The sequence below is a fragment of the Kitasatospora sp. NPDC058032 genome (assembly GCF_042885845.1).
Classification (GTDB): Bacteria; Actinomycetota; Actinomycetes; order Streptomycetales; family Streptomycetaceae; genus Kitasatospora.
This window is the reverse complement of the sequence record NZ_JBHVRK010000030.1, coordinates 35,639-76,673: the sequence shown is the minus strand read 5'-3', so window position 1 is coordinate 76,673 and position 41,035 is coordinate 35,639. Positions and strand designations below refer to the sequence as shown.

The window sequence follows — 41,035 nt, the reverse complement described above, 5'->3', positions numbered from 1 at the left end:
GGGTTGGGGGGGCCCGGCCCGGGCGGGGGCCCTGGCCCCCCCGCGGGGGGGGGGGGGGGCCCGGCGCCGGGTCTCCGGGAGGAGGTGCGACGTCGGACCGAGGCGTCCCTGACGGCCGGGCCCGCGGCTGCGAACGCTCCGTCCCCCGGCAGCGGGTGACGGCCTCGCCACGGCAGGTCACCGACCGTTCCGTTGCCCCGGGGAACCGCTGCTGACCTGCGCGTCCGTTTTCGGCGGCGGCCCGCGGAGCCGCTACCGTGGCCGGGCGGCCGGGCCCGGCCGCCCGGCGCCGCGGGCGCCGTCGGCACCACAAGGGACGGACCGGAATGCAGTTCGACGACCAGGGCGACCTCGACACCTCGCAGGTGGACGACCGGCGCGGCATCCCCGGCGGGAAGATCGCCATCGGCGGTGGCGCGGTCGGTCTGGTCGCCGTGCTGATCGCGGTGCTCTTCGGCGTCGACCCGAGCATCCTCGGGCTCTCCGACGGCGGCGGATCGAGCGCCGGGTCCGGCCGGACCACCACCGCGGGGGAGGTGCAGCAGGCCTGCAAGACGGGTGCCGACGCCAATCGTCGCCAGGACTGCCGGATCGTCGCGGTCACCAACAGCCTCCAGGACTACTGGGGCGGCCAGCTGCCCAAGTCCGGCGTCGCCTACCGGCCCGCCGAGACGGTCCTGTTCACCGGCCGGGTCTCCACCGCCTGCGGCGCGGCGAGCTCGGCCGTCGGCCCGTTCTACTGCTCCGGCGACCGGCGCGCCTACTTCGACCTCGGCTTCTTCGACGAGCTGTCCACCCGCTTCGGCGCGCGCGGCGGCCCGTTCGCCGAGGCCTACGTCGTCGCCCACGAGTACGGCCACCACATCCAGAACCTGACCGGCACGATGCAGAAGGTCGGCCAGGACCGGCAGGGCCGGGACAGCGCCTCGGTCAAACTGGAGCTCCAGGCCGACTGTTACGCGGGCGTCTGGGCCCACCACGCCACCACCACCCCGCAGGCCTCCACCGGACGGCCGCTGATCAGCACCCTCACCGACCAGGACATCGCCCAGGGGCTGGACGCCGCAGCGGCCGTCGGCGACGACCGGATCCAGAAGCAGGCCACCGGCCGGATCGACCCCGACACCTGGACCCACGGCTCCTCCGACCAGCGCAAGACCTGGTTCACCACCGGCTACCGCACCGGCGACCCGGCCCGCTGCGACACCTTCGCCGCGCAGCGCTGACCCCTCCGCTCGCCCGCCGCGCCCGTCCCGCCCGCCCGCCCCGGCACCCTGTCATCCGTCAGGGACCGGGGCGGGCGGCTGCTTCCTACGCTGCTGAGCACCGGCCGGACAACGGGCCGGACCAGCACCTGAGGGAGAACCACCATGCGCAAGATCCTGCACGCCGCCGCCGCGCTCGCCCTCGCGGCCGTTGCCGCCACCACGGCGGGGGCCTCCGGCGCCCGGGCCGCTGACGGCTCCTGGGACGGCTGTCCGTACGGGGCGGTCTGCGTCTACGCCCAGGACGCCGACACCAGCAGGCCGCCGACCGACGTCTTCTGGAGCTACGGCGCCCACAACCTCCGCAACCAGATCGGCCGGCACTGGGTGCTCAACAACCAGTCCGGCGGGGCGCACGCCCACCTGTGCACCGGCTCCAACGGCGCCGGCTGCGGCGAGGACCTGGCCGCCCAGACGGGTGTCTACGCCGATCTGACGCCGATCAACTCCATCACGCTCGACCGCCCCTGACCCGCTGAGGGCCGCCCGTCCGCCGGCCGGCGCCGTCCGTGGCGGGGTCCTCCGGGGGGAGGATCCCGCCACGGACGGCCGCGTCCGTCCGTCGGCCGGGGGCGGTCAGAGCCGGTTCGCGGCGATGGTCAGGAGTACCACTTGTGCTCGACCTGGTTCTGCGTGCCCAGGGTGAACAGGTCGATCCGGTCGGCGGCCCAGGAGACGGCGCCCGCCACCGGGACTCCGACGGCACCGACGTCGCTCCACTGGTGCCATCCGGTGGAATCGTAGGAGCTCTGCCAGATGTGGCTGCCCGGGCCGGCGGCGAAGACGTCCAGCCGGCCGACTCCCCGGGAGGAGAGCGCCGGGTTGCCGCTGATCTGGGCGGGGAGCGTCTCCCAGGCGGCCCAGAGGCCGTTGCTGTACCAGGTGTGGCGGAGCCGGCCGTCGGTGGCACGGCCGACGACGTCGATGCGGCCGGGGCCCCAGGAGACCGCGGCCGGCGCGCTGGCGAGGCCGCCGCCGAGGCTCTCCCAGCCGGTCCAGGCGCCGTTGGCGTAGGACCGGTGGAGCAGTTGGCCGTTGTCGATGAAGAGGTCGAGCTTTCCGAGGCCCTGGGAGCTGATGGCGGGGTTGACCGCCGTCACACCGCCGCTGAGGTCCTCCCAGTTGTACCAGGTGCCGTTGTCGTACCAGCGGTGGACCAGGTGGGAGCCGGTGTAGTCGGAGCCGACGACGTCGATGCGGCCGGGGCCCCAGGAGACGGCCGACAGATTGCCGGTCAGCTTGCCCCCGAGGGACTCCCAGGCGTACCAGGTGCCGTTGTCGTACCAGCGGTGCCAGAGGGCGTTGTCGCCACCGACGACGAACAGGTCGAGTCGACCGGTGGCCCAGGACGAGACGGCCGGGGCGCTGATCGCCGCACCGCCCAGGTCCTGCCAGTCGGACCAGCCGGCGGCGAGGACGGGGTTGGTGGCGGGGTCGAGACCGGCGGTCTGTGCGGCCTGCGTGGTTCCGGCGGTCGGTGCGGCCGGCGTTGGGACGGTGGCCGGTGCCGAGGCGGCGGCCGGTGCGAGTGCGGCCGCGCCCAGCAGGGCGAGCAGGACGGCGAGCAGTGCGGACAGCGGACGGTGCGACATCTCCCAGGTCCCCCCTTGGACGATGGTCAAATCGACTGGGCGTCAGATCAGTTGACGCCGCACGGGCAAGCTATCAGGGGGCCGCCACCGCCGTCCGGGGATCGCGAAGGGCGTGCGCCGGCCGGGGCAGGCGAGCTCCCGCGCTCCGGCGGGCGGGTCAGCCCGCCTCCGGTGACGGGCAGGTGAGGTCGTCGGGCGGAAGCGTCCCGGCGAGCAGGTAGGACTCCACGGTGGAGCGCACGCACGGGTTCGGCCCTGGGTACTGGCCGTGGTCCCCGTTGCCGGTGACCGTCACCAGGCGCGAGCCGCGCAGCGCCCGGTGCGCGGACAGCGCGGCCTCGATGGGGGTCGCGGGGTCGTGCACCGAGTTGAGCATCAGGGTCGGCGGCAGACCCGCGCCGGTGACCCGCACCGGCGGTGCCGTCGGCGCCGGCCAGGAGGCGCAGACCGCGGAGAAGGCGAGCATGCGGGCCCCGACCAGCGGCCAGCGCGCGGTGCTCTCGGCGCCCCGCTCCGCCCACACGGACAGGTCGCGGGTCCACGGTGTGTCGTTGCAGGTGACGGCGAAGTACTCGGCGAGGAACTCCGGGTCGAGGTACTGGCCGAAGACCAGCCGGGCGGCGGTGCGGGCGGAGGGCTCGGCGTTCGGCCAGTCGTCGAGCGCGGTCAGCGCGGTGGCCAGGAGGGGGAAGTTGTTCGCGCGGTAGACGACCTGGATGGCGCCGTTGTCGAACTGGTTGGGCCCGATGGTGAGCGGGCCGTCGACGACCGGGTGCTCGCGCAGGGCCGCCCGGCGTGCCTCCCAGCGGGCCTTCACCTCGGTGGCGGTCGTGCCGTAGTGGTAGGTGGCGTCCCGGGCGGCCAGCCAGGGCAGGAAGTCCTCCTCGAACCGGCGCTGGAAGCTCATCGGCAGCCGCTGCTGGAACCGCTCCCAGGTGCCGTCGAAGCCGGTGTTGCTGTCCAGCACCATCCGCTCGACCCGCTGCGGGAAGAGCGTCGCGTAGTACGCGCCGATCCTGGTGGCGTAGGAGGGCCCGAAGAAGCTGACCCGGCGCTCGCCGAGCAGGGCGCGCAGCAGGTCGAGGTCCCGGGCGGTCTGCTCGGTCGTCAGATGGGGGAGCAGGCCCTCGCTGCGCCGCTCGCAGTCGGCGGCGAACCCGCGCGAGGCGGCGATCACCCGGGCCCGGTCGGCCGGCGTGTCGTCGCGGAAGTCCCCGGCGAAGAACGCCTGGAACTCCTCGGGCGTCTGGCAGACGGCCCGGGTGCTCCGGCCGACGCCGCGCTGGTCGAAGCCCACGACGTCGTAGGCGGCGCCCAGCGCGGGCGCCTTGGTGACGAAGTCCGCCGGGCGCAGCAGGCCCTTGCCGCCGGGGCCGCCGGCGGCCGTCAGCAGGGTGCCGATCCGCCGGCCGGGCTCGCTCGCGCGGTGCCGCGAGACCGCGACGGTGAGGTCGGGGCCACGCCCGGGATGATGCCAGTCCCGGGGCGTGGTCATGGTGGCGCACTCCAGCGCGGCCTCGTCCGCGCAGGGCTGCCAGTCGAGCCGCTGGTGGGCGTAGCGGGCGGGGACGGCGGCCGAGGCCGGTCCGGTGGGGACCGCGACGGAGCCGGCCGTGCCCGCCGTCTGGGCCAGCGCGACGAAGGCGAGTAGCGCCGCGGTGCGTCGGCCGAGGGCGGAGAGCCCGGGGCGGCGCATCCGGCCGGTCCGTGCGGTGGGTGTGGTGGGTGCGGCGGAGGTGGTCCATGTGCTCGGCGTGGTCATGGGTCGATCATGGCCGCCGGAACGGTCGTGGTCGATCCAGTAGGCGCCCGTCTTCCCCCGGGTGCCTGGACCACCCTTGACGGTAAGTCAGCTTCAGGTCGGCCCCCCTCCCGGGGGACGCTTCAGTAGCCGACGGTGAAGCGGAGGCGGTGGTGGGCGGGGTGCTCGGCCTCGTCGAGGAGGGCGACGGCGAAGTCCTCCATGGAGATGGCCGAGGTGCCGTCCGGGCCGACGAGGAGTTCGTCGCGGCCCAGCCGGTAGCGGCCGGTCCGCTCACCCGGTTCGAGCAGGGCGGCCGGGCTGAGGTAGGTCCAGTCGGCCTCGGCGTCCGCGCGGCAGAGGGCGAGCTGCTCGCCGCAGGCGTCGGCGATCGGGCGCAGGGCGGCGGGGAAGTCCGGGGCGTCCACCAGGGTGACGCCGTTGCCGCCGGGCAGGGTGAGGCTGCCGGCGCCGCCGACCACCAGCAGCCGCACGCCCGTTCCGGTCAGGCCGGCCAGCAGGCCCTTGGTCGCGGTGGCCAGTTCGTCCTCGTGGCCGGGGGCCGGTCGGGTGGCCGCGACCAGCAGGTCCTGGCCGGCGGCGAGGCGGCGGACGTCGGCGGGGTCGCGGGCGTCACCGGTGGCGGTCGCGACCGTCGGCGGGAGCCGGTGCGGGCGGGAGGGGGCGCGCAGCACGGCGGTGACCCGGTGGCCGCGGGCGGCGGCCTCGGCCACGACCCGGCTGCCGACGTTGCCGCTCGCGCCGAACACGGTGATGCGCATGGGGAGTTCTCCTGGAGGTCGGTCGGGAGGGAAGCGGGGGACGGTCAGACGGTCTGGCGGTCGCGGGTGCCGGTGGCAGCCGCGGCGGGTGCCCCGGCGGCGACCTTCGACGGGGTGCGCGGCCGCTGGGTCTGCGCGGCGACGAGCGCGCCGAGCACGATCAGCGCGCCGACGGCCTGGACGGGCGCGAGGTCCTGGCCGAGCACCAGCCAGCCGAGTGCGGTGGCGACCACGGGGCTGAGCAGGCCGAGGAAGGTGACCGAGGTGGGCGGCAGGGCGCGGATGCCGCGGAACCAGAGTGCGTACGCGACGGCCGCGCCGATCAGGCTCAGGTAGCCGTAGCCGAGCAGGTTGGCGCCGGTGAGGTGGGACGGCGGCGGCCCTTCGACCAGCAGCGCGACCGGAAGGAGCAGCAGGCCGCCCGCGGTGAGCTGCCAGCCGGTGGTGGCGAGCAGCGGGGCCGGCGAGGTCCAGCGCTTGGAGAGGACGACGCCGGTGGCCATCACCACCGCGCCGCCGAGTGCGGCCACGATGCCGAGGGCGTCCAGCTGGGCGTTGGCGCGCAGTACGAGCAGGCTGACCCCGGCCACCCCGGCGATGCCGGAAACGAGGGTGCGCGCGGAGAGGCGGTCGCCGAGGAGCGCGGCCGACAGGCCCGCGGCGATCAGCGGCTGGACGGCGCCGACGGTGGCGGCGACCCCGCCGGGCAGGCGGTAGGCGGCGACGAAGAGGAGGGCGAAGAAGGCGCCGATGTTCAGGGCTCCGAGGACGAGCGAGCGCCACCACCAGCTGCCCTTCGGCAGACGGCGGGTGAGGGCGATCAGCAGCAGTCCGGCGGGCAGGGCGCGGAGCACTCCGGCGAGCAGCGGCCGCCCGGGCGGCAGCAGTTCGGTGGTGACGAGGTAGGTGGAGCCCCAGATGGCGGGCGCGAGGGCGGTCAGCAGCACGACGGCGAGTCGATTCCTTAGCACTAAGCCAATGTATCTCAGCGCTAAGGAATCTGGGCGGGGAGTGGGCGGTCGGGTGCTGTGAGGTATCTCACCGCTAAGGCATCGTTTAGGGTGGAGGGCATGGCAGAGCGCGAAGATCATGTGGACCGGGTGGTCCGGCAGTGGGGCGCGGAGCGTCCCGACCTCGATGTCTCCCCGATGGAGGTGATCGGCCGCCTCAAGCGGCTGAGCCGCCTGGTCGACGCCGAGCTGAAGGAGACCTTCGCCCGGCACGACCTCGACGCCGCCTCCTTCGACGTGCTCGCCACCCTGCGGCGCAGCGGCCCGCCGTACCGGCTCACCCCGACCGGCCTGATGCAGTCCGCGATGGTCACCTCCGGGGCGATCAGCCAGCGCCTCGACCGGCTGGAGGCCCGCGGCCTGGTCACCCGCACCCCCAGCGGCTCCGACGGCCGCAGCCGCGAGGTCGCGCTCACCGACGAGGGGTACGCCCTGATGGACCGCGCCCTGCCCGACCACCTCGCCACCGAGCGCCGCGTCCTGGCCGGCCTGGACGAGGCGCGGACCGCCGCCTTCGTCGACGCCCTGCGGACGGTGCTCGCCACCCTCGGCGACGGCCCCGGGTGACCACCGCTCAGGGGTTGACCGCGACCGCCTTGAAGAAGGTGTAGTGGAAGGTCCCGTTCGGCTCCGCCGCGCGGCGCAGCTCCGCGACGCCCCGGTCGAACGCCTCCGCCGTGCTGAGCCCGGCCTCGACCGCCTCGCCCCGCACCGCCTCGACCATCGCCACGAAGGTGCGCCGGGTGAACCCCTCGACCAGCGCCGGCCGGGCGCCGTCCGCGTACACCGTGCGCGGTCCCACCGCGACGTCCCGGAACCCGGCGCCGGTGAGCAGCGGGTACAGCCGGCGCCCGATCAGGGCGTCCCCGCCGCCGTCCGCCTGGAGCCGGACCAGGTGGTCGACGACCCGCTGCGCCGCCGCGCCGCGCGGGTGGAAGAACGCCGAGCCGTGGTCGCCCTCGATCACGGTGACGGTGCCGCCGGGCCGTAGCAGCCGGCGCAGCGCGGCCAGTGCCGCCGCCGGGTCGGCGAGGTGTTCCAGGACGAAGCAGACGAAGAGGTGGTCGAAGGAGCCGTCGGGGAAGGGCAGCCGGTGCAGATCGCCGCAGTGCCAGCGGACGTCCGCGCCGGGCAGCTGCTCGGCGACCCGGTCCCGGGCCCGGGCGAGCGAGTCCGCCGAGACGTCGGCGGCGGTCAGCAGCACGCCGGGGTTGGCGGTCAGCAGGTGCACCGTCTGCGCGCCGACGCCGCACCCGACCTCCAGGACCCGGCTGCCCGCCGGGTAGGAGGTGCCGGCGTGCAGCAGGGCGGCCAGGGTGTCGGCCTGCTCGCCGAGGCGCCGGGCCTCGGTGGGGGAGTAGCCGTGGACGTAGCCGGTGTCGGCGGCGGCAGCGGGGGCGGCGTCGGCGGCCGGCTCGGGGCGGAGCGCGGCGGACTGGGGGGTGCTCGTGGTCATGCCTCCACCCTCCCGGGACAATGGACCCGTGCCCAGGTCCAATGAATGGCCGGTCGACAGGTCCACAACGGCCGGTGCCGACTTCCTCCAGCTCGACCCCCGCGAGGCTGTGGCCGGCGGACTCGCCGACTGGCTGGCCCGCCGGCTGCGGCAGGCGATCGCCGACGGCCGGCTGCCGGCGGGCAGCCGCCTGCCCGCCACCCGCCTGCTCGCCGCCGACCTGCGGGTCTCCCGCGGCGTGGTCACCGACGCCTACCGCCGGCTCGCCGAGGAGGGCCGGATCGCGGGCCGGGGCAGGGGTGGCACCGTCGTGGTCGACCCGTTCCCCCACCCCTCGGCGCCCCAGCCGCCCCCCGTCCCCGCCCGCGTGCCCGCCCCCGTACCCGGCCCCGCCCGCGTCGCCGCGCCCCCGCCCGGTTCGCCGTTCGACGGCCCGCTCGTCCCGGCTAGCTTCGACACCCTGCGCAACGCCCCCGCCCGGATCGACCTCTCGCCCGGAGTCCCGGACCTCGCCGCCTTCCCCCGCACCGCCTGGCTGCGCGCCGAACGCGCCGTCCTCCACGACCTCGCCGCCCGGGACCTCGGCTACGGCGACCCGCGCGGCACCCCCGCGCTGCGCCGCGCGGTCGCCGACTGGCTCGGCCGCAACCGCGGCATCCGCGCCGACCCCGAGGACGTCCTCGTCGTGGCCGGGGCCGCCCAGGCGCTCGCCCTGGCCGGCGAGGTGCTCCGCACGGTCGGCCTCGACGTCGTCGCCGTCGAGGACCCGGGCTCCCTCGGCACCCGGCAGCACCTCGGCCACCGGATCACCGCCACCCCGCCGGTCCCCGTCGACACCGAGGGCATCCGGGTCGACGCGCTGCGCGCCACCGGCGCCCGCGCCGTCCTGCTCACCCCCGCCCACCAGTTCCCGACCGGCGTGGTGCTCGGCGGCGCCCGCCGTCGCGAACTGCTCCGGTGGGCGGCCGAGGGCGGGCTCGTCATCGAGGACGACTACGACGCCGAACACCGCTACGACCGCCCGCCGGTGCCCGCGCTGCGCGGCGTCCTCCCCGAGCAGGTCCTCTACCTCGGCAGCGTCTCCAAGCTCCTCGCCCCCGCGCTGCGCACCGGCTGGATGCTCGCCCCCGCCCGCTACCGGGACCTGCTGGTCGACGCCAAGCGGCTCAGCGACCTCGGCAACCCGGCGCTGCCGCAACTCGTCCTCGCCCACCTGATGGACTCCGGTGCGCTGGAACGCCACCTGCGGCTGCTGCGCCCGCGCCACCGGCGCCGCCGCGACGCGATGACCGCGGCCGTCGCCGCCCATCTGCCCGGCGCCGTCGTGCACGGCGCGGCGGCCGGGCTGCACCTCACGGTCACCTTCCCCGACGGCGCGGGCCGCACCGACACCGAGCTCGCCGCGGCGGCGCTGGCCCGTGGCGTCAAGGTGCAACCGCTGTCCTGGCACGCCCGTCTGCCGCACCCGCCCGGGCTCGTCCTCGGCTACGCGGCCGTCGCGCCCGGCGAGATCGAGGAGGGCGTCGCCGTCCTCGGACGGCTGCTCCGGGAGGCGGGCCGACCGTTGCCCGGGTGAGGCTGGTGGCACCTCGCGCACCGCGCGGGGTGCCGACGGCGGGCGCGCCGCAGCCGCCCCGCCGTCCCGGCCGGGGCGCCCCGGGCGAACCCGGACGCGAGCCGCTCCCCGGACCGCCCGGACCCGACCGACCGAGGGAGGCCGGATGCCGATATCCCGCCGAACGATCCGTCTCGCCCTGCTCGCCCTGCTGCTCTCCGCGCTGGCCCCGTCCGCCTCGTCCACCCCGCTGTCCCCGCTCTCCCCGCTCGCCCTGCCCGTCCGGGGCGCAGCGGCGGATCCCCCCGGGGAGCGGACCGAACCCGCGGCGACGGCTCCGACCCACTCCACCCCTACGGAGAGGACCACCCCCGTGTCCACCACCGATGCGCTCCAGCTCGCCGGCCGGCGGGTGGTATACTCGTACCCCGGGCCCACCCCGCCGCCCGAACTGCTGAGCACCATCCGCGCGGGCCGCGCCGCCGGCGTCATCCTCTTCAAGGACAACGTCCCCTCGCTGCCCCAGCTCCAGGCGGCCGTCGGCCAGTTGCGGCAGGCCGCGGCCGAGGCCCCGTCGGCCGCGCCGCTGCTGCTGATGACCGACCAGGAGGGCGGCCGGATCCGCCGGCTGCCCGGCGCCCCGGAGCTCTCCGCCAAGCAGACCGGCCTGGCCCCCGACCCGGCCGGTGCGGCCGCCGGCGCCGGGGCCGGAGCGGCCCGCACCCTGAGCGGGGCGGGCCTGAACGTCAACCTCGCGCCCGTGCTCGACGTCTACGACGCGCCCGACGACTTCATCGACCACTTCGAGCGCTCGTACAGCCAGAAGCCGGAGGTGGTCGCCGAACTGGGTTCCGCCTTCCTCGCCGCGCAGCAGAGCCTGGGGGTGGCCGCGACGGCCAAGCACTTCCCGGGCCTCGGGGCCGCCCCGGCCGGCGCGAACACCGATGCCGAACCCGTCGTCCTCCCCGTCCCGCTCGCGGACCTGCGGGCGCGCGACGAGGAGCCGTACCGCGCCGCCATCGCCGCCGGGGTCCGGCTGGTGATGGCCTCCTGGGCGGTCTACCCGGCCCTGGACGCCTACCGCCCGGCCGGCCTGTCGCGCGCCGTCGTCCACGGCGAGCTGCGCGAGCGGCTCGGCTTCCGCGGGGTGACCATCACCGACGCCCTGGAGGCCGGCGCGCTCGCCTCCTTCGGTGACGCCGGCGAGCGGGCGGTCGCCGCCGCCGACGCCGGGATGGACCTCCTGCTCTGCTCCGGCCGCGAGGTCGGGCAGGGCGCCGCCGCCGTCGCGGCCCTCGCCGCCGCCCTCGACAGCGGCCGGCTCGACGAAGCCGGGTTCACCGAGGCCGTCCACCGGGTCGACGCCCTCCGCGCCTCGCTGGCCGGCTCCTGACGGACGGTCCGCGGCCCCTTGGAGCGCTCGGCCTCCCGCGGCGCGCGGTCACCCGCGATCACGCATGCCACGGCAGTGGACCGGAATCGCGCCGAGCCGGTCCGCGAACGGGCCGGACCCGACCGGCCGGAGGGTTCCGGAGGTCCCCGAGGGGGCGGAGGGAGGCCGAAGGTGGCGCGGGGGTGGCGCGAAAAGGGGCGAGGGTGGCGCGAAGAGGGTGCACGAGCGATCAACACGCGCCGATCCTCAGCGGAAACGAGCGGACACGGAGGGTCATCCTGATGGCAGGCTTTCCGCCGTGACTGTGCACCCTCTCGTACACGAGATCGCCGATGCCTACCTGGCCCTGGCCGACGCCGCCTCGCCCGGGCTGGTCGAGGGCCTGTACGTGGTCGGTTCGACGGCCCTGGACGACTTCCACCCGGCACGGAGCGACATCGACTTCGTGGCCGTGACCGCGGATCCGGTCACGGCGGAGCAGCTCGGCGGGCTGGAACGCGCGCACGCCCTGCTCGCGGTGCGCTATCCGCGCCCCGCCTTCGACGGGCCCTACCTCACCTGGGACGAGCTGGCGGGCCCGCCCGCGCAGGCGCCACCGGGTCCGCACGTGTTCGGGGGGACGGTCCGGCACCGGGTCGCCTCGGACCGCACACCGGTGCTCTGGCACACGCTGGCGCGGCACGGCGTCACGCTGTGCGGGCCGCGGGCCCAGGAACTGATGATCGACACCAATCCGGAGGAGCTGGCCGGCTGGACGGTCGCCAACCTGGAGGAGTACTGGCGCCCGTGGTGGCGGCGCTCGTCCCGGTTGGCGTCGCGCCCGGGGCTGGCCTGCCTGAACGGGTCGGGGCCGGTCTGGGGCGTGCTCGGGGTGAGCCGGCTGCACTACACGCTGGCCACCGGGCGGATCGCCTCCAAGCGCGGCGCCGGCGAGTACGCCCGGGCGGTGTTCGACGAGCGGTGGCACCGGATCGTGGACGAGTGCCTGCGGATCCGCGCCGGCGGGCGGGGGCGCTCGCTCTACCCGAACCCGTTCGTCCGGCGGGCCGACGCGCTCGCGTTCATGGACATGGCGATCGAGAGCGCCCGGTGGCTGGGGGTGGACCGGCTGCCTCTCGGGGAGTAGCGGGAGGCATCGGCACTGGTCAAGGCCTTGATCACGCCATCCAAGGCCAGTTTCCAGTCTGATCATCAACTGTTTGGATCTTGGTCCTTTTCGGCATGCGATTCATCTGTCAGAGTTTCGACATGCCACATGTGACATGTCACATGTGGCACTGAGATGCCCATGAGAACGAAGAGAAGAAAGCGGAGGAGCGGAATCATGCGGATGAACCGACTCACCCTGACCGCGGCCGGCATCGCCGGCGCGGCGGCCCTGCTGGCCGTCCCGGCCCAGGCGAACGCGGCCCAGACCACCACCACCGGCACCACCGTGACCTGCGGCGCCTCCGGCCTGCAGGCCGGCCTGTCGACCCGGGTGTGCGCGGAGATCACCGGCGACAGCGTCCAGCTGTACGGCGAGATCAGCCTGGCCGGCCCGCCGAGCCCGGGCACCCCGTGGCCGCCGAGCGTCGACCTGATCACCAGCATCTCCGGCAACGTCGTCGGCGGCGCCTCGCTCGGCACCGTCAGCGGCCCGGCCCACTTCGCCGGCAGCACCGTCAAGGTTCCCGGCGTGAGCGGCACCGTGCCGGCCGGCTCGACCGTGCACGGCAGCTTCAGCGCCGCCACCTTCCCGTGGTCCCCGGCTCCGGTGACCATCGACGTCGTGGTGCCCGGCTGATGACGCTGTCCTAGCGGACTGACGGGGGTGGGCGGGTCCGGGGTGCGAGTCACCCCGGGCCCGTCCTGTTTCCGCCCGTTCCTTCCCTCCCGCGCGGCCGGCCGACCGTGACGACTTGAAGAAATCTTCACCTGCAACGATGATGCTTCCCGCCGAACAGGCCGATCCACGGCCCGTCCGGACCCCATCCGGCGACGAGCAGGGAGTGACGGACGATGCCGGTCCCGCTGTACCAGGCGAAGGCGGAGTTCTTCCGCACGCTCGGGCACCCGGTGCGCATCCGCGTCCTGGAGCTGCTCCAGGACGGACCGCGCCCGGTGCGCGAACTGCTGGCCGCGATCGAGATCGAGCCCTCGAACCTCTCCCAGCAGCTCGCGGTGCTGCGCCGCACCCAGCTGGTCACGGCGACCCGCGAGGGCAACACCGTCGTCTACGCCCTGAGCACGCCGGATGTCGCCGAACTGCTGCGCGCCGCGCGGCGGATCCTGACCGAGCTGATCACCGACCAGGGCACGCTGCTCACCGAGCTGCGCGCGCCGCAGGCCGGGGCCTCGCCCGCGGGCGACCGATGACCGGCCCGTCGAGCGAAGGAGTGCCCAGCCATGAGTGAGAACACCGGCGAGCGCGGGCGGGAGGACAGCGCCACCCGGGAGGAGAAGGCACGGCGCAAGGCCATGCTGATCCGGGCGGGCATCTACATCTTCGCCACCCACCTGTTCGCGGGGTTCGTGCTGCTGCTGTTCGCCCTCGGCGGCCGGAAGTGACCGGGACGCCCTGGGTGCGGCCGGCCCGGCCCGGGCCCTTCCGGGCGGTCCCGGCCGGGTGGCGGCCGGGACCGGTCCGGTGCGGTCGGACGGCCGCCGACCGGGATCAGTGCGCGGTGTCCTCCCCGGTGTAGCGGCGGCTGGTGCTGGTCCAGGCGTAGACGCCCTCGACCAGTTCCCGGGTGCCGTCGAGGTACCACCGGCCCGCCGGGTGCCGCACCTGCAGACTGCGGCGCAGCTCCTCGCTCTGCGCCGTCAGCCGGGCGATCCGGGCCCCGACCGCGCGGGCGGCCCGGCTGCGGGTGCAGCCGCGGATCCGTTGCAGGGTGAGCACGGTGTTGAAGGCCGCGACGTTCTGGCGTTCCTCGCGGTCCGCCGAGTAGAGGTCGTTGATCAGCGTCGCCGCGTCGGCGGTGTTCGCGCGCAGGCGGTGCAGCGCGGGGTCCGCGTGCAGTCCGGCCGGTGCCTCGCCGCCGTGGACGTGCTCCAGTATGTCCATGAACGGGTAGAGACAGCTCGCATGGCGGCGCAGCCGCACCGTCTCGGCGAGGTCGGGCTGGGTGCGGGCGGCCCGGTGGGCGGTCTCGGCGAGGAAGGTCTCCAGGCACGAGCGCCACTCGGTGGCGGCGCGCCGCCGCCAGCCGGGCGGCATGGGGGCGCTCTGGCGCTGCCACAACTCCCGCCAGGCGTCGAGCAGGTGGGGTTGGGAGGTGCCTGTGGGGACGGGCCGCCCGGCGAGGACGGCGAGCAGGGGCTCGACGATCGCACGGGCCTCGACGGGGTCGCGGCCGGGCGGGCCGTCGAAGCGGTCGTCGAGGATGGTGAACCAGCCGAGGATGTCGATCAGCAGGTCCAGCTCGGTGTCGCGGGCGCGGGGGTACGAGTGGCCGATCAGCTCGGGCAGCGCGTAGGTGTGGTAGCGGGCGAGGTCCTCCGGGGCGAGCAGGCCGTGGGCGAGCGCCCAGGCGCTGTGCCGGGCCTCGGCGGCGTGCAGTTCGCCCGGCGCGCGCGGCTCGTCCTGCGGGCGCAGCGCGTGGGGCGCGCGCCGGGCGGCCGGGGGCGTGGCCGGGAAGGGCCGTGCCTCGGGCCGGGGGGCGGCGGCGAGCCGCCCGGCCGTGGTGATCTGCCGGACGATCGCGGGTGGTCCCAGCGTAGTGACCGGCACGAGGGTGGTGAGCGGGCCCAGGTAGGTGGCCGGGCGCGCGGGGAGGGCCGTGATGCTTCGGGTGGCGCCGCCGGCACGGGGGGAACCGGTGCGTGCGGCGCTGCGCTCGGCCGGCCGGGCGGCGGTCTGCGGCGCCCTCACGTGCGCGCGGTCCGCGGCCGCGGACCGGCGGGTGGCGAGCGAGGACTGGGCGGGGAGCACGGCCGGGCGTCGGGGCCCCGCCGAGCCCGGGGGCCGCACCGGTTCGACCGGGACGGCCGCTCCGCCGGGGGCCGCCGGACCGGCGGCGGCCACCGGACACCCCTCGCCCGGTCGCGGGCCGTCCGTGCCTTGTGAGCCGTGCGGACCGCGCGGAGCGGAGTCGGACCGGCGCGGAGCGGCGTCGGGCCGGCGGGGACCGATGATCGGGATCCTTTGGGCGGGCGTGTCGTCGAGGCCCGCCGACGGCGTGCGGCGCAGGCCGGAGGCGTGCGGCGCGCGTCCGCCGCGCGGGTTGAGCCGCACCCGCAGGCCCTGGGCCTGGACGGTCGTCCACACCACCTCGCGGGCCCGCGAACCGGGGACGGCCGTCGGGCGCCAGCGGCGCAGGATGGCGGCGGCGGCCACGGTCAGCTCGGCCCACGCGAAGGCCTCGCCGATGCACTTGTGCTTGCCGGCCCCGAACGGCAGGAACGCCTGCCGGACCGCGCCCCCGCCGCCGGCCGCGCCCGTCGCCCGGCCGTCGCCGTACCAGCGGCCGGGGTGGAAGCGGAGCGGCTCCGGGTACAGCGCGGGGTCGCGGTGGATCGCGGTGAGGCTGTAGAGCAGCTCGGTGCCGGCCGGGATGCGGTACCGGCCCAGCTCGACCGGTTCGCGCGCGGTGCGCATCAGGAAGGCGTTCGGCGCGTGCAGCCGGACGACCTCCTGGGTGACCGCGCGGGTGTAGCTCAGGCGGGCGAGTGCCTCGGGCGTGGGCACGGTGCCGGCCGGGAGGTGCTCGTCCAGCTCGGCCAGCACGCGAGCCTCGACCCGGGGGTGCCGGATCAGCTCGTCGATCAGCCAGGTGAGCGTGGTGGAGACGGTCTCGGTGCCGGCGCCGAACATGGTGATCGCCTCGGAGCGGACGTCCGCCTCGGTGAGCGGCCGGCCGGTCGCGGGGTCGACGGCGGCCCGCAGCAGCGCGGGCAGCGAGGCGCCGCGCCGGCCGCCCGGGCCGGTCACCGGGCAGCCGCCGTCCGGCGCGGTGCCGAACGCGCTCTCGAAGGCGTTCTCGAACGGGTCGCCGGGCGCGGTGCCGTTGACCGCCTGGTCGACGACCTGGTTGAGCACCCGCACGGCCGCGTCGAACCGCCGGTTGACCGGCAGCGGCAGCCGCGCGAAGGACCGGTGGGGGTAGAGCGACTGGACGATCTGGCCCTTCACCATGTCGGGCAGGGCCCGGTGGAAGGCGAGCGTGGCGTCCTCGCTCAGCCGGGCGTCGAACAGCGCCCGGGTGACGATCTCCAGTGCGAGGTGGTTCATCTCCTTGCCCACGTCGAGCACCTCGCCGGGGCGCCAGCGCCCGGCCCGCTCCTCGGTGACCCGGTGCATCACGGCGACGTACTCGGCCATCCGGTCCGCCCCGAAGGCGGGCTGGATGATCCGGCGGCGGTCGCGGTGGGCGCGGCCCTCGGACATCAGCAGGCCGTCGCCGAAGGCGGTCTTGAGGGTGTCCTGGACGGCGCCGCGCGGGCAGTCGTGGGCGAGTGCCACCAGCAGGGTGTGCACCAGGGCGGCGTCGGTGACCACGCAGACCGTGCGTGGCCCGAGCCGGATCCGGACCACCTCGCCGTGCCGGGAGAGCGAGCCGAGGAAACCGAGCGGGTCGCGCAGCAGCGCGGGGGCGTGGCCGAGGCCGGGCACGGCGCCGGGGGCGAGCGGGGGGACGGCCGCGCGGCTCTCCGCCGGGGGGGTTCTGGGCGGGGCAGGCGGTCTGCGGGTCTCATTCGTCAGGATCATGACATCACCTCTCACCAGATGGACCGGGGGGACGGACCGGTGGGACGGACCGGTGTGTCCGGCCGGGTGTCGGACCGGTCGGCCGGCCCGGCGCTGCTGCGGTACCACCGGAGCCGCCGCCGCGACAGCCGGGATTCGGAAGCCTGTTGACGCAGACCCCCGCGCGCGCCACGGACAGAGGGCGCACGCCATGGGAAACGCGCCGGTACCGCGAGCGTTGCGCCGGACCCGGATGGATCACTCCATCGGTGGAGTGTCCTCAAGGTGTGCGCGGCGTGTCCCGATGAGGGCGCGCCGTCGGGCGCGGTCCTCGGATCCGGTCGCGCCACCCCGCACGCCACCCCTCGCGGGTGCTGGCGCGGAGGCCGGAGCGGGTGCCGGTCCGCGTGCCCGCTCGAAGGCCGGCACGGCTGTCCGACCGGGCCGTCCTGCCTGGCGGGCAGGGCCTTTCGGCCCTCGGCGGGACGGTGCGCACCGGTCCAGCATGGTGCAGAACGAAGGAGGACCCTCTGATGACCCGTCTGCGCCACCGGCCAGCCCTCGACGTCCGTGTGGAGATCCGGGGCGAACTGCCCCGGGAGGACGCCGAGTACGCCCGGGCCCGGTCGCTGGCGCTGATCACGGACCTCGGGCCGGACGCGCACGCCGCACGGCTGCGGCTCACCCGGCCGCGCGACCGGTCGGTGACCAGGCCCGCCGTCGCGCAGGCCTCGGTGGACCTGGAGGGCGCCGGACGGGTGCGGGTGGAACTGGCCACCGTGGCGGTGCGCGAGGCGGTCGACCTGGCGCTCGGCACGCTCGCCGGGCGCGCCGCGCGGCTGCGCGAGCTGGGCGACATAGGGCTCGCCTCGGCGTACGAGAGCTCCTGGCGGCCGCAGTACGCGGCGCGTCCGCTCGCCGACCGGCGGATCGTCCGGCACAAGTCCGTGCGACTGGCCCGCCGCACGCCCGAGCAGGCGGTCCGCGAGATGCTGGCGCTGGACTACCGCTTCCACCTCTTCTCGGACGCGCTGACCGGTCAGGACAGCCTGGTCCACCGCAGGCCCGGCGACGGCGGGTTCCGGCTGGTCCGGGTGCACTCCACGGCCCGGCCGGGCAGCCGGGGGCCGTCGCTCACCGAGAGCCCGAACCCGGCGCCGCGGCTGGATCCGGCCGAGGCCGCCCGCCAACTCTGGCTCACCTGCTGGCCGTTCGTGTTCCATGCCGATCCCGGCGACGGCCGCGGCCGGGTGCTCTACCGCCGCTACGACGGCCACTATGGCTTGATCACGCCGATAGCGGGAGCCCACTGACGGGCAGGTAATGATCGGCACGGGCTGACCGGTACACGACCGACAACGGACGAGCACACCCTCACGCTCTCGACGGGAACTGGGACCATGGACTGCGAAGAAGTCATGCTGACCGTCAGGATCACGGCCGCCGAGCGGGCCCTGCTGCGCGAACTCGCGCGCGGCCACGGCACCGACGTGTCGGACGTGGTCGTGGACGGTCTGCTGGACGTCATCCCCGGCCTGCACGTCCTGCCTGTGCTGCCTGTGCTGCCTGTGCTGCCTGTGCTGCCCGTGCCGCCGGCCGGGCGGGTGCTGCCCGCCGTCGCCGGGGACCCGGGCGTCTCGCGGCTGCTGCGCGTGCTGGCCCGGCCCGCCCCGTGCGCGGTGACCCTCTGGCTGCCGGCCCCGGTCGCGGACCTGCTCCCGCTGGTCGGTGAGCGGATCGCCGCCGTCAGCGGGCTGCGGATCGGTCCGGCGAGCGCGGCGCTGGCCGCCGCACTGGGGTTCTGGCTGACCGGGGATCCGGGGCGGCTCGCCGCGGGCCTCGCCGGGCTGCACCGGCACGGCGCCCCCCGCCTCGCGGTCCAGCGGCTCGACGTCGCGGCCTGAGCCTGAGCGGAGCCCGGGCGAACGGGGCGCAGGCGGGCGGGGTGTGACGGACGGTGCTTCCGCCGACCGTCCGGATCCGGCCGCTCCGCGCGAGCCGGTTCCGGGGGGCACCCGGGGGCTCAAGGGCGCGTGGGGAGGCGTGCCGGGGGCGGCCGGGCGCTCGTCGTGCCTCGGCGCTCCGTCGCCCGGTGCGGGACGGACGGGCCTCCGCCCGATGGTCGACGGACCGTCGGGCCGGGCGGGGCCGGAGCGGTTCCTGGGGGTCAAGTGGCATGTCCTGGACGGGAATTTGGCTGGTCAGAGCTCTGGTCACGACCTGCGCGCAGGTCTAGCATTCCGGTCACGGCAACCGGTGTCCGGACCCCCGGACGACCGGTGCGGTGGCCGCCACCACCCCCTGCCGGGGAGCGTACACCCCCCGAGTACGCTCCCCGGCTCCGCTTTGTGCGCGGTGGCCGTCGGGCCGCTCCCCTGCCCGGCGCTGCCGCGGATTGTCCGCCCCGCGCTCGGTAGCCGCATCGTCCGGCGCGCGCCCCCGTCGGGGTGGGTGCGCGCCCCCATGGGGGCGCGCACGCCCGGCGCGCGCCACCGGTCCCGCCGTCGAGCCGCCGTACTGGTCCCGAACGGGCGTTCTCCGGAAGGCCGGGAACCGTCGCATGCGAACCCGGCGTCCCCACCCCCACGGGCGCCACCGGGCGCCCGCCCGAGGCAAGGAGCGTCCTGTCGTGCGCAAGGTACTGATCACCGGCGGAGCCGGCTACATCGGCAGCACCGTGGCGTCCGCCCTGCTGGACGCGGGCATCACCCCGGTCGTCCTCGACGACCTCTCCCGGGGCCGGGCCGAGTTCGTCGAGGGCCGGGAGTTCTACCAGGGGGACATCGCGGATCCGGAGCTGGTCGACCGGATCTTCGCCGAACACCCCGACATCGACGCCGCCCTGCACTGCGCCGCGCGGATCGTCGTCCCCGAATCGGTCTCCCGGCCGCTGTTCTACTACCGCGAGAACGTCGGCAAGACCGTCGACCTGCTGGAGTCGCTCCAGCGCAACGGCTGCACCCGGGTGGTCTTCAGCAGTTCCGCCTCGATCTACCGGCCCACGCCGACCGGCCGGGTCGACGAGTCCTGCCCGGTCGAGGCGAACAGCCCCTACGCGCGCACCAAGCAGATGATGGAGCAGGTGCTCCAGGACTGGACGCGCGGTGACGGGGCCGACGGGACGCGGGTCATCGCGCTGAGGTACTTCAATCCGATCGGCGCCGACCCGCAGCTGCGCACCGGGCTGCAGGACCTCCGGCCGACCCACGCGCTGGGCAAGTTGATCGAGGCGCACACCGACGGCACGCCGTTCACCATCACCGGGGTCGCCTGGGAGACCCGGGACGGGTCGGGCATCCGCGACTACGTCCACGTCCAGGACGTCGCCGAGGCCCATGTCGCCGCGCTGCTCCGGTTCGACGAGGTGGTCGGGGCCGCCGGGGAGGAGCGCTACCGGGTCGTCAACATCGGGACCGGTGACGGCACCACGGTGCGCGAACTGGTGACCGCCTTCGAACAGGCGGTCGGCGCGAAGCTGGACGTCCGGGAGGCCGAGCCGCGGCCCGGCGACGTCCTCGGCTGCTACAGCGACGTGACGGCCGCGCGCGAACTGCTCGGCTGGACGGCGCGCCGGACCATCGCCGAGGGTGTCGTGGACGCGCTCGCCTGGCGGGCCCGCTGGTCGGCCCGCTTGGCCGCCACCGTCTGATCCTCGTCCGGAGCCCGCCCGGCCCGGCCGGGTCCGCGTTCGACCGGCCCGGGCCGGGGCGCGGTGCCGGCGTTACTTGGACTCGTCGAGACCGTTGATGAAGTCCTTGGCCTTGTCGGCGGCGGTGTCTATCTGGCCGCTGTACTTGCCGTCGGTCTTGTCGTCGATGACGTCGGCGACCTTGTCCAGGCCCTGGGTGATGGCGCCGCTGTGCTCGCGGGCGAGGTCGGTGGCCTTGTCGGCGAGGTTCTTGAGGTTCTCGAACATGATGGTCCTTCTGTTCGTCCGGCGCGTTCGCGGCCATCCTAGCCGCCGACGACCTGGCCCTTGAGCTGGCGTTTCCCCGGGGCGGGGGCCCGGCGGGATGACTTTGCAGGGGTGGGTTTGTATGCTCCTGGCTTGTTCTACAGCATTGTAGAAGTTCGCTGGCGGGTACCGCGGAAGGGGTGTGGGGCATGGCCGGGCAACGAGCGAGAACCTCGGAGCGGGAGGCCGGACCGCGTTCCGGCGCGGCCCCCGTGCCGGCCCCGCGCCGGGCAGCCGAGCGCCGGGCCGCCCCGCGTCGGGCGACCGGCCGCGATCGCCGCACGGGTGATCGAAGCGCGGGCGACCGAGGCACGGGCGACCGGGGCATGGGCAACCGCCGTACGCCCGACCGCCGTGCCGGGGCCCGGCGCTCGGGCGGCGCGCTGCCGGTGCTGCTCGCCGCGGTCGGGCTGCCGCTGCTCGGCGCGGTGGCCGGTGAACTGACCGGGTCGGGCGGCGGCGTGCTGTTCGCGGCCGGTGCCGTGCTCGGTTCCGGCGTCGCGGCGGCGCTCTGCGGCCGGGCCGGGCGCTGGTGGGTCGTCATGGCCGCGCCGCCCGTGGTGCTGGCCGCCCGGGCCGGCACCGCCTACCTCGCCGACCGCGAGGGCCTCCAGGGCAAGGCGCTCGCCTCGGCGGCGGTGCGCTGGGTGGTCGGCGCGTTCCCGGTGATGGCGTGGGCGGTGGCGGTCGCGCTGCTGGTCGTCGTGGTGCGGGTGGTCCTCGACCGGCGCGCCCGCCGGGGCCGGCGGTCCGCCGACCGCCGCCGGGCCGCCGGAACCCGCGAACCGGAGACGTCCGACTCCGCGAAGGACGGCACCGCGAAGGACGGCACCGCGAAGCACGGCACCGCGACGCCCGACACCGTGACCGGCGGGACCCGGACCGGCCGGACCCCGACCCCCACCCGGAGGAGCCACCGTGGCTGAGTCCCGCACCAGTCCGCTGACCGTCGCCGGCCGCGTCCTCGCCGGCACCGTCTCGGTGGCCGTCCTCGGCGCCAGCGGCTTCACCTGGTACGAGTACCGCCAACTGGACGGCGGCATGGTCAAGTCGGCCGCGCTCACCGAGGCGAAGAAGAACGCGCCGGCGCACCTCGACAAGTCCGTCAACCTGCTGCTGATCGGCCTCGACAGCCGCAAGGACATGGACGGCAACGACCTCCCCAAGGAGTTCGTCGAGGACGAGCTGCACGCCGGATCCAGCGAGATCGGCGGCTACAACACCAACGCGCTGATCGTCCTGCACATACCGGCCAACGGCGGCAAGGTGACGGCGCTGTCCGTCCCGCGCGACGACTACGTGCAGACCGTCGGCGCGGACGGGAAGATGCACAAGATCAAGGAGGCCTACGGGATCGCCAAGGAGGCCGCCGAGCAGAAGCTGGGCGGCAAGGGGCTGTCCAAGTCCGAGCTGGAGCGGCAGAGCCGCGAGGCCGGCCGGGCCGCGACCCTGCAGACCGTGCAGGCCTTCCTGGACATCCCGATCGACCACTTCGCGGAGGTGAACCTGATCGGCTTCTACGACATCGCCAAGGCCGTCGAGCCGATCCAGGTCTGCCTCAACAACCCGGTCGACGATCCGATCGTGGCCCGGACGGCGACCCACGAGGGCGGCGGCACCGGGCTCAAGCTCCCGGCGGGCGTCAGCTCGCTCGACGCCCGGCAGGCGCTGTCCTTCGTCCGCCAGCGCCACCACCTGAAGAACGGCGACCTGGACCGGACCCACCGCCAGCAGGCCTTCATCTCCTCGGTCGTGTACAAGCTCAAGCAGCAGGGCGTGGTCAGCGACTTCGGCCAGCTCCAGCGGCTGTTCGACGTGGTGAAGAAGGACGTGGTGATCGACGACCAGTGGAACGTGCTCGACTTCGCCCAGCAGGCGCCCAACCTGACCGGCGGCAACGTCGAGTTCAACACGCTGCCGATCACCGGGTTCAAGACGATCGGCGGCCAGGAGGTCAACACGGTCGACCCGGACCAGATCAAGCGCATCGTGAAGCAGGTGTTCGGGCACGAGCCGCCGCCGGCCGCACCCGACGCGGCGGCGTCCACCGCGCCGGCCGAGCCGTCCGCCGCCGCGCCTGCCACCACCGGGCCGTCCGCCGCCGGGCCGTCCGCCGCACCGAGCAAGGCGCGGGTCGTCGTGGACGTCCACGGCGCGAGCGCGGAGGCGGCCGCCGCGGAGTCCAAGGCGTTGGCCGAACTCGGCTACCCGGCGGGCAAGGCGACCGAGACGGCCGCCGCCGGGCGGGCGAAGGCGACGACGGTCGCCTACGGCACGGGTGCCAAGGCCGACGCCGAGCAGGTCGCGGCCCGCTACGGCGCCACCGCCACCGCCTCCTCCGCGGTCCCGTCCGGCCACGTGGTCGTCACCCTCGCCGCCGCCCGCACGCCCGCGCCGTCCAGCTCCGCCGGTACGGCCGCGCCGACCGACGACCCGACCCCCGACCTGCCCATGCAGGGTCCGGCGGTCAAGGCGGGCGGCATCCCCTGCGTGGACTGAGGTGCGACGGCCGGCCGGTACGGCCCGTTCGGACGAACGCGCAGCCCGGCTCCAGCAGTTCGGCGGTGATCGGTGCTGCCGATGTCCCTGCACCCGGGCCCGGGCGGCGACGGTGACGTGCGACGGCACGGACCCCGGCCGGCACCGGGTGGTCCTCAACGACCGGATCGGTCCGGCCCTCGCCCGATGCACCGCGCCGTGCCCGGGACCGGCGGAAGCCGCCCCGGGCGCGGCGCCCTCGTCCGTGCGGGGGAACCGGGACGCGGGTCGGGGCGTCTTGGGACCGGAGGGCGGGCGCGGGGCCGGAGTGGCGGACGAGGGAGATCGGGTGGCGCGGGCGGGCCGGCGGCTGTGGCTGCGGCGGGTGTTGGTGGGGGCCTGCGGGGTCGTGGCGGCCGTGGAGGCCGCGCTGACGGCGGTCCGCCTCGGCGGGTGGGACGACGGGACATGGCTCGCGATGGCCGTGGTCGGGCTGCCGTACGCGGCGCTCGCCGGTCTGGTCGCGCTCGGCGTGCTGCTGGCCCTGCGTTCGTGGTGGCCGGCCGCGGTGGCCGGAGTCCTGGTGGCGGTGCAACTCGTCTGGCTGGTACCGAGGCTGGTCCCGGACGGCGGTGGAGCCCCGGCGGCCGGCGCACCGCGGCTGCGGGTCGCGACCAGCAACGCCTACCTGAGCCGGGCCGACGCGGACGCACTCGTCCGGCTGGTGCGCGAGCAGCGGGTCGACGTGCTCGCGGTGGAGGAGTTCGGCCCCGGGGCCGCCGACCGGCTGGACCGGGCGGGGATCGCCGAGGTGCTGCCGTACCGGGAGGCGCGGCCGGGCCGGGACACCGCGATCTACTCCCGGCTGCCGCTGACCCCGCTGGACGCCTCGGCCCCGGAGGCGGCCCGGGACCAGATCGCGGCCGAGGTGGCGGTCGGCGGACGCACCGTCCGGCTGACGGCCGTGCACACCTACTATCCGATGGGTGACGCCCGGCGCTGGGCGGAGGACTTCGACGGGCTGCGGGCGGCGGTGACCGGAGCCACCCGCAACGCCGTCCTGCTGGGGGACTTCAACGCGACGCTCGACCACACGCCGATGCGGGACCTGCTCGACACCGGCCTCACGGACAGCCACGCCGAACTCGGGCGCGGCGTCGCGCCGACCTGGCCCGAGTCCGGCACCTACTTCTCCGGTCTGTGGCCGCTGATCCAGATCGACCACGTGCTGCACGGGGAGGCGCTGCGCGCGGTGTCCGTGTCCGAGCACACGGTGCGCGGCACCGACCACCGCGCGGTGGTCGCCGAGCTGGCGGTCACGGGCTGACGGTGCTCCCGGCCGCGTCCCGGTCATCGGCGCCGTGTGCGGAGGCACTGCGGTCGGTGACCCACCAGAAGGCGAGCGCGAGCAGGCTGACGCCGCCGCCCAGCCGGCAGACGGCCGTCCAGCCGCCCCGCTCGTAGGCCACGGTGGAGAGGATCGCGCCGAGGGCGCTGCCGGCGGAGTAGAGCAGCATGTAGCCGGCGGTCATCCGGCTCTGCGCCTCGGGGCGGACCTGGTAGAGCAGGTGCTGGTTGACCACGTGCACCGACTGCAGGCCGTAGTCGATCACCACCGTGGCGAGCACCAGCCACCACACCGAGTGCGGCAGCAGCGCGGCGATCGGCCAGCCGGCGAGCATCGCGGCGAGCCCGATCGCCAGGGTGCGCCGCGCCCGCCCCCGGTCGGCCTGCCGTCCGGCGCGCCCGGCGCCGAGCGCCCCCGCGGCGCCGGCCAGGCCGAAGAGCCCGATCACGGTGTGGCTGAGCCCGAACGGCGGGGCGGCCAGCGCCAGCACCATCGGGGTGAGCAGCACGGTGACGGCGGTGAAGATCAGCAGCGCGAGCCCGGCCCGGATCCGGAGCACGGGCTCCCGGGCGAACAGCGTGAAGACCGAGCCGACCAGCCGCGGGTAGCGGATCCGTTCCGGCCGGCGGCGCGCCTCGGCCGGGACGACGGCGGCGAGGAGGACGGCCATGGCGGCGGTCGCGACGGCGGAGACGACGTAGACGGCGCGCCAGCCGGCGAGGTCGCCGATGGTGCCGGCGACCGTCCGAGCGAGCAGGATGCCGACCACGATGCCGCTGGTGACGGCGCCGACCACCCGGCCCCGGTCGGCGGGGTCGGCGAGCGAGGCCGCGTGGGCGACCATCACCTGCGCCACCACGGCGAGCACCCCGACCGCCGCCATGGCGAGCAGCATCAGCGGGGCCGAGGGGGCGACGGCCACGGCGCCGAGCGCCACCACGGAGAGGCCGAGCTGGGCGGTGGTCAGCAGCCGGCGGTCTAGGTGGTCGCCGAGCGGGACGAGGAGCACCAGGCCGACGGCGTACCCGATCTGGGTGAGGGTGCCGACCAGGCCGACGGTGGCGCGGCCGATACCGAGGTCGTCGCCGATGAGGTCGAGCAGCGGCTGGGCGTAGTAGACGTTGGCGACGGCCAGGCCGCTCGCCACGGAGAACAGCCAGGCGACGGCGGGGGAGAGCCGACGGGCGGTTGCGGAGTCGGAGTCGGTGTCGGTTGCGGTGGCGGTGCGGTTGGTACGGGCGGGCGGGACCACGGGGGCGGGCACGGGCGAGGTCTCCTTCGTGCGGCGGGGTGGTTTTAAAGTGCTACCGCATCACCCTCGCACGGAGAGGTTTCTTTAAGCAACCAGTAGTCGTCGGCAGTCGGCGCGATAGGGTTGCAGGGTGAAACCGGCCCCGCCGGAGCGCGGGGCCGCAGGTGAGAGGAGGGGCACGTGCCGAAACGCACCTCGCACGAGGACTCGGCCTGCCCGGTCGCCCGGCCGCTGGACGTCCTCGGCGACGGCTGGACGCTGCTGATCGTCCGTGACGCCTTCGACGGGCTGCGCCGCTTCGGGCAGTTCCAGAAGAACCTCGGCCTGGCGAAGAACATCCTCTCCGCCCGCCTCGCCACCCTGGTCGCCAACGGCGTGTTCGAACTGGCCCCGGCCGCCGACGGCAGCCCGTACCAGGAGTACGTGCTCACCGAGAAGGGACGGGCGCTCTTTCCCGTCGTCACCGCGCTGCGCCAGTGGGGCGAGCAGTACTTCTTCACGGACGACGAGCCGCGCGCCCGCCTGGTCGACCGGGCCGCCGGTGCGCCGGTCGCCCGGGTGGAGGTCAGGGCGGCCGACGGCCGGGTGCTCGGACCGGACGACGCCGAGGTGCTGCTGCCCTGACCGCGCGCTGCGCCCCGCCCACCGGAGTCGTGGACGGGGCGCGCGGGGGACCGGGGGGTGTCAGCAGTTCCGGATCGACCGCACGGGCGTCCAGTCCTGGGTGTGGTTGGCGCCCCCGTCGGCGGTGAAGGACTTCAGCGCGCGGCCGTTCGCGTCGTAGAACGAGGACCTCGTGCCGCTGGTCTGGTTGTCGGCGTAGAACCCGTGGCCGCTCCAGCCGCTGAGGCTGTAGCGGGCGCAGGTGTAGAGGTAGAAGATCTTGTAGTCGCCCGTCGTGGGGTCCCAGACCAGGGTGCAGAGGTTGCCCGGGGCGCACTGGTAGTCGCTGTTGGCCGGGACGTGTCCGGACGGGGCCGTCGGCGACACGGTCGGCGAGACGGCGGCGGGCGCGGCCTGGGCCGGGGCGGTGCCGGCGAAGGCGGTCAGCAGTGCGGTGAGGGCGCCGGCGGCGCCGAGGGCCGAGCGCTTGGGGCGAGAGCGGAGCATTGGGTCCTCCCACTGTTCGGATCGGCTCGGCCGGTGGGTCCGGCGGCCGTCGCGGGCTCGTCGGCGGAGGTCTTCGTCGCGGTGGCACGGGTGGCGCGGCCGGCGTTCCCCCGACGGGGTGAACGGCGCCGGGCCCGGGTCCTGCGGGCGGACGACCGGTCCGTCCGGCCGGCGCAGGAGGTTTCTGCCACCCGCATCCATTTCTCCCCCCGCTCCCCGCCCGCCGCAACAGCAGCCCGTCCCTCGCCCGGCGCCCGTCCCTCGCCCGGCGCCCGCCCCTCGCCCGGCGCCCGCCCCTCGCCCGGCGCGCCCCTCGCCCGGGGCCGTTCGGTCGTCCGCCCGGCCGTGCGCGCGCCGCGCTGCCCGGGCGGGGCGGCGGCTCGTGGGCCACCCTGGTGCCAGGCGAGGGGCGGGCCCGGAACGGACGCGCGGGGGACACCGACCCCGACAGGGAGGCCCGTATGCAGCAGCAGGCCCGTTCGAGCCCGCCGCCCGGCGCGGCGGCGGCCGGACCGCCCGGCGCCCTGCACGACTGGCTGGACGCGGTGGCCGTCGTCGTGGCCGGCCTCGCCGCGATGCTGGTGGTGGCCGCGCTCGGCCTCTGGGCGGCCGGCGCCGACGCGCTGCCCGGCGGCGCCTTCCCGTTCGTGCTCGCCGCCACGCTCGCGCTCGCCGTCGGCGGATCGGTCGAGCTCGACGGCGGCGCCGGCTTCTTCGCCTCGGTCGACGCCGGGATCACCGCGATGCCGCTCTCCGTCGGCCTGGTCGGCGCGCTGGCCGTGGCCGAGGTGTTCCTGCGCCAGTTGCGCTACCGAGCGGTGGCCGGCGGCCGTGAACTGCTCGGCCGCGCCGCCCGGACGGCGGTGGTCTGGCTGGTCGCGCTGGCGCTGCTCTGCGCCGTCGCCCGGCACACCTTCACGGTGACGCTCGGCGACGGCCTGGCCGAACAGCTCGGCGGCGCCCTCGGCCTCCACCCCGAGGTGGGCTTCCGCGCGGAGCCCGCCAGTACCCTCGGGCTCGGGTTGCTCTGGCTGCTCGTCGTGCTCGCCGCGACCTTCGCCGTCTCCCGCCGGGCGCCGCTGCCACGCTCCCTGGTGCCCTTCCAGCAGGCCGTCCGCCCGGCCGCGTTCGCGATGCTGCTGGTGCTGCTCGGCTACGTGCTGCTCGGGGTGGCGGCCGCGATCGGCACGGCGGTCGTGCACGGCGACGCCCGGCAGGTCGCCGCCGTCGCGCTGCTCGCCCTGCCCAACCTGGTCTGGATCGCCTTCGGCGTCGGCCTCGGCGGCGAGTGGCACGGCCACCTGGTCGGGGCGATCGGGCTGCCGGTGCCCAAGCCGCTGGCCGCCGTGCTGCGCACCGGCGAGGGCGGGGGCGGCACGGTGAGCCTCGGCACGCTCGCCGAACAGGACGGCCGGGCCTGGTGGCTGCTCCCGCTGGCCGCCGTCCTGATGCTCGCGGCCGGGGTGCTGGCCGCCCACCGCTCACCGCGCGGGGTCCGCCCCTGGCGGCACGCCGTGCGGCTGGCGGTGGCCGCCGCCGTCACCGTGCTGCTGGTCGGCGTCTGGACCAGGGTCTCCGCCGACTACGGCCTCTCGGTGCTCGGCGTCGGGCTCGGCGAGGGCGGCCTGGGGGGCCTGCTGAGCTCCGTCCTCGGCCCGGCCGCCGGTCCGGCCGGGCCCGCCGCCGCGCTCGCCGGGGGCACCCTCACCCTCGACCCGCAGCTGTGGACCCTGGTCCCGCTGGCCGCCGGCTGGGGTCTGCTGGCCGGCGCCCTCGGTGCCCTCGCCGCCGCCCGCCTCCCCCGTCGCGGCGAGGTCGGGTAGCCCGGGGCGGGCGCCCGGCCGGGCGGCCGGCTGGGCGGCCGTCAGCTCGCGGCCTCGGCCAGCAGGACGACGGCCGGGGGGAGGGCCTGGCCGAGGGCCCCGGGCCAGAGCCGGGGCTCGGAGACGACGAGGGTGGTGCCGGCCGCGATCATGAAGGCGCTGAGACAGGTGATCAGGGTGCGGCCGACCACGGGCTCGCCGCGGTGCAGTGCGACCAGTCCGGCGACCAGGCCGAGGGCGAGGAAGAGGTTGTAGAAGCCGACGTTGACCCGCCAGAGGCGGACCTGGGGGGCGTCGGACGTGGAGGCGGTGAGCAGCCGACGGACCCTCGGGTGGCCGTAGAGGAAGCTTTCCAGCGGCCACACCACGAGGTGGACGGCGGCGGCGATCAGCGCGAACACCTGGCTGACGGCGTTCATCCGGAACTCCTGCGCGCGGGTCGATCAGCTGCGGATCATTCTAGTCCGCCCGCCGTCCGCCCGCCGTTCCGTACCGTCCGTCCGGTCCGATACCACGGAATTGGACTGGACCACTGGATCACTGCCGGGAGACTGCCCTATCGTTCGGAGAGATCTGCACGGTCGTCCGGGGCATTCCGCACGACTCACTCGACCGCCCCGGGATGAATCGATGAGCGTCTGGCCGAAGTTGCGCGACACCCGTACGGTCAGAGCGGGCACCGCCCCGGGAACGGTGGTCCGCTGCGGTCTGGCCGACACCATGCTCGCCGACCTCGCCGTCTCGGTCGTCCTCTTCTTCGAGCGCGCGCTGGACGAGGACCGCCTCGCCGCCGGCCTGGCCCGGGCGCTGGAGCGCGTCCCGGTCTTCGCCGGCCGACTGCGCACCGTCGACGGGGTGTTGGAGGCGGTCTGCGACGACTCCGGTGTCCCGATGGTGAGTTACCGCGTCGACGGCACGCTCGCCGAGTCCATGGGGCGGGTCACCGCGCCCGGCGCGCTGCACGTCGACCCGCTGGACGCCCGGGCCGCCCGCACCGGCGGCGGACCGCTGCTCGCCGTCCGGGTGACCCGCACCGGTGACGGCGGCACCGTGCTCGGCTGCTCCTGGCACCACGCCGTCGGCGACCTGCACAGCTTCGCGCTGCTGCTGCGCGCCTGGTCGGCGGCGGTCGAGGGCGAGGAGCTCCCGGCGGCCGAACTCGTCGAGGACCAGGACGGATTGCTCGACCGGGTGCTGCCCGCCGAGGACTGCGGCCGGCCCGGATTCCGGGTGCCCGGACCGGCCGAGCGCGCTGTGCTGGACCGCGAGGTGGCGGCCGGTCCGCGCGCCAACCGGACCGTCCAGCTGTACTTCGGCGACGCCGAGACAGCCCGGATGCGCGAGGAGTTCGGCGCCGCGGCCGGCCGCTGGGTCTCCTCCGGCGACGCGGTCTGCGCCCATGTCGTGCACACCCTGCGGGAGTTGGACGGCGACCGGGAGACCCGCTGGCTCACCGTCCCGGTCAACGCCCGGCGCCCGCTCGGCCTGTCGGACGCCCTGGTCGGCAACCTGCTCGGCGACATCCACCTGCCGTACGCCCCCGAGGAGGGCCCGGCCGCCCTCGCCGGGGCGCTGCGCACCGCCGTGCTGGGGTACGCGGAGGACCACCTCAACCTGCGCGCCAATCTGCGCTTCCTGGCCGAGCTGGGCCGCCCCGGGCTGGGCTCCTGCGTGCCGATCGGCTTCGACCCGACGCGGCGCCGGATCAGCTTCTCCAACTGGAGCCGCTTCGGCCTCTACGACGCGACCTTCCAGGGCCAGCGGCCGGTCTTCTTCAGCCCGGCCGCCAACTACCCGCTGCCGTGGGTCTGCTGGGCCGTCGAGGGCTTCGGCGGCACCGGGCTGCTGACCACGGCGGTACTCCCGGCCCGGCTGGCCGCGCGGCTGCGCGGGACCGAGGGACGGGCGCTGCTGCACCGCTACCGGGACCCGTCCGACGAGCTGCCGGCCCTGCTCGCGGCCGTGCCCAAGGTGCTCTGAGCCCGGACCGGACGACAGGGGGCGGCCACAAGGACCGCCCCCTGGAAAGCAGCTGATGAAGCGTCATTTCATGACGGCGCGCAGCGCGTGCCGCAGCTGCTCCCGGTCCGGCTGCAGCGCCCGGTCGAGCGCGGGGGCGAACGGCAGCACCGCCCCGTCCGGCCGGGTGACCCGGCGCGGCGGTGCGGTGAGCCGGAACTCCTCGGCGGCGGTGGCCAGCACCTCGGCGCCGATCCCGCAGCTGCGGTTGGAGTCGTCGATCACCACCAGCCGCCCGGTGCGCTCCAGCGAGGCGCCCAGCGCGGCCCAGTCGAACGGGTACAGCGTGCGAGGGTCGAGCACCTCGACCGAGATCTCCCCGGCGAGTTCCTCGGCCACCGCCAGCGCGTCGTGCACCAGGTGCCCGACGGCGACCAGGGTGACGTCCGTGCCGCTGCGGTGCACCCGGGCGGTGCCGAGCGGGATCGGCGCCAGCTCCCAGGTGACGGTCTCGCGGACCGGCAGCGCGGCGGCCGGGGCGAAGACCACCACCGGGTCCGGGTCCCGGATCGCCGAGCGGAGCAGCCCGTAGGCGTCGGTCGGCGTGGCGGGGACGACGGTCTTCATCCCGGCGTGCGCGAAGAGGCTGTACGGGTGGTCGGAGTGCTGGCCCGCCCAGCCGTCCCGGGAGCCCGAGCCGGGGACCAGACAGGTGAGCGGGACCCCCGCCTGGCCGCCGGTCATCAGCGAGAACTTGTGGGCCTGGTTGACGAGTTGCTCGAAGACCAGGAACAGCAGCGAGGGGATCTGGAACTCCAGCACCGGCCGCCGCCCGGCCAGTGCCGCGCCGAGCGCCATCGCGGTGAACGCCTGCTCGGAGAGCGGGGTGTCGACGATCCGCTCCGGCCCGAACCGGTCCAGCAGGCCGAGGGTGGGCCCGGCCATCCCGGCGCCGATGTCCTCGCCGAACACGCAGACCGCCGGATCGTCGGCCAGCTCGTCGGCCAGCGCCCGGTTGAGCGCCTTGGTGTAGGAAAGCCTCATGTCACCGCCCCCGCCCGGGGCCGCAGCCCGGAGGCGTACAGGTGGTCGGTGGCGCCGGCCGGGTCCGGGTGCGGCGAGGCGAGCGCGAACTCCTCGGCGGCCACGATCTCGGCGGCCACCCCGGCGTCCAGGGCGGCGGCGCGGTCGGCGCCGATCGCGGCGGCGGCCCGGGGGAGCGGGTCGCGCTCGCGCCAGGCGGCCACCTCCTCGGGGGTGCGGTAGTGCAGTTTCATCCGCCGTTCCATGGTGTGGTGGCCCTCGAAGCGGTAGGTGCGGCACTCCAGGAAGCCGGGACCGCCGCCGGCCCTCGCCCGGGCGACGGCCTGCTCGGCGGCGGCCCGGACCGCCTCGGTGTCCATGCCGTCGACCTCGGCGGCGGGGATGCCGAAGGCGGCGGCCCGGCCGGTCGCGCTGCCCGCCACCGCGGTGCCGGCGGGCAGGGTGGTGGCGTAGCCGTTGTTCTCGCAGACGAAGAGCACCGGCAGCCGCCACATCGCGGCCAGGTTGAGCGACTCCAGCAGCACGCCCTGGTTGAGCGCGCCGTCGCCGAAGAAGGCGACCGCCACCGCGTCCGAGCCCGCCTGCCGGTCGGCCCAGGCGGCGCCGACCGCGATCGGTGCGCCGGCGCCGACGATGCCGTTGGCGCCGAGGATGCCCAGCCGCAGGTCGGCGGCGTGCATCGAGCCGCCCCGGCCGCGGTTGGAGCCGCCGGTGCGCCCGGCCAGTTCGGCCAGCAGCCGGGCCGGGTCGAGGCCGCGGGCCAGCACGTGGCCGTGCCCGCGGTGGGTGGAGGCGAGCCGGTCGCCGGCCCGGAGCGCGGCGCAGACGCCGACCGCGACGGCCTCCTGCCCGATGTACGGGTGGATGCCGCCGGTGATCACCCCGGACTTCACCAGGTCGAGCGCCCGTTCCTCGAAGGACCGGATCAGCCGCAGCATCCGGTACCGCCGCTCGGGCGTGTCGAGCGCGGCGACGGCGGGTGCCGTGGTCGTCACCGGGCGCCCCGCCACACCGTCGGGCAGAACTCCGGGTCGGCGTAGTCGGGGTGGCCGTCGGCGGTGCCGCGCACCAGGACGTCGTGGTTGTAGACGACCGTCCCGCCGTCCGGGCGGGTGGCGCGCCGGTAGGCGTTGGCGCCGTCCTGGAGGTGCAGCGAGACGGCGCGGCGCGGGTAGGCGGCCAGGTTGGGTCCGCTGCCGTGGTAGGTGCGGCAGTGGTGGAAGCTGACGTGGCCGCGCGGGATGGTCATCGGGACCTTGCGGACCTCGGTCCCGTTGTACGCCGCGTTGGCGTCCAGGATCGCGTCCAGCTCGGAGTTGTCGCGGTCGGCGAAGTGCCGGGTGGAGTCCTCCTCGGAGGGCAGCTCCTTCCAGCGGTGGCTGCCGTCCACCATGGTGATGGTGCCGTTCTCCTCGGCGCAGTCGTGGAACGGCAGGAACGCGGTGAGCATCCGGTCCGAGCTCGAGGTCTGCCAGTAGTGCTTGTCGAAGTGCCACGGCACCTGGTTGCTGGGCTCGCCGGGCACCGGGGGCTTGTAGATGAGGGTGGCCTGGAAGATCCGGACCTCCTCGGCCTCGGCGAGCAGCGCGGCGACGGCGCCCAGCAGCGGCTTGCGCAGGATCGCGCCGATCGCGTCGCTCTCGTAGTGCACGTAGTCGTTGTGGCGCTGGACCGGGCCGTGCGCCGGCTCCCAGGAGGCCAGCCGGGGCGGGCGGACCGGCAGGGTGCGGTCGCGGTGGCCCTCGTAGTAGAGCTCGGTGGCGGCCTGCAGGGCGTCCAGCTCCTCGTCGCTGAACAGCTTGCGGGACAGGTACCAGCCGTGCTCCAGGTAGCCGGCCACCTCCTCGGGGGTGGGCAGCAGGGCGCGTTCGGCCTCGGTGAGGTGGAACTCGGGTGCGGCGGGCGCGGTGGTCATGGGGGACGGGCCTCCTGTGGTGGTGAGGGCTCGGGTGGGCGCCGGCCGTGGTGCGGCCGGCGGCGGCTCAGACGGAGGCGGCGGCGCGCTGCCGCTCGACGGCTTCGTACAGGGCCTTGATGTTGGCGGTGCCGAAGGTACCGGCGCCCTGGCGCTCGATCAGCTCCACGAAGTACGTCCGCCGGGGGTGTGTCGAGCGGGCGAAGATCTGGAACAGCTGCCCGCCGTGGTCCTGGTCGACCAGCACGTCCAGCTCGCGCAGCGTCCCGACCGGGATCGCGGTGCCGCCGAGCCGCTCGGCGAGCGCGTCGTAGTAGGTGCCGGGGGTGGTCAGGAACGCCACGCCGCGCTCGCGGATGGTGCGTACGGCGGTGGCGATGTCGCCGGTGCGGAACGCCAGGTGCTGGACGCCGGCGCCCTCGTGGTCGGCGAGGAAGGTGTCGATCTGCCCGGGGCGGCGGGTGGTGTCGGGCTCGATGAGGGTGAAGGTGACCTCGCCCGAGGCGCTCTGCACCACGCTGGAGTCCATCGCCTGCTCGCCGACCTCGATGTACTCGCCGAAGATGCGGTGCATGCCGAGCGCGGCCTCGCAGAACTTCACGGCGTGCGCCAGCTCGCCGGCCGGCAGGCAGATCGCGGCGTGGTCGAGGGCGTCCAGCAGGCGCGGCGAGCCGTCGGCGGGCTCGGGGGCGGCCGGCGCCTCCGGGACGAACCGCAGGGCGGTGTCGCCGAAGCCGGCCACCAGCCCGCCGGCCCGGTCCAGCACCCGGGCGCCGTGCCGCTCGGCACGGTCCAGGGCGGCCTGCGGGTCGGGGCAGGAGAGCGCGAGCACCGCGACGCCCTCACCGTGCCGGGCGGCGTAGCGGGCCACCGGGTGCGCCGGGTCGGTGGCGGAGCGCAGCAGGAAGCGGATGGTGCCCTGCTGCACGAGGAGGGTGCGGGCGTGTGCGGACTCGGCCGCGGCGAGCTGGTCCGGATCGGGTGTCGCGCCGGTGAAGCCGTAGTCGGCGCAGAGCTCCGCGGCGGTGGTGTCGGCGTCGGCGCAGTGGTACTCGACGTGGGCGATGGACTGGATGGACAACGGGATCTCCCCGGGGGATCGCGAGTTGACGAGGGGCCTGGCACGGGTGTCCGCGCCGCGTCGCCGGGCGGCGTCAGCGGAGGGACGGGGTGGAGGCGGGCTCGAAGACCAGGCTGAGGTTGTGCCCGCCGAAGGCGAAGGCGTTGCTCAGGGCGGCGGTGAGCGGGACGGTGCGGGCCGCGCCCCGGACGTGGTCCAGGTCGCAGGCCGGGTCCGGCTCGTCCAGGTTGACGGTCGGCGGCAGGGTCCCCCGGGCCACCGCGAGCGCGGTGACCGCCGCCTCCAGCGCGCCCGCGGCGCCCAGCAGATGGCCGGTGGCGCCCTTGGTGGAGCTGACCGCGGGGCGGTGCGGGCCGAAGACGGCGTTCAGCGCGGCGCTCTCGGCGACGTCGCCGAGCTTGGTGCCGGTGCCGTGGGCGTTGACGTAGCCGACGTCGGCGGGCGCGAGACCGGCGTTGGCGATCGCGGCGCGCATCGCGTCGGCGGCGCCCGCGCCGTCGGGACGGGGCATGGTCGGGTGGTGGGCGTCGGTGGAGGCGCCCCAGCCGGTGAGCTCGGCGTAGCCGGCGGCGCCGCGGGCGGCGGCGTGCTCGGCGCTCTCCAGCACCAGGACGGCGCTGCCCTCGCCCAGCACGAAGCCGTTGCGCCGCCGGTCGAAGGGCCGGCTGGCCTGCGTCGGATCCTCCCAACCGGAGGACAGCGCACGGGCGTTGGTGAACGCGGCGGCGATCGTCGGGTGCAGCGAGGACTCGGTGCCGCCGCACACCACCACGTCCGCGTCGCCGGAGCGGATCAGCCGCAGCCCCTCGGCGACGGCCTGGGCGCCGGCCGCGCAGGCCGTCACGATGGCCGTGCTGAAGCCGCGGATCCCGTGCTTGATGGCGATCCGGGCGGTGGCCATGTTGGAGAGCATGCCGGGCAGCAGGTACGGGCTGACGCCGGGACGGCCGCGTTCCAGGCGGCGGTGGGACTGCTGCTCGAAGGTCTCCAGACCGCCGCCGCCGGTGGCCAGCACCACGGCGGTGCGGTGCGGGTCGGCGTCCTCGCCGACCACCAGGGCGGCGTCGGCCAGCGCGTCGTCGGCGGCGGCCAGGGCGAGCAGCACGAAGCGGTCCACGCAGCGGGTCTCGGTGGGCGGCAGCACCTCGCGGCCGTCCACCGCCGGGGCGAGGCCGGCCGCGGTCAGCCAGCCGTGGGCGGCGTGGCCCTCGGGCAGGGCGCGGATGCCGGTGCGGCCGGCGGTGAGCGCGTCGAAGACCTCGGCGGGCTTGCGGCCGAGCGGGGTGACCAGGCCGATGCCGGTGACCACGGCGCCCGGGCGGCGGGCGGCGCTCATGCGCTTACCCCGGCGGCGACCGCGTCCAGGTAGCGCCGGCGCAGCAGCACCTTGCGCACCTTGCCGGTCGGGCCGAGCGGGATGTCGCCCCCGGCCACCACGACGACCTGGCGGACGGTGGCCGCGGCGGCCTCGTCCAGCGCGGAGGTGACGGCCTTGGTGCGGTCGGCGGCCGGGTCGGCCCCGGCGGCCAGGACCAGCAGCACGTCGGTGACCACCCGGTCGCCGTCGCGCACCGCGACCACCGTGCAGTCCAGCACCTCGGGGCAGGCGGCGAGCACGCGCTCCTCCGACATCGCGGTGAACAGCCGCTTGCCGTCGCCGAGTTCGACCGAGTCGACGGCCCGGTCGACGTGGTAGTAGTAGCCCTCCTCGTCCCGGTACATCAGGTCGCCGGTGAGGAAGCGCCCGCGCAGCCGGGTGCGGTAGGTGGTGGCCGAGTCGTTCCAGTAGCCGAGCGCCAAGGTCGGTGAGGTGGTGGCGAGTTCGCCGACCTCGCCGGGGCCGAGCGGTTCGCCGTCCGGGCCGACCAGCTCGCAGTCGACGAAGGCGTGCGGGCGCCCGACGCAGCGGCCGTAGCGATCGGTGCCCGGGCCGTGGGTGATGAAGAAGTGCGAGTGGCCCATCTCGGTGGAGCCGAGGCCGTCGACGAACAGCGAGCCGGGCACCCGGACCCGGCCCTCGCGGGTCACCGACTCGCGACTGCCGGCGGCGACCAGGCGGCGGATGTGCACCTCGTGGGCGCAGTCGCCGGTGTTCCACCAGAGCGCGACGGAGTCCAGGTCCCGCGCGGCGAGGTCGTGGTGGGCGAGGTCGGCCCAGGTGGCGGCGAAGCCGACCACGCCGCTGGGGCGCCACTGCTCGATCGCGTCCAGCACGCCGGCGCCGGACTGGCTGGACAGCACGGCGAGTCGGGTGTGCGAGGCGAGGGCGAGGTTGACCGCGATCAGGGTGGCGGCGTGCGGGGCGGGCAGCGCGCTGAGCATCCGGTCCTGGCCCTGCGGGCGGGGCAGCCGGGCGCGGTGGCGGATCGCCGCGTACAGGCTCGCGTGCGAGTGCACCACGGCCTTGGGCATGCCGGTGGTGCCGGAGGAGTGGGTGATCGCGACCGGGTCGCCGGCCCAGTGCCGGTAGGGCGCGGGGGCGGCCTCGGGGTCGCCGGAGCCGAGGGTGGCGATCTCGGGCAGCACGGGTGCGCCGGGCTCGTGGCCGGCCAGCGCGGCCAGGTGCGGGGCGTCGGCCAGGATGCCGACCGGGCCGAGCTTGGCGATGTAGCGGGCGGCCCGCTCGCCGTCCAGGTGGGGGTTGAGCAGCGCGGGGATGGCGCCGAGCCGGGCCAGCGCGAGGAAGGCCAGCACGTGGTCGGCGGCGTCGCTCGCGTACACCACCACCGGGTCGCGCCGGCCGATGCCGAGGGCGTGCAGGGCGGCGGACCGGGCCCGGACGGCGCGGTCCAGCTCGGTGAGGGTGAAGGGCTGCCAGGCGGCGTGGTCGTCCACCGGGGTGTCGAAGGTCAGCAGCGGCTCGTCGAGGCCGAGGCCGAGCGCGAGGCGGCTGGTGAGGACGTTTCCGGCGCCGACGGCCGGGTCGTCCGCCAGCAGGGTGCGGATACTGCGGATGCTCACGGGGTGGATCCCTCCCGGGGTGCGGGCGTGCGGGGCGTGCTGCGGCGGGACGCGGCGGGTGGGGGACCGTTCGCGCCGGTGGTGCGCAGGGGTGGACGGACGGCGGCGGTTCGGGTCGGTCTCGGGACGGGGGTCAGACGGCGGTCACCAGCAGGGCCACCGCCCGGTCGGTGCCGCCTCCGCCTCCGTCGCCGGTGGAGTCGGTGGAGTCGGTGGAGTCGGCGGGGTCGGCCTGCTCGGCGGCGATGACGAGGACCTGCTCGGCGTCGCCGTCGGCGAGCAGCAGCTCCGCCAGGTCGAGCGCGTCCTGCGGGACCCGTCCGGGTGGCGGGGCCTGCACCGGACTGATCGCCACCACCGGGCCGGTCAGGCCCCAGCGGGCGGCGATGTGGCCGAGCACGGCGTTCGGGTTGGACTGGAAGAACAGCAGCGGGGGCATCCGCCGGCCGGTGTCGGCGGCGGCCTCGTCGATGGCGCGGGCGGTGGCCCGGTCGCCACCCGTGCTCGCCAGCAGCAGCGCGGTGCGGCCGGGGGCCGGGGCCGCGCCGTGGCGGGCGCGCAGGCAGCGTTCGGCGGTCTCGGCCACCAGGGGGTTGAAGGAGGAGGCGGCGAAGCCGGGCAGCGGAGGGAGCGGCTCGGGCTCGCGGGCGTCGGGGTCGGGCCAGGCGGCCTCGGCGAGGATGCGCAGCGTGGTCATCGGGCGGCCACCAGGAGCGCGGCGTTGGCGCCGCCGAAGGCGGAGTTGAGGGTGAGCGCGTAGCGCGGCCGGGCGGCGCGCGGGCCGTCCAGCACGAGGTCCAGGCCGATGTCCGGGTCCGGGCCCAGCCAGCCGGCGTTGACCGGCAGCGCGCCGTCGGTCAACGCGCCGATGGTGACGACGAGTTCGAGCAGTGCCGAGGCTTCGAGGGCGTGGCCGTGGACGGCCTTGCTGGAGCTGACGGGCAGCCTCGCGGTGTGCGCGCCGAAGACCCGGTGCAGGGCCTTGGCCTCCGCGAGGTCGGACAGCGGTGAGCCGGTGCCGTTGGCGTTGACGTAGCCGACCTCGGCCGGCGCGATCCCGGCCCGCCCCAGCGCGGCCTCGACCGCCCGTGCCACGCCGTCGCCCTCGGGTTCGGGGCGGCAGACGTGGTGGGCGTCGCCGGCCCGGCCCCAGCCGGCCAGCCGGGCCAGCACGGGCGCGCCGCGCCGCTCGGCCTCCGGTTCGGCCTCCACCAGTACGGCGGCGGCCGCGTCGCCGAGCAGGGTGCCGCTGCGGCCGGCGCTGAACGGACGCAGCTCGCCGTCGCGGGCCAGCGCCCGGCCGGCGTCGAAGGCGGCGAAGACGCCGGGCTCGACCAGGTGTCCGGCGGCGACCAGGACCCGGGGGTGGCGGCCGGTGGCGACCAGCGCGGCGGCGTCGGCGACGGCGGTCGCGGCCGCGACGCAGGCGCCGGTGTAGGCGCGGGTGACCCCGGGGGAGCCCCAGGCGGCGGCGGCCCCGCCCGCGACCGCGCCGACGGCGGCCCGGGTGCGCAGGTCGCTGTGCAGGGCGAACAGCACGGGCGGACCGCCCTCGGGCGCGGCCGGGTCCAGGCCGGCGCGGCGGCAGGCCTGGCCGACGGCGGCGAGCACGGCGTCCGCGAGCGGGCGCGGCTCGGGCAGCAGCGCGGCGCGCACGGTGCGGCGTGCCGAGACGTCGAACCGGGTGACCGTGCCGAACGCGGCCTTGCCGTGGACGACGGCCTCGGTGAGCGCGGCCGGTCCGTCGCCGGCCGCGCTGAGCACGCCGACACCGGTCACCACGGGCCGGACGGCGGGCGGGGCGTGGCGGTTCATGGCCGCGCGGCCCCCGGGGTGGTGTCCACGGGGGAGCCCGCGGCGTTGACTGCGGCGTCCACGGTGGCGCGGAACACCGCCACGGCGTCGTCGACCGTCCGGACGGCCTCGAAGGCATCGTCGTCGAGGTCCGGCTCGATGCCGTAGCGCTGCTCGAACTCGGCTATCAGCCAGGTGAGTTCGAGCGAGCCGAGTTCCTCGGGGACGTCCTCGGCGGAGCGCTGCCCGAAGGCCGCGAGCATGGCGAGGACCTCGGCCCGGTCGGGGCGGGCGAGGTCGGTCACGCCGGGCTGCCCGAGGCGGCGGTGGCGGTGGTGGCGGCGATCCGCGCGGCGACGTCGGCGGTGAACTCGTCGAGCGTCATCAGCGCGGTGCTCTCCATCTCGTCGAGGTCGAACTTGACCCCGTACTCGTCCTCGACCTGGACCGAGAGGTCGGCGAGGGCGAGCGACTCCAGGTCCAGGCCGGCCGGGCCGAGGTCGGTGTCGCCGGTGACCTCGGAGACGTCGTACTGCATCTCGGTCAGTGCGGCGAGGACGAACGCGCGGATGCGGTCCTGCATGGTGGGCTCCTTGTGCCCGGGCGCGCACGGCGCTCGGGGTCGTCGGGGAAGGTACGTGGTCCTTCGGGTCGTCGGCGGTGGCGCCAACGGGCAGTCGGATGCCGCCCGTTGGGGAGCCTTCCGGGCCCGTCACGGACGCGCCCGGGCACGCCGGATCACGGCGCGGCGGGTCGCGAACGGCACCGGTGCCGGTGCCGGTGGCTCAGCCGGCGGCGGCGCGCAGGGCCACCGGGTCGCGCAGCAGCTTCCCGGTGGCGGTGCGGGGCAGCTGCGGCAGGAAGGCCAGCCGGCGTGGCCGCTTGTAGGCGGCGAGCTGCCGGGCGAGGCCGTCCTGGACGAGTGCCCGGTCGGCGCCGTCCTCGGCCGAGAGATAGGCCTCGATGGCGCCGTCGTCGAAGACCACCACGGCCTCCCTGACCTGCGGCAGTGCGGCGAGGGTCTGCTCGACCTCGGTGAGGTCGACCTTGAGGCCGCCGATCGAGACCTGCGAGTCCCGACGGCCGAGGACGGTGACCCGGCCGGTGTCCGGGTCGAGGACGGCGGCGTCGCGGGTGTGCAGCCAGCCGTCCGCCCAGCGGGTCGGGTCGTCGAGCCCGGGGTAGGGCGAGGCGGGGGTGCCGAGTTGGAGCTCGCCGCCCACCAGCCGCAGCTCCATGCCGTGCACGGGCTGCTTGGCCGGGTGCAGGGTGCCGTCCAGGTCGGTGGCGATCACCCCGGTCTCGGTCATCCCGTACATGGTGCCGAGCGGGACGCCGTAGCGCGCGGTGAACGCCGCGGGCAGGCCCGGGCGGACGAGTTCGCCGGCCACCACCATCCGCCGCAGCTGCGGCAGTTCGGGTGGTTCGGCCGCACCGGCGAGCAGTTCCGCGTGGAACGGCACGCCGATCACGGTGGTCGGGCGGCCGTCGGCGGCGACCGCGGCGAGGATGCCCGCGGCCGTCATCCGGTCCGGGACGGTGAGCGGGGCGCGCGCGGACAGGCTGTTGAGCAGCCCGCCGACCAGGCCGAGCACATGCACCACCGAGGACAGCAGGACGACCCGCTCGCCCTCGCCGGGGAATGCCGACAGCCTTCGGTAGCAGTCGAGTTCGCGGATCAGGTCGCTCGCGGTCCGGGCGATCACCTTGGCCGGGCCGGTCGAGCCGGAGCTCAGCTGGACCAGCGCGTGGCCGGTCCCGGCGGGGCGGCCCGCGGGCCGCCCGCCCCCGGCCGGGGCGGGGCCCCGCCGGGGCCGCCCCCGGCCGGCGTGCGCGGGATCGTCAGAGGT

General features: G+C 75.7%; 39 protein-coding genes. 18 read left to right on the top strand and 21 right to left on the bottom strand.

Annotated features, from left to right (window positions below; genetic code table 11):
• The first annotated feature begins 326 nt into the window (after nucleotides 1-326).
• Together ACFVUH_RS32450 and ACFVUH_RS32445 are read left to right on the top strand one after the other, a co-directional pair.
• Entirely contained in the window at nucleotides 327-1,226 is a 900-nt protein-coding gene (locus tag ACFVUH_RS32450) for a neutral zinc metallopeptidase (RefSeq protein ID WP_355367571.1), read from the top strand.
• 144 nt (nucleotides 1,227-1,370) lie between these two features.
• Entirely contained in the window at nucleotides 1,371-1,736 is a 366-nt protein-coding gene (locus ACFVUH_RS32445; RefSeq protein WP_387917032.1) for a hypothetical protein, read from the top strand.
• A 128-nt stretch (nucleotides 1,737-1,864) separates the two neighbouring features.
• Here ACFVUH_RS32445 and ACFVUH_RS32440 read toward each other — a convergent pair whose 3' ends face one another.
• The 4 genes from ACFVUH_RS32440 to ACFVUH_RS32425 all read right to left on the bottom strand — a co-directional run bounded on the left by ACFVUH_RS32440 (nucleotide 1,865) and on the right by ACFVUH_RS32425 (nucleotide 6,351).
• The gene (locus ACFVUH_RS32440) at nucleotides 1,865-2,857 is read right to left on the bottom strand and encodes a hypothetical protein (RefSeq protein ID WP_387917030.1); all 993 of its coding nucleotides are present in this window, start codon (nucleotides 2,855-2,857) and stop codon (nucleotides 1,865-1,867) included.
• Between the two features lie 157 nt (nucleotides 2,858-3,014).
• The gene (locus ACFVUH_RS32435) at nucleotides 3,015-4,619 is read right to left on the bottom strand and encodes an alpha/beta hydrolase (protein ID WP_387917028.1); all 1,605 of its coding nucleotides are present in this window, start codon (nucleotides 4,617-4,619) and stop codon (nucleotides 3,015-3,017) included.
• Nucleotides 4,620-4,741: 122 nt separating this feature from the next.
• Nucleotides 4,742-5,380, bottom strand: a complete 639-nt coding sequence (locus ACFVUH_RS32430; protein WP_387917027.1) for an NAD(P)-dependent oxidoreductase — start codon at nucleotides 5,378-5,380, stop codon at nucleotides 4,742-4,744.
• 44 nt (nucleotides 5,381-5,424) lie between these two features.
• Nucleotides 5,425-6,351: an EamA family transporter gene (locus ACFVUH_RS32425; RefSeq protein ID WP_387917026.1), complete on the bottom strand. Its 927-nt coding sequence runs from the start codon at nucleotides 6,349-6,351 to the stop codon at nucleotides 5,425-5,427.
• A 99-nt stretch (nucleotides 6,352-6,450) separates the two neighbouring features.
• Between ACFVUH_RS32425 and ACFVUH_RS32420 the strand changes: the two genes are divergently transcribed.
• Nucleotides 6,451-6,957, top strand: coding sequence for a MarR family winged helix-turn-helix transcriptional regulator (locus ACFVUH_RS32420; protein ID WP_380685201.1), 507 nt, complete (start codon nucleotides 6,451-6,453; stop codon nucleotides 6,955-6,957).
• A gap of 7 nt (nucleotides 6,958-6,964) precedes the next feature.
• On the opposite strand, the gene ACFVUH_RS32415 is transcribed toward ACFVUH_RS32420, so the two are convergent.
• Nucleotides 6,965-7,846, bottom strand: coding sequence for a methyltransferase domain-containing protein (locus ACFVUH_RS32415; RefSeq protein ID WP_387917024.1), 882 nt, complete (start codon nucleotides 7,844-7,846; stop codon nucleotides 6,965-6,967).
• Between ACFVUH_RS32415 and ACFVUH_RS32410 the strand changes: the two genes are divergently transcribed.
• The 6 genes from ACFVUH_RS32410 to ACFVUH_RS32385 all read left to right on the top strand — a co-directional run bounded on the left by ACFVUH_RS32410 (nucleotide 7,845) and on the right by ACFVUH_RS32385 (nucleotide 13,344).
• On the top strand, nucleotides 7,845-9,422 hold the full coding sequence (locus ACFVUH_RS32410; protein WP_387917022.1) for a PLP-dependent aminotransferase family protein: 1,578 nt from the start codon (nucleotides 7,845-7,847) through the stop codon (nucleotides 9,420-9,422). The genes ACFVUH_RS32415 and ACFVUH_RS32410 overlap by 2 nt on opposite strands.
• A 145-nt stretch (nucleotides 9,423-9,567) precedes the next feature.
• Entirely contained in the window at nucleotides 9,568-10,794 is a 1,227-nt protein-coding gene (locus ACFVUH_RS32405) for a glycoside hydrolase family 3 N-terminal domain-containing protein (RefSeq protein ID WP_387917020.1), read from the top strand.
• A 298-nt stretch (nucleotides 10,795-11,092) separates the two neighbouring features.
• A complete protein-coding gene (locus ACFVUH_RS32400) occupies nucleotides 11,093-11,920 on the top strand; it encodes a nucleotidyltransferase domain-containing protein (RefSeq protein ID WP_387917019.1) in 828 nt (275 codons plus the stop codon).
• Between the two features lie 198 nt (nucleotides 11,921-12,118).
• Nucleotides 12,119-12,580, top strand: a complete 462-nt coding sequence (locus ACFVUH_RS32395; protein ID WP_355367538.1) for a hypothetical protein — start codon at nucleotides 12,119-12,121, stop codon at nucleotides 12,578-12,580.
• A 215-nt stretch (nucleotides 12,581-12,795) separates the two neighbouring features.
• Nucleotides 12,796-13,152, top strand: a complete 357-nt coding sequence (locus ACFVUH_RS32390) for an ArsR/SmtB family transcription factor (RefSeq protein ID WP_387917018.1) — start codon at nucleotides 12,796-12,798, stop codon at nucleotides 13,150-13,152.
• 30 nt (nucleotides 13,153-13,182) lie between these two features.
• Nucleotides 13,183-13,344, top strand: a complete 162-nt coding sequence (locus ACFVUH_RS32385; RefSeq protein WP_355367533.1) for a DUF6126 family protein — start codon at nucleotides 13,183-13,185, stop codon at nucleotides 13,342-13,344.
• Nucleotides 13,345-13,450: 106 nt separating this feature from the next.
• Here ACFVUH_RS32385 and ACFVUH_RS32380 read toward each other — a convergent pair whose 3' ends face one another.
• A complete protein-coding gene (locus ACFVUH_RS32380) occupies nucleotides 13,451-16,486 on the bottom strand; it encodes a cytochrome P450 (protein WP_387917016.1) in 3,036 nt (1,011 codons plus the stop codon).
• Between the two features lie 512 nt (nucleotides 16,487-16,998).
• On the opposite strand from ACFVUH_RS32380, the gene ACFVUH_RS32375 reads away from it, so the two are divergent.
• The 3 genes from ACFVUH_RS32375 to galE all read left to right on the top strand — a co-directional run bounded on the left by ACFVUH_RS32375 (nucleotide 16,999) and on the right by galE (nucleotide 20,114).
• Nucleotides 16,999-17,778 (top strand): sigma 54 modulation/S30EA ribosomal C-terminal domain-containing protein, encoded by a 780-nt coding sequence (locus tag ACFVUH_RS32375; protein ID WP_387917015.1) that lies wholly within the window; start codon nucleotides 16,999-17,001, stop codon nucleotides 17,776-17,778.
• An 87-nt stretch (nucleotides 17,779-17,865) separates the two neighbouring features.
• Nucleotides 17,866-18,369, top strand: coding sequence for a hypothetical protein (locus ACFVUH_RS32370; RefSeq protein ID WP_387917014.1), 504 nt, complete (start codon nucleotides 17,866-17,868; stop codon nucleotides 18,367-18,369).
• Between the two features lie 725 nt (nucleotides 18,370-19,094).
• On the top strand, nucleotides 19,095-20,114 hold the full coding sequence (galE, locus tag ACFVUH_RS32365; RefSeq protein ID WP_387917012.1) for a UDP-glucose 4-epimerase GalE: 1,020 nt from the start codon (nucleotides 19,095-19,097) through the stop codon (nucleotides 20,112-20,114).
• Nucleotides 20,115-20,186: 72 nt separating this feature from the next.
• On the opposite strand, the gene ACFVUH_RS32360 is transcribed toward galE, so the two are convergent.
• On the bottom strand, nucleotides 20,187-20,381 hold the full coding sequence (locus ACFVUH_RS32360; RefSeq protein ID WP_355367518.1) for an antitoxin: 195 nt from the start codon (nucleotides 20,379-20,381) through the stop codon (nucleotides 20,187-20,189).
• A 365-nt stretch (nucleotides 20,382-20,746) separates the two neighbouring features.
• On the opposite strand from ACFVUH_RS32360, the gene ACFVUH_RS32355 reads away from it, so the two are divergent.
• The 3 genes from ACFVUH_RS32355 (at nucleotide 20,747) to ACFVUH_RS32345 (ending at nucleotide 24,225) form a co-directional block, all read left to right on the top strand.
• Complete coding sequence (locus tag ACFVUH_RS32355) at nucleotides 20,747-21,346, top strand: DUF6542 domain-containing protein (protein ID WP_387917010.1); 600 nt, start codon at nucleotides 20,747-20,749, stop codon at nucleotides 21,344-21,346.
• Nucleotides 21,339-22,919 (top strand): LCP family protein, encoded by a 1,581-nt coding sequence (locus ACFVUH_RS32350; RefSeq protein WP_387917008.1) that lies wholly within the window; start codon nucleotides 21,339-21,341, stop codon nucleotides 22,917-22,919. Before ACFVUH_RS32355 ends, ACFVUH_RS32350 begins: the two co-directional genes overlap by 8 nt.
• A gap of 328 nt (nucleotides 22,920-23,247) precedes the next feature.
• A complete protein-coding gene (locus ACFVUH_RS32345) occupies nucleotides 23,248-24,225 on the top strand; it encodes an endonuclease/exonuclease/phosphatase family protein (protein ID WP_355367509.1) in 978 nt (325 codons plus the stop codon).
• Here ACFVUH_RS32345 and ACFVUH_RS32340 read toward each other — a convergent pair.
• Nucleotides 24,215-25,510, bottom strand: coding sequence for an MFS transporter (locus ACFVUH_RS32340; protein WP_387917006.1), 1,296 nt, complete (start codon nucleotides 25,508-25,510; stop codon nucleotides 24,215-24,217). The genes ACFVUH_RS32345 and ACFVUH_RS32340 overlap by 11 nt on opposite strands.
• Nucleotides 25,511-25,678: 168 nt before the next feature.
• Here ACFVUH_RS32340 and ACFVUH_RS32335 point away from each other — a divergent pair, with 168 nt between their 5' ends.
• Nucleotides 25,679-26,122, top strand: coding sequence for a helix-turn-helix domain-containing protein (locus ACFVUH_RS32335; protein ID WP_355367503.1), 444 nt, complete (start codon nucleotides 25,679-25,681; stop codon nucleotides 26,120-26,122).
• Between the two features lie 60 nt (nucleotides 26,123-26,182).
• Here ACFVUH_RS32335 and ACFVUH_RS32330 read toward each other — a convergent pair whose 3' ends face one another.
• A complete protein-coding gene (locus ACFVUH_RS32330) occupies nucleotides 26,183-26,608 on the bottom strand; it encodes a hypothetical protein (protein WP_355367500.1) in 426 nt (141 codons plus the stop codon).
• Between the two features lie 461 nt (nucleotides 26,609-27,069).
• Here ACFVUH_RS32330 and ACFVUH_RS32325 point away from each other — a divergent pair, with 461 nt between their 5' ends.
• Entirely contained in the window at nucleotides 27,070-28,431 is a 1,362-nt protein-coding gene (locus tag ACFVUH_RS32325) for a streptophobe family protein (protein ID WP_387917005.1), read from the top strand.
• 41 nt (nucleotides 28,432-28,472) lie between these two features.
• Here ACFVUH_RS32325 and ACFVUH_RS32320 read toward each other — a convergent pair whose 3' ends face one another.
• Nucleotides 28,473-28,850, bottom strand: a complete 378-nt coding sequence (locus tag ACFVUH_RS32320) for a DUF1304 domain-containing protein (protein WP_387917004.1) — start codon at nucleotides 28,848-28,850, stop codon at nucleotides 28,473-28,475.
• 211 nt (nucleotides 28,851-29,061) lie between these two features.
• Here ACFVUH_RS32320 and ACFVUH_RS32315 point away from each other — a divergent pair, with 211 nt between their 5' ends.
• A complete protein-coding gene (locus ACFVUH_RS32315) occupies nucleotides 29,062-30,411 on the top strand; it encodes an acyltransferase (protein WP_387917002.1) in 1,350 nt (449 codons plus the stop codon).
• Between the two features lie 63 nt (nucleotides 30,412-30,474).
• On the opposite strand, the gene ACFVUH_RS32310 is transcribed toward ACFVUH_RS32315, so the two are convergent.
• From ACFVUH_RS32310 to ACFVUH_RS32260, 11 genes are all read right to left on the bottom strand, one after another.
• On the bottom strand, nucleotides 30,475-31,434 hold the full coding sequence (locus ACFVUH_RS32310; RefSeq protein WP_387917001.1) for an alpha-ketoacid dehydrogenase subunit beta: 960 nt from the start codon (nucleotides 31,432-31,434) through the stop codon (nucleotides 30,475-30,477).
• Entirely contained in the window at nucleotides 31,431-32,429 is a 999-nt protein-coding gene (locus ACFVUH_RS32305; protein WP_355367485.1) for a thiamine pyrophosphate-dependent dehydrogenase E1 component subunit alpha, read from the bottom strand. The genes ACFVUH_RS32310 and ACFVUH_RS32305 overlap by 4 nt, the downstream gene beginning before the upstream one ends.
• The gene (locus ACFVUH_RS32300) at nucleotides 32,426-33,349 is read right to left on the bottom strand and encodes a phytanoyl-CoA dioxygenase family protein (RefSeq protein ID WP_387916999.1); all 924 of its coding nucleotides are present in this window, start codon (nucleotides 33,347-33,349) and stop codon (nucleotides 32,426-32,428) included. Before ACFVUH_RS32300 ends, ACFVUH_RS32305 begins: the two co-directional genes overlap by 4 nt.
• 67 nt (nucleotides 33,350-33,416) lie before the next feature.
• Nucleotides 33,417-34,430 (bottom strand): 4-hydroxyphenylpyruvate dioxygenase, encoded by a 1,014-nt coding sequence (gene hppD / locus ACFVUH_RS32295; RefSeq protein ID WP_355367479.1) that lies wholly within the window; start codon nucleotides 34,428-34,430, stop codon nucleotides 33,417-33,419.
• Between the two features lie 73 nt (nucleotides 34,431-34,503).
• Complete coding sequence (locus ACFVUH_RS32290; protein WP_387916997.1) at nucleotides 34,504-35,766, bottom strand: beta-ketoacyl-[acyl-carrier-protein] synthase family protein; 1,263 nt, start codon at nucleotides 35,764-35,766, stop codon at nucleotides 34,504-34,506.
• On the bottom strand, nucleotides 35,763-37,391 hold the full coding sequence (locus ACFVUH_RS32285; protein ID WP_355367473.1) for a class I adenylate-forming enzyme family protein: 1,629 nt from the start codon (nucleotides 37,389-37,391) through the stop codon (nucleotides 35,763-35,765). The genes ACFVUH_RS32290 and ACFVUH_RS32285 overlap by 4 nt, the downstream gene beginning before the upstream one ends.
• A 133-nt stretch (nucleotides 37,392-37,524) precedes the next feature.
• Nucleotides 37,525-38,088, bottom strand: a complete 564-nt coding sequence (locus ACFVUH_RS32280) for a hypothetical protein (protein WP_387916995.1) — start codon at nucleotides 38,086-38,088, stop codon at nucleotides 37,525-37,527.
• Complete coding sequence (locus tag ACFVUH_RS32275; protein WP_387916993.1) at nucleotides 38,085-39,206, bottom strand: beta-ketoacyl synthase N-terminal-like domain-containing protein; 1,122 nt, start codon at nucleotides 39,204-39,206, stop codon at nucleotides 38,085-38,087. Before ACFVUH_RS32275 ends, ACFVUH_RS32280 begins: the two co-directional genes overlap by 4 nt.
• Entirely contained in the window at nucleotides 39,203-39,490 is a 288-nt protein-coding gene (locus ACFVUH_RS32270) for an acyl carrier protein (protein WP_355367464.1), read from the bottom strand. The genes ACFVUH_RS32275 and ACFVUH_RS32270 overlap by 4 nt, the downstream gene beginning before the upstream one ends.
• Nucleotides 39,487-39,768: a phosphopantetheine-binding protein gene (locus tag ACFVUH_RS32265; RefSeq protein ID WP_355367462.1), complete on the bottom strand. Its 282-nt coding sequence runs from the start codon at nucleotides 39,766-39,768 to the stop codon at nucleotides 39,487-39,489. The genes ACFVUH_RS32270 and ACFVUH_RS32265 overlap by 4 nt, the downstream gene beginning before the upstream one ends.
• A gap of 202 nt (nucleotides 39,769-39,970) precedes the next feature.
• A complete protein-coding gene (locus ACFVUH_RS32260; RefSeq protein ID WP_387917034.1) occupies nucleotides 39,971-40,921 on the bottom strand; it encodes a class I adenylate-forming enzyme family protein in 951 nt (316 codons plus the stop codon).
• Between the last annotated feature and the right edge of the window lie 114 nt (nucleotides 40,922-41,035).

Excerpts from the sequence above, each read along its gene's own strand:
- ACFVUH_RS32450 (WP_355367571.1), top strand. The coding sequence starts at position 327 with ATGCAGTTCGACGACCAGGGCGACCTCGACACCTCGCAGGTGGACGAC.
- ACFVUH_RS32445 (WP_387917032.1), top strand. The coding sequence starts at position 1,371 with ATGCGCAAGATCCTGCACGCCGCCGCCGCGCTCGCCCTCGCGGCCGTT.
- ACFVUH_RS32440 (WP_387917030.1), bottom strand. The coding sequence starts at position 2,857 with ATGTCGCACCGTCCGCTGTCCGCACTGCTCGCCGTCCTGCTCGCCCTG.
- ACFVUH_RS32435 (WP_387917028.1), bottom strand. The coding sequence starts at position 4,619 with ATGACCACGCCGAGCACATGGACCACCTCCGCCGCACCCACCACACCC.
- ACFVUH_RS32430 (WP_387917027.1), bottom strand. The coding sequence starts at position 5,380 with ATGCGCATCACCGTGTTCGGCGCGAGCGGCAACGTCGGCAGCCGGGTC.
- ACFVUH_RS32420 (WP_380685201.1), top strand. The coding sequence starts at position 6,451 with ATGGCAGAGCGCGAAGATCATGTGGACCGGGTGGTCCGGCAGTGGGGC.
- ACFVUH_RS32410 (WP_387917022.1), top strand. The coding sequence starts at position 7,845 with ATGCCTCCACCCTCCCGGGACAATGGACCCGTGCCCAGGTCCAATGAA.
- ACFVUH_RS32415 (WP_387917024.1), bottom strand. The coding sequence starts at position 7,846 with ATGACCACGAGCACCCCCCAGTCCGCCGCGCTCCGCCCCGAGCCGGCC.
- ACFVUH_RS32405 (WP_387917020.1), top strand. The coding sequence starts at position 9,568 with ATGCCGATATCCCGCCGAACGATCCGTCTCGCCCTGCTCGCCCTGCTG.
- ACFVUH_RS32395 (WP_355367538.1), top strand. The coding sequence starts at position 12,119 with ATGCGGATGAACCGACTCACCCTGACCGCGGCCGGCATCGCCGGCGCG.
- ACFVUH_RS32390 (WP_387917018.1), top strand. The coding sequence starts at position 12,796 with ATGCCGGTCCCGCTGTACCAGGCGAAGGCGGAGTTCTTCCGCACGCTC.
- ACFVUH_RS32385 (WP_355367533.1), top strand. The coding sequence starts at position 13,183 with ATGAGTGAGAACACCGGCGAGCGCGGGCGGGAGGACAGCGCCACCCGG.
- ACFVUH_RS32380 (WP_387917016.1), bottom strand. The coding sequence starts at position 16,486 with ATGATCCTGACGAATGAGACCCGCAGACCGCCTGCCCCGCCCAGAACC.
- ACFVUH_RS32375 (WP_387917015.1), top strand. The coding sequence starts at position 16,999 with ATGACCCGTCTGCGCCACCGGCCAGCCCTCGACGTCCGTGTGGAGATC.
- ACFVUH_RS32370 (WP_387917014.1), top strand. The coding sequence starts at position 17,866 with ATGGACTGCGAAGAAGTCATGCTGACCGTCAGGATCACGGCCGCCGAG.
- ACFVUH_RS32360 (WP_355367518.1), bottom strand. The coding sequence starts at position 20,381 with ATGTTCGAGAACCTCAAGAACCTCGCCGACAAGGCCACCGACCTCGCC.
- ACFVUH_RS32355 (WP_387917010.1), top strand. The coding sequence starts at position 20,747 with ATGGGCAACCGCCGTACGCCCGACCGCCGTGCCGGGGCCCGGCGCTCG.
- ACFVUH_RS32330 (WP_355367500.1), bottom strand. The coding sequence starts at position 26,608 with ATGCTCCGCTCTCGCCCCAAGCGCTCGGCCCTCGGCGCCGCCGGCGCC.
- ACFVUH_RS32325 (WP_387917005.1), top strand. The coding sequence starts at position 27,070 with ATGCAGCAGCAGGCCCGTTCGAGCCCGCCGCCCGGCGCGGCGGCGGCC.
- ACFVUH_RS32320 (WP_387917004.1), bottom strand. The coding sequence starts at position 28,850 with ATGAACGCCGTCAGCCAGGTGTTCGCGCTGATCGCCGCCGCCGTCCAC.
- ACFVUH_RS32315 (WP_387917002.1), top strand. The coding sequence starts at position 29,062 with ATGAGCGTCTGGCCGAAGTTGCGCGACACCCGTACGGTCAGAGCGGGC.
- ACFVUH_RS32310 (WP_387917001.1), bottom strand. The coding sequence starts at position 31,434 with ATGAGGCTTTCCTACACCAAGGCGCTCAACCGGGCGCTGGCCGACGAG.
- ACFVUH_RS32300 (WP_387916999.1), bottom strand. The coding sequence starts at position 33,349 with ATGACCACCGCGCCCGCCGCACCCGAGTTCCACCTCACCGAGGCCGAA.
- ACFVUH_RS32290 (WP_387916997.1), bottom strand. The coding sequence starts at position 35,766 with ATGAGCGCCGCCCGCCGCCCGGGCGCCGTGGTCACCGGCATCGGCCTG.
- ACFVUH_RS32280 (WP_387916995.1), bottom strand. The coding sequence starts at position 38,088 with ATGACCACGCTGCGCATCCTCGCCGAGGCCGCCTGGCCCGACCCCGAC.
- ACFVUH_RS32275 (WP_387916993.1), bottom strand. The coding sequence starts at position 39,206 with ATGAACCGCCACGCCCCGCCCGCCGTCCGGCCCGTGGTGACCGGTGTC.
- ACFVUH_RS32265 (WP_355367462.1), bottom strand. The coding sequence starts at position 39,768 with ATGCAGGACCGCATCCGCGCGTTCGTCCTCGCCGCACTGACCGAGATG.